Annotated in this window: 57 protein-coding genes (1 of these 57 running past the window's edge); 25 read left to right on the plus strand and 32 right to left on the minus strand. The window is 43.2% G+C overall.

Going from position 1 to position 57,671, the window contains the following annotated elements; translation table 11 throughout:
- Positions 1-373 precede the first annotated feature (373 nt).
- Positions 374-1,771 carry a methyltransferase RsmF C-terminal domain-like protein gene (locus GSY63_RS02155; RefSeq protein WP_166584181.1) on the plus strand — a complete coding sequence of 466 codons (1,398 nt, stop codon included), beginning with the start codon at positions 374-376 and terminating at the stop codon, positions 1,769-1,771.
- Positions 1,772-1,872: 101 nt separating this feature from the next.
- On the opposite strand, the gene GSY63_RS02160 is transcribed toward GSY63_RS02155, so the two are convergent.
- Positions 1,873-2,238, minus strand: a complete 366-nt coding sequence (locus GSY63_RS02160) for a CoA-binding protein (protein ID WP_166584182.1) — start codon at positions 2,236-2,238, stop codon at positions 1,873-1,875.
- A 160-nt stretch (positions 2,239-2,398) separates the two neighbouring features.
- On the opposite strand from GSY63_RS02160, the gene GSY63_RS02165 reads away from it, so the two are divergent.
- The 3 genes from GSY63_RS02165 to GSY63_RS02175 are packed head-to-tail and all read left to right on the plus strand — an operon-like array spanning position 2,399 to position 3,680.
- On the plus strand, positions 2,399-2,980 hold the full coding sequence (locus tag GSY63_RS02165; protein ID WP_243749133.1) for an RNA polymerase sigma factor: 582 nt from the start codon (positions 2,399-2,401) through the stop codon (positions 2,978-2,980).
- 17 nt (positions 2,981-2,997) lie between these two features.
- A complete protein-coding gene (locus tag GSY63_RS24660; protein WP_208094440.1) occupies positions 2,998-3,438 on the plus strand; it encodes a hypothetical protein in 441 nt (146 codons plus the stop codon).
- A 26-nt stretch (positions 3,439-3,464) separates the two neighbouring features.
- Positions 3,465-3,680: a hypothetical protein gene (locus GSY63_RS02175; RefSeq protein WP_166584183.1), complete on the plus strand. Its 216-nt coding sequence runs from the start codon at positions 3,465-3,467 to the stop codon at positions 3,678-3,680.
- On the opposite strand, the gene GSY63_RS02180 is transcribed toward GSY63_RS02175, so the two are convergent.
- On the minus strand, positions 3,677-4,159 hold the full coding sequence (locus GSY63_RS02180) for a DinB family protein (protein ID WP_166584184.1): 483 nt from the start codon (positions 4,157-4,159) through the stop codon (positions 3,677-3,679). The two genes, GSY63_RS02175 and GSY63_RS02180, sit on opposite strands and share 4 nt — an antisense overlap.
- Positions 4,159-5,709, minus strand: coding sequence for an NAD(P)/FAD-dependent oxidoreductase (locus tag GSY63_RS02185; protein WP_166584185.1), 1,551 nt, complete (start codon positions 5,707-5,709; stop codon positions 4,159-4,161). Before GSY63_RS02185 ends, GSY63_RS02180 begins: the two co-directional genes overlap by 1 nt.
- A gap of 216 nt (positions 5,710-5,925) precedes the next feature.
- Here GSY63_RS02185 and GSY63_RS02190 point away from each other — a divergent pair, with 216 nt between their 5' ends.
- Positions 5,926-6,465, plus strand: a complete 540-nt coding sequence (locus tag GSY63_RS02190) for an RNA polymerase sigma factor (protein WP_243749134.1) — start codon at positions 5,926-5,928, stop codon at positions 6,463-6,465.
- A 517-nt stretch (positions 6,466-6,982) separates the two neighbouring features.
- Here GSY63_RS02190 and GSY63_RS02195 read toward each other — a convergent pair.
- The 3 genes from GSY63_RS02195 to GSY63_RS02205 all read right to left on the minus strand — a co-directional run bounded on the left by GSY63_RS02195 (position 6,983) and on the right by GSY63_RS02205 (position 10,638).
- Positions 6,983-7,648 (minus strand): hypothetical protein, encoded by a 666-nt coding sequence (locus GSY63_RS02195; protein ID WP_166584187.1) that lies wholly within the window; start codon positions 7,646-7,648, stop codon positions 6,983-6,985.
- 209 nt (positions 7,649-7,857) lie between these two features.
- Entirely contained in the window at positions 7,858-8,310 is a 453-nt protein-coding gene (locus GSY63_RS02200) for a hypothetical protein (RefSeq protein ID WP_166584188.1), read from the minus strand.
- Between the two features lie 30 nt (positions 8,311-8,340).
- Positions 8,341-10,638: a GH92 family glycosyl hydrolase gene (locus GSY63_RS02205; protein ID WP_166584189.1), complete on the minus strand. Its 2,298-nt coding sequence runs from the start codon at positions 10,636-10,638 to the stop codon at positions 8,341-8,343.
- 146 nt (positions 10,639-10,784) lie between these two features.
- On the opposite strand from GSY63_RS02205, the gene GSY63_RS02210 reads away from it, so the two are divergent.
- From GSY63_RS02210 to GSY63_RS02230, 5 genes are all read left to right on the plus strand, one after another.
- On the plus strand, positions 10,785-11,363 hold the full coding sequence (locus GSY63_RS02210; RefSeq protein ID WP_166584190.1) for a LemA family protein: 579 nt from the start codon (positions 10,785-10,787) through the stop codon (positions 11,361-11,363).
- Positions 11,364-11,467: 104 nt separating this feature from the next.
- On the plus strand, positions 11,468-11,902 hold the full coding sequence (locus GSY63_RS02215) for a TPM domain-containing protein (RefSeq protein ID WP_166584191.1): 435 nt from the start codon (positions 11,468-11,470) through the stop codon (positions 11,900-11,902).
- A gap of 11 nt (positions 11,903-11,913) precedes the next feature.
- The gene (locus GSY63_RS02220; RefSeq protein WP_166584192.1) at positions 11,914-12,720 is read left to right on the plus strand and encodes a TPM domain-containing protein; all 807 of its coding nucleotides are present in this window, start codon (positions 11,914-11,916) and stop codon (positions 12,718-12,720) included.
- A gap of 145 nt (positions 12,721-12,865) precedes the next feature.
- The gene (locus tag GSY63_RS02225) at positions 12,866-13,429 is read left to right on the plus strand and encodes an NUDIX hydrolase (protein WP_243749135.1); all 564 of its coding nucleotides are present in this window, start codon (positions 12,866-12,868) and stop codon (positions 13,427-13,429) included.
- 54 nt (positions 13,430-13,483) lie between these two features.
- Positions 13,484-14,014: a Uma2 family endonuclease gene (locus GSY63_RS02230; RefSeq protein WP_166584193.1), complete on the plus strand. Its 531-nt coding sequence runs from the start codon at positions 13,484-13,486 to the stop codon at positions 14,012-14,014.
- On the opposite strand, the gene GSY63_RS02235 is transcribed toward GSY63_RS02230, so the two are convergent.
- The 4 genes from GSY63_RS02235 to GSY63_RS02250 all read right to left on the minus strand — a co-directional run bounded on the left by GSY63_RS02235 (position 14,015) and on the right by GSY63_RS02250 (position 18,485).
- Positions 14,015-14,479, minus strand: coding sequence for a nuclear transport factor 2 family protein (locus GSY63_RS02235; RefSeq protein WP_166584194.1), 465 nt, complete (start codon positions 14,477-14,479; stop codon positions 14,015-14,017).
- 65 nt (positions 14,480-14,544) lie between these two features.
- A complete protein-coding gene (gene dnaA, locus GSY63_RS02240) occupies positions 14,545-15,972 on the minus strand; it encodes a chromosomal replication initiator protein DnaA (protein WP_166584195.1) in 1,428 nt (475 codons plus the stop codon).
- Positions 15,973-16,411: 439 nt separating this feature from the next.
- The gene (locus GSY63_RS02245; protein WP_166584196.1) at positions 16,412-17,950 is read right to left on the minus strand and encodes an acyl-CoA mutase large subunit family protein; all 1,539 of its coding nucleotides are present in this window, start codon (positions 17,948-17,950) and stop codon (positions 16,412-16,414) included.
- Between the two features lie 4 nt (positions 17,951-17,954).
- Positions 17,955-18,485 (minus strand): DUF7935 family protein, encoded by a 531-nt coding sequence (locus GSY63_RS02250; protein WP_166584197.1) that lies wholly within the window; start codon positions 18,483-18,485, stop codon positions 17,955-17,957.
- A 98-nt stretch (positions 18,486-18,583) separates the two neighbouring features.
- On the opposite strand from GSY63_RS02250, the gene GSY63_RS02255 reads away from it, so the two are divergent.
- Positions 18,584-18,937, plus strand: coding sequence for a HesB/IscA family protein (locus GSY63_RS02255; RefSeq protein ID WP_166584198.1), 354 nt, complete (start codon positions 18,584-18,586; stop codon positions 18,935-18,937).
- Positions 18,938-18,977: 40 nt separating this feature from the next.
- Here the strand turns inward: GSY63_RS02255 and GSY63_RS02260 are convergent, their stop codons facing one another.
- Positions 18,978-19,976, minus strand: a complete 999-nt coding sequence (locus tag GSY63_RS02260; protein WP_166584199.1) for a TlpA family protein disulfide reductase — start codon at positions 19,974-19,976, stop codon at positions 18,978-18,980.
- A gap of 81 nt (positions 19,977-20,057) precedes the next feature.
- On the opposite strand from GSY63_RS02260, the gene GSY63_RS02265 reads away from it, so the two are divergent.
- The gene (locus GSY63_RS02265) at positions 20,058-21,149 is read left to right on the plus strand and encodes a lipase family protein (RefSeq protein ID WP_166584200.1); all 1,092 of its coding nucleotides are present in this window, start codon (positions 20,058-20,060) and stop codon (positions 21,147-21,149) included.
- 67 nt (positions 21,150-21,216) lie between these two features.
- Complete coding sequence (locus GSY63_RS02270) at positions 21,217-22,458, plus strand: ABC transporter permease (RefSeq protein WP_166584201.1); 1,242 nt, start codon at positions 21,217-21,219, stop codon at positions 22,456-22,458.
- A gap of 84 nt (positions 22,459-22,542) precedes the next feature.
- On the opposite strand, the gene GSY63_RS02275 is transcribed toward GSY63_RS02270, so the two are convergent.
- The 3 genes from GSY63_RS02275 to galE are packed head-to-tail and all read right to left on the minus strand — an operon-like array spanning position 22,543 to position 25,401.
- A complete protein-coding gene (locus GSY63_RS02275; protein WP_166584202.1) occupies positions 22,543-23,295 on the minus strand; it encodes a tyrosine-protein phosphatase in 753 nt (250 codons plus the stop codon).
- 2 nt (positions 23,296-23,297) lie between these two features.
- On the minus strand, positions 23,298-24,350 hold the full coding sequence (gene rfbB, locus GSY63_RS02280) for a dTDP-glucose 4,6-dehydratase (protein ID WP_166584203.1): 1,053 nt from the start codon (positions 24,348-24,350) through the stop codon (positions 23,298-23,300).
- 25 nt (positions 24,351-24,375) lie between these two features.
- Positions 24,376-25,401 carry a UDP-glucose 4-epimerase GalE gene (gene galE / locus GSY63_RS02285; protein ID WP_166584204.1) on the minus strand — a complete coding sequence of 342 codons (1,026 nt, stop codon included), beginning with the start codon at positions 25,399-25,401 and terminating at the stop codon, positions 24,376-24,378.
- Positions 25,402-25,596: 195 nt separating this feature from the next.
- Here galE and GSY63_RS02290 point away from each other — a divergent pair, with 195 nt between their 5' ends.
- Positions 25,597-26,820, plus strand: coding sequence for a 3-deoxy-D-manno-octulosonic acid transferase (locus tag GSY63_RS02290; RefSeq protein ID WP_166584205.1), 1,224 nt, complete (start codon positions 25,597-25,599; stop codon positions 26,818-26,820).
- Between the two features lie 97 nt (positions 26,821-26,917).
- Here the strand turns inward: GSY63_RS02290 and hemH are convergent, their stop codons facing one another.
- The 11 genes from hemH to trhO form a co-directional block, all read right to left on the minus strand.
- Entirely contained in the window at positions 26,918-27,931 is a 1,014-nt protein-coding gene (hemH, locus tag GSY63_RS02295) for a ferrochelatase (RefSeq protein ID WP_166584206.1), read from the minus strand.
- Positions 27,932-28,067: 136 nt separating this feature from the next.
- Positions 28,068-28,802: a fatty acid desaturase gene (locus GSY63_RS02300; protein ID WP_208094441.1), complete on the minus strand. Its 735-nt coding sequence runs from the start codon at positions 28,800-28,802 to the stop codon at positions 28,068-28,070.
- A 62-nt stretch (positions 28,803-28,864) separates the two neighbouring features.
- Positions 28,865-29,716: a 4-hydroxy-3-methylbut-2-enyl diphosphate reductase gene (locus tag GSY63_RS02305; RefSeq protein ID WP_166584207.1), complete on the minus strand. Its 852-nt coding sequence runs from the start codon at positions 29,714-29,716 to the stop codon at positions 28,865-28,867.
- 240 nt (positions 29,717-29,956) lie between these two features.
- Positions 29,957-30,598 (minus strand): carotenoid biosynthesis protein, encoded by a 642-nt coding sequence (locus GSY63_RS02310; RefSeq protein WP_166584208.1) that lies wholly within the window; start codon positions 30,596-30,598, stop codon positions 29,957-29,959.
- Positions 30,577-31,665, minus strand: coding sequence for a glycosyltransferase (locus GSY63_RS02315; protein WP_166584209.1), 1,089 nt, complete (start codon positions 31,663-31,665; stop codon positions 30,577-30,579). The genes GSY63_RS02310 and GSY63_RS02315 overlap by 22 nt, the downstream gene beginning before the upstream one ends.
- A gap of 3 nt (positions 31,666-31,668) precedes the next feature.
- Positions 31,669-32,289, minus strand: a complete 621-nt coding sequence (locus GSY63_RS02320; protein WP_166584210.1) for a 1-acyl-sn-glycerol-3-phosphate acyltransferase — start codon at positions 32,287-32,289, stop codon at positions 31,669-31,671.
- Between the two features lie 98 nt (positions 32,290-32,387).
- Positions 32,388-34,670 carry a beta-glucosidase BglX gene (gene bglX / locus GSY63_RS02325; protein ID WP_166584211.1) on the minus strand — a complete coding sequence of 761 codons (2,283 nt, stop codon included), beginning with the start codon at positions 34,668-34,670 and terminating at the stop codon, positions 32,388-32,390.
- Positions 34,671-34,688: 18 nt separating this feature from the next.
- A complete protein-coding gene (locus GSY63_RS02330) occupies positions 34,689-36,047 on the minus strand; it encodes a glucoamylase family protein (RefSeq protein WP_166584212.1) in 1,359 nt (452 codons plus the stop codon).
- 73 nt (positions 36,048-36,120) lie between these two features.
- Positions 36,121-37,665: a RagB/SusD family nutrient uptake outer membrane protein gene (locus tag GSY63_RS02335; RefSeq protein ID WP_166584213.1), complete on the minus strand. Its 1,545-nt coding sequence runs from the start codon at positions 37,663-37,665 to the stop codon at positions 36,121-36,123.
- 11 nt (positions 37,666-37,676) lie between these two features.
- Positions 37,677-40,712 (minus strand): SusC/RagA family TonB-linked outer membrane protein, encoded by a 3,036-nt coding sequence (locus GSY63_RS02340; protein ID WP_166584214.1) that lies wholly within the window; start codon positions 40,710-40,712, stop codon positions 37,677-37,679.
- A 227-nt stretch (positions 40,713-40,939) separates the two neighbouring features.
- Positions 40,940-41,896 carry an oxygen-dependent tRNA uridine(34) hydroxylase TrhO gene (gene trhO / locus GSY63_RS02345; protein WP_166584215.1) on the minus strand — a complete coding sequence of 319 codons (957 nt, stop codon included), beginning with the start codon at positions 41,894-41,896 and terminating at the stop codon, positions 40,940-40,942.
- Positions 41,897-42,109: 213 nt separating this feature from the next.
- Here trhO and GSY63_RS02350 point away from each other — a divergent pair, with 213 nt between their 5' ends.
- The 10 genes from GSY63_RS02350 to GSY63_RS02395 all read left to right on the plus strand — a co-directional run bounded on the left by GSY63_RS02350 (position 42,110) and on the right by GSY63_RS02395 (position 50,990).
- A complete protein-coding gene (locus GSY63_RS02350; RefSeq protein ID WP_166584216.1) occupies positions 42,110-43,630 on the plus strand; it encodes an alpha/beta hydrolase-fold protein in 1,521 nt (506 codons plus the stop codon).
- A gap of 124 nt (positions 43,631-43,754) precedes the next feature.
- The gene (gene kbl, locus GSY63_RS02355; protein WP_166584217.1) at positions 43,755-44,945 is read left to right on the plus strand and encodes a glycine C-acetyltransferase; all 1,191 of its coding nucleotides are present in this window, start codon (positions 43,755-43,757) and stop codon (positions 44,943-44,945) included.
- 61 nt (positions 44,946-45,006) lie between these two features.
- The gene (pheS, locus tag GSY63_RS02360; protein WP_208094442.1) at positions 45,007-46,044 is read left to right on the plus strand and encodes a phenylalanine--tRNA ligase subunit alpha; all 1,038 of its coding nucleotides are present in this window, start codon (positions 45,007-45,009) and stop codon (positions 46,042-46,044) included.
- Complete coding sequence (locus tag GSY63_RS02365) at positions 46,041-46,460, plus strand: Rieske (2Fe-2S) protein (RefSeq protein WP_166584218.1); 420 nt, start codon at positions 46,041-46,043, stop codon at positions 46,458-46,460. Before pheS ends, GSY63_RS02365 begins: the two co-directional genes overlap by 4 nt.
- 3 nt (positions 46,461-46,463) lie before the next feature.
- Positions 46,464-47,045, plus strand: coding sequence for a TetR/AcrR family transcriptional regulator (locus GSY63_RS02370; RefSeq protein WP_166584219.1), 582 nt, complete (start codon positions 46,464-46,466; stop codon positions 47,043-47,045).
- Positions 47,046-47,230: 185 nt separating this feature from the next.
- The gene (locus GSY63_RS02375; RefSeq protein WP_166584220.1) at positions 47,231-47,491 is read left to right on the plus strand and encodes a hypothetical protein; all 261 of its coding nucleotides are present in this window, start codon (positions 47,231-47,233) and stop codon (positions 47,489-47,491) included.
- A gap of 295 nt (positions 47,492-47,786) precedes the next feature.
- On the plus strand, positions 47,787-49,193 hold the full coding sequence (gene rlmD, locus GSY63_RS02380) for a 23S rRNA (uracil(1939)-C(5))-methyltransferase RlmD (protein WP_166584221.1): 1,407 nt from the start codon (positions 47,787-47,789) through the stop codon (positions 49,191-49,193).
- A gap of 141 nt (positions 49,194-49,334) precedes the next feature.
- Positions 49,335-49,724: a hypothetical protein gene (locus GSY63_RS02385; RefSeq protein WP_166584222.1), complete on the plus strand. Its 390-nt coding sequence runs from the start codon at positions 49,335-49,337 to the stop codon at positions 49,722-49,724.
- A 26-nt stretch (positions 49,725-49,750) separates the two neighbouring features.
- Positions 49,751-50,260, plus strand: a complete 510-nt coding sequence (locus tag GSY63_RS02390; protein ID WP_166584223.1) for a phosphoribosyltransferase family protein — start codon at positions 49,751-49,753, stop codon at positions 50,258-50,260.
- Positions 50,261-50,372: 112 nt separating this feature from the next.
- A complete protein-coding gene (locus GSY63_RS02395; protein WP_166584224.1) occupies positions 50,373-50,990 on the plus strand; it encodes a hypothetical protein in 618 nt (205 codons plus the stop codon).
- Here GSY63_RS02395 and GSY63_RS02400 read toward each other — a convergent pair.
- From GSY63_RS02400 to GSY63_RS02410, 3 genes are read right to left on the minus strand one after another with little or no spacing between them, the layout of a single operon-like run.
- Positions 50,987-51,490 carry a shikimate kinase gene (locus tag GSY63_RS02400; RefSeq protein WP_166584225.1) on the minus strand — a complete coding sequence of 168 codons (504 nt, stop codon included), beginning with the start codon at positions 51,488-51,490 and terminating at the stop codon, positions 50,987-50,989. The two genes, GSY63_RS02395 and GSY63_RS02400, sit on opposite strands and share 4 nt — an antisense overlap.
- Positions 51,487-52,635 carry a BT_3928 family protein gene (locus GSY63_RS02405; protein ID WP_166584226.1) on the minus strand — a complete coding sequence of 383 codons (1,149 nt, stop codon included), beginning with the start codon at positions 52,633-52,635 and terminating at the stop codon, positions 51,487-51,489. Before GSY63_RS02405 ends, GSY63_RS02400 begins: the two co-directional genes overlap by 4 nt.
- Entirely contained in the window at positions 52,632-53,174 is a 543-nt protein-coding gene (locus GSY63_RS02410) for a DUF1599 domain-containing protein (protein ID WP_166584274.1), read from the minus strand. The genes GSY63_RS02405 and GSY63_RS02410 overlap by 4 nt, the downstream gene beginning before the upstream one ends.
- Positions 53,175-53,331: 157 nt before the next feature.
- Here GSY63_RS02410 and folP point away from each other — a divergent pair, with 157 nt between their 5' ends.
- On the plus strand, positions 53,332-54,183 hold the full coding sequence (gene folP / locus GSY63_RS02415) for a dihydropteroate synthase (RefSeq protein ID WP_317168529.1): 852 nt from the start codon (positions 53,332-53,334) through the stop codon (positions 54,181-54,183).
- A gap of 11 nt (positions 54,184-54,194) precedes the next feature.
- On the opposite strand, the gene GSY63_RS02420 is transcribed toward folP, so the two are convergent.
- The 4 genes in view from GSY63_RS02420 to recJ are tightly spaced (at most 53 nt apart) and all read right to left on the minus strand, a layout consistent with a single transcriptional unit that may run on beyond the window.
- Complete coding sequence (locus tag GSY63_RS02420) at positions 54,195-54,788, minus strand: hypothetical protein (protein WP_208094443.1); 594 nt, start codon at positions 54,786-54,788, stop codon at positions 54,195-54,197.
- Between the two features lie 53 nt (positions 54,789-54,841).
- Positions 54,842-56,353: a GH3 auxin-responsive promoter family protein gene (locus tag GSY63_RS02425; protein ID WP_166584228.1), complete on the minus strand. Its 1,512-nt coding sequence runs from the start codon at positions 56,351-56,353 to the stop codon at positions 54,842-54,844.
- A gap of 24 nt (positions 56,354-56,377) precedes the next feature.
- Positions 56,378-57,115 carry an LPS export ABC transporter ATP-binding protein gene (gene lptB / locus GSY63_RS02430; protein ID WP_166584229.1) on the minus strand — a complete coding sequence of 246 codons (738 nt, stop codon included), beginning with the start codon at positions 57,113-57,115 and terminating at the stop codon, positions 56,378-56,380.
- 41 nt (positions 57,116-57,156) lie between these two features.
- Positions 57,157-57,671 carry the 3' end of a single-stranded-DNA-specific exonuclease RecJ gene (gene recJ, locus GSY63_RS02435; RefSeq protein WP_166584230.1) on the minus strand. The gene runs 1,195 nt beyond the window's last position, so only the last 515 of its 1,710 coding nucleotides appear in the window; its start codon lies off the right edge, out of view; the stop codon is at positions 57,157-57,159.

Raw genomic sequence — 57,671 nt, forward strand, 5'->3', positions numbered from 1 at the left:
TCTCGCTCCTTTTAAACCCGTTTCGCTTCCGGTTTTTCAACCCTCAACTCAACCCCTTCCTTCCCGACTTTCTAAGAACTTTCGCTCCCTTTAGAAGCGGCTGCAAAGATGAACATCTTTTTTCTTTCTTGCAAGCTTTATTTAGCTTTTTTGAAATTATTTTTTGTCTCTTTTAATTCTTAATGAACAACCCTCGCTACTCGTTTGCGGGGTTACAAATGTACATTCTTTTGCAGCATTTGCCAAAACAAATTTTGCATTTTTATGTACGTTCATATAACTCTCTGAAAATTAACACATACAACAGCTAAACCTTTTCCATCGTAATACATTTAATACGCCCTGAAGAGTAATTTGTATCTTTGATGTATATATGGATAACCTCATTTTTCCTGAAAATTTCCTGGATGACTTGGCAGAAGCGCCGGGTTTCGACCGTGAAAACTTTGTAAAAGCGCATCAATTAGTTGCTGCTCCTACCTCGGTACGCATCAATCCCAATAAAAAAACATCGTTTGCCAATGCGCAACCAGTGCCTTGGTGTAAAGATGCCTACTATTTAGCCGAGCGTCCATCGTTCACTTTCGATCCATTATTTCACGCGGGTAGCTATTATGTACAGGAGGCATCCTCTATGTTTATAGATACTATTATGCGCCAGATTAAAACGCTTACCGATGAAGAAACTTTAAAAGTGCTAGATCTATGCGCCGCGCCCGGCGGTAAAAGCACCCTGCTAGCTTCGACATTGACTAACGAAGATCTGCTTGTTGCCAACGAAATCATCAAAACCCGTGTACCTGTGCTCACCGATAATTTAACCCGTTGGGGAAATCCTAACGTTATCGTTACTAATAATGACGCAAAAGATTTTGGTAGACTGCCGGGCTTTTTTGATGTGGTATTAGTTGATGCGCCCTGTTCGGGATCGGGCATGTTCCGTAAAGATACGGCAGCTATGGACGAATGGTCGGAAGGGAACGTTAAACTTTGCCACCAGAGGCAGGAACGCATACTGGCGGATGTTTATCCGGCACTGAAAGAAAACGGTTACCTTATATATAGTACTTGCTCTTATTCGGTTGAAGAAAACGAAAATATATTGGATTGGCTTTGCGAAACCTTCGACCTGGAATCCTTACGTATTAATATAGATAGTGAGTGGGGTATTGTGGAAACGCAATCTGTAGCACACAAGGCTTGGGGTTATCGTTTTTATCCTGATAAAGTTAAAGGTGAAGGCCTGTTTGCCGCATGCTTAATTAAGAAGGAAGATACTGGTGGCATGTCGACCCATAAAGCCAAGTTTCAGAAATTAAATCCAAAGGAGATTGATCCCCTAAGATCATATATAAAGGATAGCAGTAATTATCACTTTTTCAAAGTAGCCGACGACTGGTTGGTAATACCCGACATTCATCGCGATAGCATGCTGACTTTACAAGACAGGCTATATATTAAAAAATCGGGCATCCGAATCGGTAAACTGGCTGGCAAAGATCTGATTCCCGATCATGAGCTGGCTTTAAGTCTCATTATTAATAAAGACGTTTTTCAGGAAACGGAACTAACTGAAGACCAAGCCATCGCTTACCTCCGACGTGACAATATAGATATGGAGATTACACAAAAAGGATGGAGTTTGATGACTTATAAAGGTGAGCCACTGGGATGGGCAAAGTTACTGCCGAGCAGGATTAATAATTATTACCCGAAGGAGTTGAGAATATTATCCCAAGCCCCCCTGCCCCCTAAAGGGGGAGTTGAATAGCATTATTCTAGCCTCACCCCAGCCCTCGCCGTTGGAGAGGGAATTTTTTAGGGGTTTGGGCTTAGCCTTGATTCTTGTCTCTCGAATCTTGCTTCTCTTCTTTAATATTCTCCTGTCGATAACATCACCAGTGTGCAAGCAGATAAAGTTTCTATCCCTTTCTCTCTCGCCATTCTTCGAAGTTCTCCGTTCTCAGTTCCGGGATTAAAGATAATCCGTTTGGGATGGGTGGCTAAAATATAGTCGTATAGCGGCGGTTGGTTTTGCGGGCCAACATACAGGGTAATAGTATCTATATCGCTATGGATAGCTTCGGGTTTCTCAATTTCTACGCCGGCAACCTCACCGGTTTTTATTCCTACGTTAACAATGCTGTGCCCGCTGCGTACCAATCGGTTAGCAGCAAGGTAAGCGTAACGGCTGGTATCGGGCGTTGCACCCAGTACTAATGTTTTTTTATCGGCCATAATATGTAATACATCAAATATCAGGCCTATCACCCATTTCTGTGTCGCCCTAGTGTAAAACGCTGTAACAGAAAATGGTTAGTTTAGTCTATCAAAAATAATTTCAATTATTTAAAATGTTATTAAACCTCAATCGTCTTCTCTACTAAACGAGAATACATTGGTTACTACAGCCCTGATGCCCGAAGATAAAAACAGTCATACACTTAATACCATCAAAGCGTATGGTAAAAGTCTGTTGGCTTTTATCCGCAAAAGGGTGAAGAATGACGCCGATGCCGAAGACATTCTGCAGGATGTATGGTATCAGTTTAGCGCCGTGGTAAATGCAGAGCCAATAGCCGAAACGGGTGCATGGTTATATAAGGTTGCACGCAATAAGATAACAGACAAGCATAAAAAGAAATCGGAATCATTATTAAGCGATTTGTTTGGCAGCGATGATGAAGACGACGAGAGTGTAACCCAGGATCTGGAATCAATTTTATTACCAGATACCAACACGCCTGAAAATGCTTACATGAACCAGTTGGTTTGGGACGAAGTTTTCGCCGCGCTCGACGAATTACCTGAAGAACAAAAGCAAGTGTTTATATGGCACGAATTGGACGATATGTCTTTTGCGGAAATGACTGACCTCACAGGTGTGCCCATCCAAACATTGGTATCGCGCAAGCGATACGCGGTTTTGCACCTACGCAAACGGCTTAAAGTATTGTATGACGAGATTATAAAAAGTTAATAGAAAAAATTAAAGACATGAAAAGAGTATTTTTTGAAGGACCTGCGAGGTTCATATTTTTCCCCATAGCTGCGGTGGCGTTTTTATCGCTCATCAGTTTTGTGGTGATGCAGTTATGGAACCATTTACTGCCCGACATTTTGCACGTTACCGCCATTAACTTCTGGCAAGCAATGGGGATATTTATTTTGAGCAAAATTTTATTTGGATTTAGCAAAGGCGGTAGAAAATTCGGTCCGGACGGTGCACCATGGATGATGAGAAAACGCATGGGAGAACGTTTCAAAAACATGACACCCGAGCAAAAGGAAGCTTTTAAAAGAAAAATGAAAGAACGGATGTGCGGATACAAAGGCCAATTTGGCCGTCGCGGATTTGATAATTTTTGGGTTGACCTGGACGAGGAGGAAAATGTTAAGCCAGAGGGCGACAAAACACAAGAACAGAAAGAGTTTTAACAGCCATAGATATTAAACAGCTTTTTATGCAAGTATTGGTATTTAAAACAAGCGTAACCAAAAAGCAACAGGTAAGTAAGGTACAAACCTTGCTTACCTCCATTCCGGCCATTGTAAAATGGAATTTTGATCTGGACGATTGCGACAGGATTTTGCGTGTGGTTAGCAATCAACTATCGCCGCGATATGTTGAATCAGTTTTGCAAACGGCAGGCTTTAACTGCCAGGAGCTGGAAGATTAACCGTTTATAATACGGGTGAGCAAAGCTATTTGCCCGGCATGATAAACCTGGTGCTCAATAAAACCATCTACCAATTCGGCGTAGGTGGTTACCGGTTCGTTACCGCGGGTATCATTAATAGGTTGGTCCCATTCATCTGCCGGGAAATTTCGGATCACATTTACCAGGTTTACATTAACCAGTTTAAAATCTGACACCCAAAGCTTCCATTTTTCTTCATCGGGAGCGCCGGGAGGGGGCCAATCGCCGCTTACGGGGACGCCAGCCGGCACGCCATTCAGACGGTCCATTACCTCTTCTGTCCAGCTGAACATGTGGAGCACGATTTCCGCAATATTATGCGCCGAGTGACTTGGCTTCTCAAAAGCGGTTTCGAAAGTTACCCTTTCCATAATCGTATATATAGGCGTACCATACCAGGGCTCGCCATATAATACATTGGTTAACTTTTGCTCCAGTTTTTCGGCTGTTGTGCTCATTAGTTTAAAGATTTAAATGCCGCGTCGGCACAGTTGATACCATCAATCGCAGCAGAAATAATGCCACCTGCATAACCAGCACCTTCGCCGCACGGAAATAAGCCTGCAATTTGCGGATGCTGCAGCGTCTGCTTATCGCGTGGCACTTTTACCGGCGACGATGTGCGCGACTCTACCCCTACTAATATGGCTTCATTAGTATAATAACCCTTCATTTTTCTCCCGAAAACCGGCAATGCCTTTTGCAGCCGCTGATGGATCCAATCAGGTAGTACATTAATTAGGTCGACACTTTTGCAACCGGGTAAGTACGAATTAGAGGGCAGATCTTTAGAAACCCGACCTTCCACAAAATCTATCATCCGTTGAGCGGGTGCTACCAAATTGCCGCCACCGGCAGTAAATGCCAACTGCTCTATCTGATGCTGAAAATTGAGCAAACGGAACGGATCATTTTCTCGCCCCGGTACATCCTCCAAATTTATCTGCACTACCGTGCCCGAATTGGCAAAAGGATTATTTCGCTTTGATGGGCTCCAGCCGTTAACCACAATTTCGTTATGGTCTGTTGCGCATGGGGCAATGATACCTCCCGGGCACATACAGAATGAGAAGACACCTCGGTTATCTACCTGCTCTACCAAACTGTAATAAGACGGTGGCAGATATTCTCCCCTATCAGCACAGTGATATTGCGCCTGATCTATAATTTGTTGTGGATGCTCTATACGCACACCCAACGCAAATGGCTTGGCTTCTATTAATATATTTTGGCGATGCAACATCTCGAACACATCACGTGCCGAATGGCCGGTTGCCAGGATCACTGCCTTAGAATGCAGTTTCTCTCCCGATGAAAGCTCAACGCCTTCTATCTTGTTAAAATTAACCAACAGGTTTACCACCCTGGCATCAAACCTAACTTCACCCCCAGCATTTTCAATGCTTTCGCGCATGGCTGTAATAATTTGCGGCAGTTTATTGGTTCCGATATGCGGGCGGGCATCTACCAAAATATCTTCGGTGGCGCCGTGGTCGGTAAAAACTTTCAGTACTTCATTTACATCGCCCCTCTTAGTCGAGCGGGTGTAAAGTTTACCATCAGAATAAGTCCCTGCGCCGCCCTCGCCGAAGCAATAGTTAGAGTCGGGGTTAACCAAGCCCTGTTTGTTGATATTGGCCAAATCGCGACGACGTTGTTTTACATCTTTACCACGCTCCAATACAATAGGTTTTAACCCTTGCTTAATACATTGCAAAGCAGCAAACAATCCAGCCGGACCGGCACCTATAATAATAACGGGGCGGGCATCTTTAACATCAGGATAAGCGATTACCTGATGCTCCTGTGGCATCGGCTCATTTATATATGCACGAACCTGCATCCTGTAAACCACCTTGCGACCGCGTGCATCTATAGATCGCTTGAATATTTTAATATCGGTAAGTTGCTGTACAGGTGTTTTCAGCGCAGCGGCTGTTATAGATTTTAATGCTTCGGCATCTTCATGCTGTTCGGGTAAACAGACGATCTCTACTTCTTTGATCATGATACATTGCCGGGTTTTTATCCCGGATGGTGCAAAGTTAAACAAAATCATATTTGTGCCGGTACAAAAGTGTACGGGCGTGTACGCTTACTGTACGGTAGCGTACGGTTTCAATTGTCATTTCAATATTACACCACTGAATATCAGTTAATTACATAATTGGTGTCGTAATTGGCATAGGGTATACATCAAACCAAAAATGCCATGATCGCTGAAATGAGTTTAAATAGAATTTGGGAAGGTTGCAAAATCAACGACCGTAAACAACAAGAGTTGCTATATAAAGTATTAGCCCCAAAAATGCTTGCCGTATGCATGCGCTACACCACCGACCGGGACGAAGCGCAAGATGTAATGCAGGAAGGCTTTATCAAGATATTTAAAAATTTGCACAACTACCGCGGCGAAGGTAGCCTCGAAGGATGGATCCGCCGTATTATGGCGCACACTGCTATATCTCGCTACCGCAAATTAAAGCCAATAATGCTAACTGAAGATATGTCTGAAAACAGTGTGCCCTGCTATACATCAGAGCAGAATAATAATGTAGACGCCAAGGAGTTGATGAACATCATCCAACAATTGCCAGGCAATTATCGCTCTGTATTTAACCTGTATGCTATAGAAGGCTATTCGCACCAGGAAATAGGCACTATGCTGGGTATTTCAGAATTATTATCCCGCACTACCCTGCACCGTGCCCGTGGTATCCTGAGAAAAAAAGTAACTCAATTAGAAGCTTATCAGGCTAACTAACCTATAGTGTTATATTAAGTTATTTGCTGGTTCAGCATAAGTATTTGTTGGACACGAGCGTCACGCTCACGGCAGCACTGGGAATAGAAAAGCCCAGCACGGCGACTGGGCCTGTTGGAGATTACAAATTCTTAATATATTGTTATTTACAGAAACTTACTTAATAACCCCATACCTAATATTATGAGACCAACTCCCCCAAACATTAATTTGATGTCGAATCCTAACCTATCCTGAGTTCCTCTTCCAAATGTTTTAATTTGTAGAAATAGAATACCCGCGCCTAATAAGACACTGGCAATTCCGCCAAGAATGTATATTATAATCATGTCCTATAAGTTAATTGTGCTTGTTACTGAATTTCAGTTTTCGCAAGGTCTCTCGTAGAAGCACTTGCACTTAGGAAAGTTAAGCACAACGCTGGGTCCTCCACGAGAGACCCTGCGACGACGAATTTAGAATAATTGCCTGAATGGACACGAGCGATACGTTAGCGCAAGCACGGGACTTTGCTTTTTTATAAATGCTCTACAACTTTGTACTCACCCTTTTTTGAGATAGTCAGATATACTTCTTTGCCTATATCTGTTGTAGGAATAGCAATTGAATATGCTAATACTATTCGATTGCTATCTTTGTTTTCTTTTGACAAAATAGGCATTAAAAGTATACTTCCATATTTTTTTAGGTTGCCATCAAAGTTGTCAGTAAAATAAGGATTGAAATCCGTTGCCTTAAACTGTTTATTTAGAACGGTATCTTTTCCATTTACAAATACAATATTGGTTGCAAAAGGGTGTGTTACAAAATCATTAGAGCTTTCCTCATATGATTTTGGCACTGTTAAAGTGCTATTTGTCAAACAATAGTATTTTAAAATAAGATGAAGGCTATCTGTTCCACTAATCAATGTGGTATCAATCCGTTCTACTTTGACATAGTTATTCGCTATACACTGTCGTTCTTCGCTTTGTGATGGATCCTCCTGCTCACTGTCTGGTCGATCCCCAAGAGCCATTTGCGCATCAATTGCTTTTTGCTTTTTTATTGAATCATCAAAGGATTTAGATGTATTTGAAGCTTTGTTAGTTAATGAATCTCTTCCAGCATTATTCGATTTGCTATTACAACTTGTTAAAACGGTTAATAGTACACCTGTTAATCCTATAAAAAGTTTATTCATATATTCATTTAACTGGCCTTAAAGGCAATCCATAACTCCCACGGTGCTTACGCGAGCGTACTTGAGTCCATTTAAGCAAGTAACGCCTAATTAACTATGACCATAAGGGGTTAAAGATTCTTTATTTTCTAAATTACTTATGGCTACTGCCCCTTATGCTGGCGCGAGCGTGCCACTCGTATTCATTTCGGTTTAACGATATTTAACACCTATTTTAAGTCTTTTACGATTTTTAATGGTTTTAAATAATAAATTGAATCATTCGCCAGCAACAGGAAACTGCTTCGCTTAGCTTTATTATCACCATTGCTTATTATTACTTTATATAAACTGCTGTCGACAGTAACCAAGGTCATAAAATTTCGAAGATTAGTTTGCTCTTCAACTTCATGAATAACAGAATTGATTTTTTCTTTAGTATAAGGTTGAGCTATAGCCTTGAGTTTATGCTTAAGCTCCTGGGCTAAAATGGTTTGAAAACTGGGCTCATAAGTTCCTCCCGTCGGTTCCGGTTCATAATGTACCTCATTAAGGCTATTGATATTACAGGAACGCTCGCCATTAATTTTTCCCAAATAAAAAAAAGCTACAGCATTAAATAAAAGTAATCCCACCACTAACGTCAATCTGACATTCCAGCGGCTTAATTTTTTAATTGCCATAGCTACTTTTTTTCTTCAAGTACTTACATTTTATTTATGGCTGCTACCCATATAAAACACCAGCTCGCCACCATTAGTAATATCACTATGCTTTATTGTAAGACCATTAAGTGGCTTACCATTGAGAGTCATCTTCTGGATGTAAACATTCTTGTCGCTTTGGTTTTTCACAACGATGGTAAAGGTTTTCCCATTATCCAGGTTAATAACGGCATTATTAATTGCCGGGCTACCGATTGAGTATTCGTCAGACCCTGGGGCCACCGGATAAAAACCGATGGTACTGAAGATATACCAGGCACTCATTTGACCAGTATCATCATTACCACCTAAACCATCAGGCGCTGGTCCATACATTTTTTTCAGGATCATACGGATGCGCTCCTGTGTTTTCCAGGGCTTGTCTGTCCAGTTATATAAATAGGCTACGTGGTGGCTTGGCTCGTTACCATGTACGTAGTTGCCGATAATACCATCGCGGGTAATATCTTCGGTCTCAGCAAAAAACTTATCCGGCAACTGCATGGTGAATAGTGAATCCAGATATCTAACTACTCTTTTATTACCGCCCATTAATTCAATCAATCCTTTTGGATCTTGCGGAGCAAACAGGGTGTAGTTCCATGAGTTACCTTCAATAAAGCCCTGGTTAATGGTTGTCAACGCATCAAAGTTTTTGCGGAAGGTACCATCAGCGAGTTTAGGGCGCATAAAGCCAACCTTAGGATCGTATACGTTTTTATAGTTCTGCGAACGTTTGATAAACTCTTCGTAAATATCATTACGGTTTAATTTCTTAGCCAGTTGAGCGATAGCCCAATCATCATAAGCATACTCTAAGGTTGACGATACCGAAACCCCGCTCCTCTCGTCGGGGATGTAGCCTTTGTCCATGTACTCGCCTATTCCTTCATAATCTCGGTGACGGGCGGTGGCAACGCAGGCATCAAGTGCTTTGTTAGCGTCAAAATCAACATTCCCTTTAATTACGGCATCAGCAATTACAGCAACACTGTGATAGCCACTCATACACCAGTTTTCGTTGCCTGAGTTTGACCATACAGGTAGCATGTGCTCGGGGCTTTGGTCGTAATGTTTCAACATCGAATTCACCATGTCGGTATTACGTTTTGGGTCGATGATGTTAAACAGCGGATGCAATGCGCGGTAGGTGTCCCATAAAGAAAAAGTAGTGTAATTGGTAAAACCATCGGCCTTGTGTACGTTTTGATCCAGTCCTTTATAGTTCCCGTCCAAATCCATATAAATGGTCGGGTTGATCATGGCGTGGTACATTGCCGTATAAAAATTCTGTTTCTCGGCAACACTTGGCGACTGGATTACAATTTTATGCAGTTCGTTTTCCCATTGCTTCTGTCCGGCTTCTTTAATCTGGTTAAAATCCCAACCCGGCGCTTCGGCTTTCATATTGGCTAACGCGCCATCCATACTTACCGGCGACAGCGCTACTTTGATCTTTACTTTCTCTCCTTCGCCTGTTTTGAAATCAAACCAGGCTTTGATTTGCTTTCCGGCTATCTCGGGGAAATTTTTGTTAGCATTGAATTTTCCCCAGAAACCGCGGTACACACTTTTAGTATCGTAATTTTTAAATCCATGTGCTATGAAAGCTTTAGAGAACGACATGGCAAAATAGAGTACGCGTGTACGCGCCCAGCCATTGGTTTGCCTGAAACCGATAACCGTGCTATCATTAACTACCCGTAAATATGTCCACACATTTTTCTCCGGATAGTTATATATCCCGGCCATCATATCCAGTATGATATGCGCATCGTCCGCTTTAGGAAAGGTGTATTGATGTACGCCTACACGGGTTGTTGAAGTCAATTCGGCAGTAATGTTATGATCGTCGAGCTTTACCTTATAATAGTTGGCTTCGCTTACCTCGTTCTGATGCGAGAATGCCGAGCGATAACCGCTCAGTGGTTTATCTGCTGTACCGGGGTTTAATTGCAAAGCACCAGTGGTTGGCATAATTAATATATCGCCCAGGTCCGAGTGCCCGGTTCCACTAAAGTGGGTATGGCTGAACCCTACGATTGTTTTATCGTCATACTGATAGCCGGCGCAGTATTTATACACGTCGGGGTTATATTTTCCGTTCAGTACATAACTTGGGGTATCAGTTTCAGGGCTTAGTTGCACCATACCAAAAGGCACGGTAGCACCCGGATAGGTATGGCCCATACGCTGCGTACCTATAATAGGCTTTACATATTGAACCAGGTTTTCATTTTTTACAGTCTGTGCGTTTACAGCCATGTGGCCCAGCACCATTGTTATCAGCAGCAGCTTTTTCTTCATGAGGGTAACTTGTGCGCCAAATATAAAACTTAGTGCCAAGTATTAATGTATGTATATTGCCAATATGTCATTACATTTAGGTAATGTAACAACGGTATACAATTTGCATCTAATCACTAAATTCAAAAAAATAAAATCAATCTAAGATGAAACGATTATTAACAGCAATATTTGTGGTAGTGGCTGCTATGTCATTAAGTTCATGCAGTTACAATAGTATTGTTAAAATGGACGAAGAAAGCAAAGCAAAGTGGGGTACTGTACAAAGCCAGTATCAGCGCCGCGCAGACTTAATTCCCAACCTGGTATCTACCGTTAAAGGTGTTGCCAATTTCGAAAAAAGCACCTTAACAGCAGTTACCGAAGCCCGCGCCAAAGCAACTTCTATACAAGTTGATCCAACCAAGTTAACTCCCGAAACTGTACAGAAATACCAGGAAGCGCAAGGCCAGTTAAGTACTGCCTTAGGTCGTTTATTGGTAGCATCAGAAAACTACCCTAACTTAAAGGCTAACGAAAACTTTACTGCCTTACAGGCACAGTTAGAAGGTACAGAAAACCGCATCAGCGTTGCCCGTATAGATTTTAATAATTCTGTACAGCAATACAACAGCAAGATTCGCGAATTCCCGGCTAACTTAACTGCTAAAATGTTCGGTTTTGTGCCTAAAGGATACTTCCAGGCAGATGCAGCTTCGCAAGCAGCGCCGAAAGTAAGTTTCTAATTTAATGATAGAATGCTAGAGTGATAGAATGAGTATTGCGCATTCTAACATCTACTCATTCTTTCATTCAAAATTGAATAATTCACTCATTCTATCATTAAGTTATGGACGTATTTAACGACGAAGAGCAGCAACAAATCCGCAAGGCGATTGAGTCTGCCGAGAAAAATACATCGGGAGAGATAAGGGTGTGTATCGAAAAAAACTGCAGTGAAGAAGTGCTCGACCGTGCTGCCAAATACTTTTACCAGCTGGATATGGAAAAAACACGGCTGCGTAATGGCGTACTGGTTTACCTGGCTACTGTAGACCGTAAGTTTGCCATTATTGGCGACGCCGGTATTAATGCAGCCGTACCGCCCGATTTTTGGGATGAAACCAAGAACGAAATGCTGGAGCAGTTTAAACAAGGCAATTTGGTAGAAGGTATAGTTGTTGGTCTTAACCGCGCTGGTTTGCAGCTGCAAAAATACTTCCCGTATCAGTTAGACGACAAAAATGAGCTACCTGATGACATCGCCTTCATGGATGGCAATTAACCCCTATTATCATGTTTAAGAAATTATTACTGGTTTTTGGCCTTCTATTATCCTGCTTCCTTACCCGGGCACAGGAATTTCCGCCGAAACCAAATACATTGGTTGCCGACTTTACCAACACCCTTTCTGAAAGCGACAAGCAAACTTTAGAAAACAAACTGGTTGCGTTTGACGATTCTACATCTACCCAGGTAGCGGTTGTACTTATAAAATCAGTCGGCGACTACGATATCAACGAGTATGGCACCATGCTTGGCCGCAAATGGGGCATTGGTCAGAAAGATAAAAATAACGGCATATTGGTACTCGTTGCCATAAATGACCGCAAGGTTAGTATACAAACCGGGTATGGCGCCGAAGGCGCCTTACCAGATGCTATTACAAATCAGATCATTCAGCAGGATATTAAGCCATACTTTAAAAATGGCGACTATTTCGGCGGCTTAAATGTAGCTACAGATCATATTATCCAATACACCAAAGGCGAATACAAAGCCGATCCGAACAGGAAAAAACACAACGGCAAAGATACCGGCGGCGGCAGTGCCGGCTTTATCATCATCATTGTAGTGTTTATACTTATTATAGTATTCAAAAACCGCGGAGGCGGTGGTGGTGGCGGCCGGATCATAGGCAGTCGCGGCGGCGCCAGTCCGCTATGGTGGTTCCTGGCCGGCAATATGCTAGGCAACAGCGGCCGTGGCGGTAGCGACTGGGGAGGCTTCTCCGGCGGGGGCGGAGGCTCTGGCGGCGGAGGTGGCTTCGGCGGTTTCGGTGGTGGCAGCTTCGGCGGTGGTGGTAGCAGCGGAAGCTGGTAGCTTTTTAGAGTCAAGAGACAAGAATCAAGACAAGCTCATCGTTGCACCTTAATAAGACTTAGAAATTCATAACCTTGTAATTATTGAAAGGTGTCTGTAATTTAACAGGCACCTTTCTTTTTTTATTCACACATTTGCGCATACAATGATATCATACTTAATGAAAGATCTTACCTGGAAAAAACTGTCATCTACGTACGTACATAAAGGCCCTTGGGCTACCCTCCGTCAGGACAAATGCGAAATGCCCGATGGCCGCATTGTTGAAGACTACTTTGTGCTCGAATACCCTAACTGGGTAAACGCAGTAGCCATAACCGAAGAAAATAAAGTTTTGATGGTTCGTCAGTACCGCCATGCAGCAGGCATCGTTTCATTAGAAATCCCCGGTGGTGTAATTGATGGCGACGAAGCTCCCGAACATGCCGTTAGACGCGAATTATTAGAAGAAACCGGCTACGAATTTGATAAGGTAGAATTTATCGGTTCTGTATATCCTAACCCATCTACTGCCAATAATATTACTTACGGTTACCTGGCTACTGGTGGCAAAAAAGTAACCGGCCAATCTTTAGATGAGCATGAAGAACTGATTGTAGAAGAGTATACCATTGAAGAAGTAAAGCAGTTATTGCTAGACCATAAAATACCACAGGCGTTGCATTGTACAGCTCTGTTTTATGCTTTGATCAAGTTGGGGGTGCTGTAGAGCAATACCAAACCTTTTTGAAGCGTTTTTATTATTTAGTATATTAGTGTTGTTATGAAAGATATACTTGACATACCACGTACTGCCATGGAAGTATTTGAACTACTTCCGGAAGGAACTGCTTGTGAAGTAATCGATAATACACTTTACATGTCGCCTTCACCTACAACCAATCACCAGGAAATTTTAGGAAATATCTTTGCCGAAATTCATTACCATATTAAACATCGAAACTTGGGAAAAGCATTTATGGCCCCTTGCGATGTTTATCTTAATAATGGACAAAACGTAGTGCAGCCAGATATCCTGTTTATCAAAAAAGACCGGGGAAATATTATTCAGACTAAAGGCGTATACGGTTCGCCCGACCTGATCATTGAAATTTTATCTACCAATAAAATTCATGATCAGGAAAGAAAATTGGAATTGTACCGTCAAAACCTGGTTCCCGAATATGTTATTATCGACCCTGAAACCAAACAGGTTTGGCATTATATTTTGATTGGCGGTAAGTATTCTGAGAAAATCGGTTCAGATCATAAAAGCTTGAATCTGGAACAACTCGATTTGGTGCTATCCTTTTAATTATTCCGGGCAATTATCTTTAAGCCGGGTATCAACCACGTAAATAATCTTCCAGCCTGCGGTGGTTTTCATCAATTGAAATGAATCAATACCGCAATGGCTGAACTTGTCGCCGCGATAAAACTTATAGGGTGCCCATACACTGGCGAGGTTACCGTTTATTTTTATTTCTTCGATACTTACCCGTTCGTCCCATACATCCGGGTGCGGTGTCCCGATGGCTTTGGCAAAATCCTGAAGCGTCTCTCCGCTAACCAACTTGGTTTCGCCCGCAGCAGAAGCAGAGATCGAATGAAATACTGCTTTTTTATCAAATGCAGTCTTAAGCAAAGTACTATCACCTTTGCGCATTCCATCAAAAAGAATACTAATAGTTTTTTTGATAGCCTCTTTTTCGGCGGACTGATCTTGAGCGGCTACAGCCAAACTCATACCGAGCAGCACCAGGCTTAATAATACTTTCATAAAACCAAGTTAAACAAAAAAGCCCCGCAAAATGCGAGGCCTCTGTTATTTGGGTTCGTAATTGGTTACGACATTTTCAGTTTCTTTTGAATATCGGCTACGTAACCTTTAAATTTCTTGTCAGTATCAATCAGGTCTTCTACAGTTTGGCAAGCATAGATCACAGTAGAGTGGTCGCGGCCGCCGAAGAAATGACCGATTGTTTTAAGTGAACTTTTAGTGTGTGCTTTAGCCAGGTACATCGAAATCTGACGGGCCTGTACAATTTCACGTTTACGGGTTTGTGATTTAAGCATCTCGATAGGCACTTCAAAATACTCGCAAACCAGGCTTTGAATATACTCCATCGAAATTTCTTTGGTCGAATTTTTAACAAAATTCTTCAGCATCTGCTTAGCCAAAGCCAAATCTATCTCCTTACGGTTAAGGGTTGATTGCGCCAACAGCGAAACCATTGCACCTTCCAGCTCACGTACGTTATTATCGATATTGTGTGCTACGTACTCAATTACATCGTTAGATAGTTCGATACCATCCTGATAGATCTTGTTTTTCAGGATTGCCATACGGGTTTCCAGATCAGGGATCTGCAGATCTGCTGAAAGGCCCCATTTAAAACGCGATAACAGGCGTTCTTCTAAACCAGCTAGATCTTTAGGCGCTTTATCTGAAGTGATGATCAGCTGCTTACCGGATTGATGCAAGTGGTTAAAAATGTGGAAGAAGAAATCCTGTGTTTTTTCTTTACCGGCAAAGTTATGCACATCGTCCATGATCAGCACATCAATAGCCTGGTAAAAATTAACGAAATCGTTAATGTTGTTATGCTTTAAGGCGTCAACAAACTGTTGGGTAAATTTTTCACACGATACATATAGTACCAGCTTATCCGGCAACGTGCGTTTGATCTCGTTACCTATTGCTTGTGCCAGGTGGGTTTTACCCAAACCAACACCGCCGTATATCATTAATGGGTTAAAAGAGGTGCCACCCGGTTTAGCTGCCACCGCATAACCTGCAGAACGCGCCAAGCGGTTGCAATCTCCTTCAACAAAGTTTTCGAAAGTGTAGTTCTGATTAAGCTGGGGATCTACATGCAGCTTTTTAAGCCCCGGTATTACAAACGGATTTTTGATGTCCTTATTTATAGAAATGGGGATCGGCATTGACTGATTTTTCGCCTCGGCACCGTTGCCGTTAGATGGCATGTTTGTAGTATATGGTTTACTTGATGAAGATTGCTCTACAACTATATTGTACTCTAAACGTCCTTCGTCGCCCAATTGTTTTTTTATGGTTTTACGAAGTAAGCCCACGTAGTGTTCTTCCAACCATTCGTAAAAGAATAAACTTGGTACTTGTATCGTTAAAACGCTACCATCAACCCTTAAAGCTTTTATCGGCTCGAACCAGGTTTTAAAGCTCTGGGCCGGGATGTTATCTTTAATGATCTGAAGACAGCTATTCCAAACGTTAGTACAAGTTTTTTCCATAAATATTTTAATAAAACACTGATTAGTAACCTACAACAAAACTTAGTTAGTGCCCGCTACGGAACATCGAATATTCAAAAAATTAGCGGATTAAAAAATTAAATTTTTTAATTTTTTTTAACACCAATTTAATGTTATACTTATGTCAAAAACGCCATTTCCAAAGCGTATGGGCACTTTTTCAAGAATCTTAACTTTTATGATTAATTCCAAGTTGGCTCTATTTTCCTATTAGGAAATTCAGGTACAAAAAAGAATAATTCACAAATGTTAATAACTCAAGATAGCAACTTTTGCACCGATTTTCGTTGTTTTTAACAACAAATTTACAAGTGCCTGAATTGGCAGTATTTAGGTTTTTTGGAATCGAAACGAACCTCAAAACTAGATAAAAAAACGGCCGATTTGTTTCTCAAAAGTGGTCACAAAACTACCTGATTTAATACTCACCAAACACAGTGCGCAATACATCGGCAATCTCTCCCAAGGTGGCGTAAGCTTCCACCGCCCTCAAAATGTGAGGCATTAAATTTTCACTTCCGGTAGCTGCAACACGAAGATCTGCCAACAACAGATCAACATCCCTTTGAACGCGTTGCTCCTTTAATTGTTTCAGCTTTTCTATCTGATGAATACGAATTGAATCATCAACCCTGAACACATCAGTTAGATGCGCTTCTTCATCAACAAATTTATTTACACCAACCAGTATACGTTCGCCGCGCTCTATCTCATTTTGGTATTGGTAGGCTGATGCAGCTATTTCCTGTTGCATATAGTCCTGCTCAATGGCTTTTACAGAACCGCCCATAGCATCTATTTTATCTATATAGATCTGGGCCGCTGTTTCTATATTGTTGGTAAGTTCTTCTATAAAGTACGATCCGGCAAGCGGATCTACCGTATCGGCGGCACCGCTTTCAAATGCTATGATCTGCTGGGTACGCAATGCTATCTTGGCAGCCTCTTCTGTAGGCAAAGAAAGCGCTTCATCGTACCCATTGGTATGCAGTGACTGTGTGCCGCCCAATACCGCAGCCATGGCCTGCGTGCTTACCCGTACTATATTGTTTAATGGTTGCTGCGCAGTTAGGGTTGAGCCACCCGTTTGCGTATGGAACCGGAGCTTTTGCGCCGACGGATCGGTTGCGCCTAGTTGTTTAGTAATATGTGCCCACATCCTTCGTGCAGCCCTAAACTTGGCTATCTCTTCGAAAAAGTTATTATGGCAATTAAAGAAGAATGACAAGCGCTTGGCAAATACATTAATATCAAGCCCTTTGCTTTGAGCAGCTTGCAGATAGGCTTTTCCGTTAGCTAGGGTAAACGCCAGCTCCTGCACAGCCGTTGAGCCAGCCTCGCGAATATGGTATCCCGATATCGATATCGTATTCCACTTAGGCAACTCGGAGCTGCACCATTCAAACACATCGGTAATCAACCGCATGGATGGCGAAGGGGGATATATATAGGTACCGCGCGCAGCGTACTCCTTTAATATATCATTTTGTATAGTGCCCGAAATTTGCTTTAGATCGGCACCCTGCTTTTTAGCCAATGCCACGTACATAGCTAACAGAATACTCGCTGTGGCGTTAATAGTCATGGAGGTAGTGATGTTCTGCAGGGTAATACCATCGAACAAAATCTCAATATCTTTTAACGAGTCGATCGCTACGCCCACCTTGCCAACTTCACCTTCAGCTAACTCATGGTCTGAGTCATAGCCGATCTGCGTGGGTAGGTCAAAAGCTACCGAAAGCCCGGTTGTACCCTGCTTTAGTAAATAGTGGTAACGCTGGTTTGATTCTTCGGCTGTAGAAAAGCCTGCGTACTGCCGCATGGTCCACAATTTACCCCGGTACATATCGGCCTGTATCCCCCGGGTGTATGGAAACTCGCCTGGCTGCTCGCTCCCCTCTCCTTTATATACAGGCTTAATTTCAATACCAGATGACGTGAACCTTTTTTCGGTCATAGATTTAGAAAATTAGATCAAGATCCTTTTTTACTATAGTGGCTGCAATATCATACGGATCTTGCTCCATTTGGCTTAGGTGCGCCAGTATAATTTTGCTGGCATCTGTACCGGTAGCTCCCTGAGGCAGTGTACGGATAATATTACCTATCAGGTTTATGGTATCGTCTTTTACTTTTTTTATAGTAGCCCATGCTTCGCTGCTGATATAGATCTGCTGGCTGATGTTATGCTGATACTCGTTACGGATATCGGCTAAAACCATGCTGTATAGCTCTTGTGGGGTATAGTCGGGTGCGTTAACACGAACCAACAGATTGGCCGGATTAATACGCTCTATGAAGAGCACCATGCGCTCGTAAGCCTGTAGGCGCAATGGCAGCACCTGGTTGCTGATAGCGCGTTTCATTTCGAGTATCTGGATACGCTCACTCCTTATAATATAGGGCTTAATAAAGTAAAAAGAAATGCCAACAACGCCCAGGCCGGCGATCAGATATTTTAAAATGTCGAACAGGTAACTGATAGAAATCATGGAAAAACTTAAAATGTTAGGTAACGGTCAAATAAAAGGTTACATCAACAAACATCTGCAATTTACCTTATATTTGTGTAGCTAAATTAAAATATAAGATGAGTACTGTTGTTGAAAATCTAGTGGCGCCAGTTACATTTACCGATGGTGCTGTAAAAGAGATAAAAAAACTAAAAGACCAGCAAGAAATTGGCGACGATTTTGGCCTGCGTGTTGGCGTTGAAGGTGGCGGTTGTGCCGGCATGAACTATATATTGGGTTTCGACCAGACTAAAGAAGGCGATAACACTTATTATATTGATGGTGTTAAGGTATTTATGCACAAAGCGCATGGCATGTACCTAGCCGGTATGCAGATCGATTTTCAAGATGGATTAAACGCCCGCGGGTTTACCTTTAACAACCCAAATGCATCAAGCACTTGCGGTTGCGGAACATCATTTTCGGTATAAAAGACTTGCTTTTTTAAGCATTGGCAACGGCAGCGAAATATTATTTCGCTGCCGTTGTTGTTATAGGGGCAGCTAAAGCTGCATCTACCGTCTTCTTAATCCAGTAAGGGTTAGTAAACTGATTACTTACGCTGGAAAAAACTACTTTCCGATCTTTATCAACTACCACATTTGTTGGGTAAAGGCGAACCCCATATTTTTCGGCAATGAATCTGCCACCGTCTACAATATGATAGTTAAACGGATGTAGCTTGGTGTATTCCTTAATATCAAAAGCTTCATCCAGGCAAACGGCTATAAAAACTACGTCTTTGTTATCCTTATAATGGTCTGCAATTTCGTTCAGGTCAGGAATCTCGGCACGGCATGGCGGGCAGCCAATAAACCAGAAGTTTACCACAAGCACTTTCCCTGTCATAGCTTTCAGATCCAACTTTTCGCCGTTAATATCTTTTGCTTTGAAGGAACCAAAATCGTCCCCTATTTTAAAACGATCGCTGGGTTCGGGCTTAGCCATTCTTGCAGCCATAGCATCTTTTTCTTGCGGCGATCTTTTGATAATGGTATAGATACCTGAGTCGGGGCCAGCAAATGCTACCCTCATGGTATAATTACCTGTCGACATCATATTTTGCCAGGCGGCATACGGGTATATAATGTTGCTTGAATCTTTTACGATGGAGTTTTCCCCCGGTGGGATAAACTTTGCGGGTTCCTTTGTTCTGGCCTGACTTTGTATTGCGCCAGCACCCTTTGCCGACATTTGCTTGATCATTGCAACCTGATGTTGTTCTGCCTGCGACCTTTTCATTATAATGAATATAGGCACGGCGGCCTCGAAATTTTCGGGTTGTATGGTGTACTGCCGGGTAGCCATTAATTTACTCCAGGCGGTAAAGGAATATATTTTACCGGTGCTGTCTTTCACAACTGAATGTTCATCTAAACGAAAACTACGCGTTACGGGTGGTTGTTGGGCTAACACCGTGGTCAAAACAAACAACAGAAACATGGTAATTATGGAGGCTAATTTCTTCATAACGGCAAATGCAATAAGGTTTGCGTAAATATATTTATTTTGGTGCAAAACAATAGACAATAAGGATAGCCATAATTTCTTATGAGAATACTGATAAGCTTTATACTTTTTATTACAGCCTATACGACTGCAACCGCCCAGCTGAAACCGGGTTTTGATACAGAGGAGTACCTTGAAATGTTGCGCGCCTCCAAGCAGCAGGCAGACACGGCTTTGAAAAAAGACAAAACACCATTGCCCTTACACTTTAAACAGATTTATCATTCGCCAGATGGCCCCATGGATAACCGGTGGGATATGTTCACCTACAACCAAACTGCCGCTATTGTAATCAGAGGTACAACCGGTAAGCAAAACAGCTGGATGGAAAACTTCTATACAGCTATGGTACCGGCAACCGGACAACTTCATATTGATGATTCTACCACTTTTAAATACCACTTAGCAAAAGACACCAATGCAGCCGTGCATGTCGGCTGGCTGCTGGGCATGGCTTATCTTTCTAAAACCATAGTGCCACAAATCAATAAACTTTACAGCGAGCAGCATATTAAAGATTTTATCATCTTTGGGCACAGCCAGGGCGGGGCAATTGCTTATTTGTTGCGTTCTTATTTAGCCGATCTGCAAGCTCAGAAAATTATCCCCACCGATGTTGTATTCAAAACCTATTGCAGCGCACCGCCTAAACCGGGCAACACCTATTATGCTTATGATTATGAAGCCTTAACGCGCGATGGCTGGGGTTTTGCCGTAGTAAACACCCTGGATTGGGTTCCAGAAACCCCATTCTCTGTACAAACACTCGATGATTTTAACTCGTTAAACCCGTTTAAAGATATAAGCGGCGTGCTGGGCAAACAGAAGTTTTTTGTCCGTCTTTATTTAAAGCATGTTTACAACGGGTTGAAAAATCCATCATTCAAAGCACAAAGAAACTACGAGAAATATTTAGGGCATAAAGTTTATGGCTTCGTAAAAAAATCGCTGCCGCAATTTGTAGAACCAACTTATGCACCTACTAATAACTATGTGCGCTGCGGTACACCAGTGGTGCTAACACCTACCGAAAATTACAGCAAAGAGTTTCCGGTAACCGGCAAAAATGTATTTGTAAACCATATGTTTTACGCATACTATTACCTTACCCAACAAATTTATTTACATAACTGATAAACCGCTGTAACAAAGCATGCAGGGTGGTGGTCTAACCCCGGTATAAATTCATTATTTTTATAGCATGCCCGTACAAACCAGTTTCAGAGAAAATGTGGCTATAGCCCTGCAGTCCATAAGTGGAAACAGGTTGCGCACCTCTCTTACCGCCTTAATTATAGCTATTGGTATAATGGCGCTGGTGGGTATTTTAACTGCTATAGAAGGTATAAGCCAGTGGACCAACGACGCTTTCTCGAGCATGGGGGCCAACTCGTTCACCATCCGTAACCGAGGTTCGGGTATTAGCTTTGGCGATGGCGGACACCGTAAATTTTATAAAGCCGTGCGTTACGATGAGGCCGTTAGGTTTAAAAAAACATTTAAACTGCCGGTACAGATTTCTATAAACACTTACGCATCAACAGCGGCTACCGCCAAGTACGGCGACCTGAAAACTAATCCGAACATTGTGATTCTGGGGGCTGACGAAAATTATCTGGCTACAGGTGGCTACAAACTGGCCAGCGGACGTAATTTTTCATCCTCAGAATTAGAGCACGGAACAAACGTGGTTATCATCGGTGAAGATATCCGCAAACGCTTATTTAAAACCGGCGACCCGGTAAATAAGCTGATGCTGATAGGCGCAAATAAGTTCAGGGTTATTGGCCTATTGCAGCCTAAGGGTTCGAGCGCGGGTTTAGGTGGTGACAAGGTTTGTATCATCCCGGTATTTAAAGCTAAGCAGATCACCACCAACACTAACCCGTCATTTACTATTGGCATTATGGTAACCAATCCGGGTGCTTTAGAAGCTACTATAGGCGAGGCTACTTCGCTCTTTCGTAACATCCGCGGTTTAACTATTGGAAAAGACGATAATTTCGAGATCACCAGAAGTGACTCCATCCAGCAACAATTAGCAGGACAGCTGGCAGGTATTCAGTTAGCAGGTTTTGCAGTAGGTATTATTACCCTGCTTGGCGCGGCAATTGGCCTCATGAACATTATGCTGGTATCGGTAACAGAACGTACCCGCGAAATAGGTGTGCGAAAAGCTATTGGCGCAACACCAGCCATAATTCGCAAACAGTTTTTAATAGAGGCTATTGTAATATGCCTTATCGGTTGTATAGGAGGTATAATATTAGGGATGGGTGTAGGTAACTTAATTGCTATACAGATTAGCGGGCATTTTGTAGTGCCATGGATATGGCTGTTTACTGCATTGGCTATCTGTACATTTATTGGATTGGGCTCTGGGTATTACCCTGCAAAAAAAGCTTCAAAGCTCGACCCGGTAGAGGCATTGAGGTACGAGTAGAAAATATTTCTAAAAAATAGCGAAGAATGTTTCTGCAGATCTTTGCAGGACAGTCTTCGCTATCACCTTGTATGATAAGTTTTTCTACAGCAGCAACTTATTCTTCAATGTTTGCTGCTCAAAGATAAGTTTAGCCAGATATGGCTTTGTCAATGCTTTTTCAAATGCCTCGGCATGGCGTGGATGGTGCATATCGCTCGATATAAAATCAACCATTTCCGCATCTATCAATTGTTCTGCAGCGGCTTTAGCTGCCACTCCGTAATATCCGGTGACAGAATTAGTATTAACTTGCAGTAATGCGCCCCATTCGCGTATCTGGCTATAATCCTCCATGGTTAAATACGAGTAACGTTCAGGGTGTGCCAAAATTGGCTGATACCCTTTAGAGCGCATTTTCTGTATAATTTCGATAATATGAGGTGGTTTGCTCACGAAAGACAGTTCGAACAAAACGTAATTATCGCCCATGGTCATTACCGTTCCTTCATCAATCCGTTGCTCAAAGCCTTCGTCAAATAAGTTCTCGGCAGCTGCGCTAATGTCTATCTCTATTTGCTCTTCTGCTAACTTATCCTTTAATATCTTCAAAGCCGCAGCAATGGTTTCGGGAGTATTACGGTACATATCGACCATAACATGAGGGGTGGCAATAATTTTTTTAATGCCCAGTTCCATCATTTTACGTATAAGTACAATGGATTCCTCAACTGTTTGCGCGCCATCATCTATACCCGGTAACACATGCGAATGCATGTCAACCATTACCTGGTCGTAATTGAACTCAAAATTGACGGTGTCTGTCTTTTCTTTTTTCCTCTTAAATATCCCGAACATGTTTACCTGTTTGCGTACTGGCTTTGATAGTACTGCTGGTAGTTGCCAGAAGTTACATCATTAAGCCATTCTTCATTCTGCAAAAACCAATCAACGGTTTTCTCCAATCCTTCCTCAAAAGTTACGCTCGGGGTCCAGCCCAATTCGTTTTTCAACTTGGTAGCATCTATAGCATAACGTAGATCGTGACCAGCGCGATCTGTTACAAAGGTAATCAATTTAGCAGATTCACCTTCCGTACGGCCGAGTTTACGGTCCAAAATGCTACACAATAAGGTAATCAAATCGATGTTTTTCCACTCATTGTGACCACCGATGTTGTAGGTGGTACCTGTTTTTGCTTCGTGGAATATTAGTTCGATGGCGCGGGCATGATCTTCAACCCATAACCAATCGCGTATGTTTTCACCTTTACCATACACCGGCACGGCTTTATTTTGCTTGATGTTATGAATAGCCAGCGGTATCAATTTCTCCGGAAAATGGAACGAACCATAGTTATTAGAGCAGTTGGAAATAACCACATCCATACCATAGGTATCGTGGTAAGCACGTACAAAATGATCTGAACTTGCTTTAGATGCCGAATATGGTGAATGCGGATCATAAGCGGTAGTTTCCGTGAACATACCGTCTTCGCCCAGTGTGCCATAAACCTCATCGGTTGAAACGTGATAAAAACGATGCTCGTTATATTTATCTTTCCAGATATGGCGGGCAGCGTTCAGCAGGTTAACAGTACCGATTACGTTGGTCATCACAAACTCGAGCGGATTAACTATAGAACGGTCTACATGCGATTCTGCAGCCAGGTGGATCACCGCATAAGGTTGCTCTTGCTCAAACAAATTTTGTATAAAAGCGGCATCAACAATATCGCCTTTTACAAACTGATAATTCGGCTCATTTTCGATATCCTTTAAGTTGGCAAGGTTACCGGCATAAGTCAATTTATCAAGGTTGATGATATGATATTCGGGGTGGTTTTTAACAAAACGCCTTACTACATGCGAACCAATAAAGCCCGCACCTCCGGTTATGATTATCTTTTTCATATATAGATATTATGCTAATACGTGGTTATAAAGGGTTTTGATTCAAATATTTTTCCCATTCCCAGGCAGATGCCATCATGGTGTCAAGGCTCAGTTCAGCACGCCAGCCTAACACGTTGGCCGATTTGGTTACATCTCCCCAAACCTGTTCTACATCGCCTTCGCGGGCCGGGCCAATCTGGTATGGCAATTTAACTCCGGTAGCACTTTCAAATGCGTGAATTACTTCTAACACTGAGCTACCGTTGCCTGTACCCAGGTTAAACACATCGTATCCGCTGAAGCTATCTTTTTCCATCAACTTCAATGCAATAACATGTGCTTTGGCCAAATCAACCACGTGGATATAGTCCCTAACGGCGCTACCATCGGGCGTATTATATTTATCACCAAATACCGTCAACTTTTCGCGCTTGCCACTGGCTGTTTGTGTAATAAACGGAACAAGGTTCTGAGGTACGCCAATTGGCAACTCGCCAATCAGGGCAGATTCATGTGCACCTACCGGGTTAAAATAACGTAATGAAATAACCTTGTAGTTTGTACCCGAAGCTACCATATCTGTCAATATCTCTTCTGCAATTTGCTTGGTGTTGCCGTATGGAGACTGTGCTGGTTTTACAGGTGCGTCTTCAGTAACCGGCAGTTGATCTGGCTGACCATATACGGTACAGCTTGATGAAAACACAAAGTTTAAAGGTTTACTGTAATAAGCGTTAAGCAGATTAATTAACGAATAAAAGTTGTTGCGATAATATTTCAATGGCAACTTAACCGACTCACCCACTGCCTTAAAAGCCGCAAAATGAATAATGCCCGATAAATCTGGTATAGCAGTTGCCATGTTGATAACCGCCGCCTCATCGCAAAGATCAATCTGGTGAAAAACCGGTTTGAAACCTAAAATAGTTGTCAGCTGATCTAAAATTTTGATGTTTGAGTTTGAAAGGTCGTCTACTATAATTGGCTCATAACCCGCATTAACCAATTCTACAACCGTGTGCGAACCGATAAAGCCCAGGCCGCCGGTAACTAATATTTTATTGCTCATTATTTATGGTAATAGGTGATATTTTTAATTTGTCGATTTGTTAAAAGGAGTTTATAGATAATAGTTTATGGTTCATCATAGCTCATTTTCCCTTTTTTGGGGCTATGATTCATTGACTATGAACTATAGGTTCCCGACTATGAACTAAAACAGCTATTTTTACCTCCGGACGAATATAAGGAATTTCATTTTTTAATGTTGCTGTTATATAATATTGGCATTCGCCTATACTTTTTAGCCGTGTATGCGGCTTCGTTTTTTAATGCCAAAGCAAAACTGTGGATCATTGGCCGCAAGCGTCAGCAAATTAAGACAACTGATGGCTGCATTTGGTTTCATTTTGCCTCGTTGGGCGAATTTGAGCAAGGTCGCCCCGTGCTGGAGGCTCTTAAAGACAAAAAGCCTGAAACCTCTATTGTAATCACCTTTTTTTCGCCATCGGGTTACGAGATCAGAAAGAACACACCATTGGCAGATGCCGTTTATTATCTGCCACTTGATACTGCTGCAAATGCCAGGCACTTTATAAATACGATTAAACCTGCAGCCGCGATTTTCACCAAGTACGAATACTGGTACCACTTTTTTAATGAGCTACATACGCAACAAGTTCCGCTTTACATTGTGTCGGGAATATTCAGACCTGGGCAGATATTTTTTAAATGGTATGGCACATTGCATCGCAGCATGCTAAAAATGGTTACCCACTTTTTTGTACAGGATGAGGCCTCAGTCGACCTACTCAAAACCGTGGGCGTTAACACTGCAACTGTAAGCGGAGATACCCGGTTCGACCGGGTGTGGACTAATGCTAATAATCCGAAATCACTACCTCTGATTGCAGAATTTAAAAACAATCAAAAAGTATTTATTGCAGGCAGCACATGGCCGCAGGACGAGGAACTGCTAACCGGCCTCATCAGCCGCTATCCGGATTGGAAGTGGATTTTTGCCCCACATGAGATTGGCGAGGAAAGAATTGTAAAACTGATGGATCTACTGCCATCAGAAAGCACAGCACGGTTTTCCCAAATCTCAGATCTCAAATCTCAGATCTCAAATCTAAATATCCTCGTCATCGACAACATCGGCATGCTCTCTTCTCTGTATCAATATGCCGAGGTGGCTTATATAGGTGGTGGTTTTGGTCGCGGGATACATAATACTTTAGAGGCCGCGGCTTTTGGCTTGCCGGTGATATTCGGGCCTAATTATTCTGTCTTTAAAGAAGCACGGGATATCGTTCATTTGAAAGCGGGCATCAGTATCGATAATGCGGAGCAATTGGCTAATGCCGCTGATTTATTAATTACAGATACCGAGTACAGGGATTTTGCCTCTTCTAAAATTAAAGCTTATGTGCAGCAGAATGTGGGCGCTACGGCTAAGATTGTGGAAGCGATAGAAACTCCTAATTAATGCTGGCTGTCATGCTGAGGCACTCGAAGCATGGTGTGCGTGGCCTATCCATTATCCTTCGAGTACCTCAGGATGACAGCGCTTGTTGATAAAAGTCCTATTTCCCCTGCGCCATATTAGCCAGTGATTCGATGAACAATGGGTTATCGTTCAGGCTTTCTACCAATTGGATATGCTCGCCGCCGAGATGTTTAAATTCGGTGTTATACTCTTCAGATACTTCGTAAACCGTTTCAAGGCAATCTGCCACAAAAGCAGGGCAAAATACCAGCATACGCTTTTTGCCTTGTGCAGCAAGTTCTTTAATTACCTCGCTGGTGTAAGGCTGCACCCAAGGATCGTTACCCAGGCGCGACTGAAAACATACGGTATACTTTTCTTTAGGTAAACCTAATTCTTGTGCTATTAAGCGGGCAGTGTCGTATGATTGTGCTGAATAACAGAATTTATTTACATCTGTCAAGGTCTGGCAACAATCGTCTTTCTTTAAGCAATGGTTGCCTGTATGGTCACATTTAATTAGCTGACGTTGCGGCAAGCCGTGGAAACTGAATAATACGTGATCGTAGTTTTCAACACCATGCTTCTTGCTGTTCTCGGCAAAAGCTTTAATCATCAATGGATCGTTGTGAAACGAGTTGACGAACGAGATATTAGGGATAGTTTGCCATGTGCGTACCAACTCCATTACCTTATCTATTACAGAACCGGTACTTGCCGAAGCATACTGCGGAAACATTGGGATTACGCGAATGCTTTCTACAAGGTTAGCTTTCAATCTATCCAATGCATCTTCTATGGATGGACTTTGGTAACGCATAGCCAGTTCTACCTGATACTCGCTACCGAGACGCTCCTGTAGTAATTTTTGTTGAATGACGCTATAGTATAATAGTGGAGAGCCAGTTTCTTTCGACCAGATTTCTTGATATAACTTAGCTGACTTAGGGCTACGGAATGGTGTGATCAATCCTCTAACTAAGAAGGTACGCAATACAGGGTTAACGTCGATAACCCTTCCGTCCATTAAAAATTCGTTTAAATATTTGCGAACATCTGGTGTTTGCGGACTATCCGGCGTACCTAAATTAACTAATAAGATTCCTTTCATGAGCCCCCTAACCCCCTAAAGGGGAATTGTATAAATAGTTTTTTATTGAGAAAATCAGTGCCGCAAATATCTAATTTTTTTTGTCAATCATTTGTAATACTCCCCGTTCGTGATGAAGATCATATTTCTGAAGATTCTACTCCCCTTTAGGGGGCCGGGGAGCTTTGTATAGTTGCCACCACGGCGTACCTGGCGATGCATGATGCTCATAATGATACCCGAAGAAATAGCAGGAGAAAAAAGCCGCCACATGATTACGCTTTTGCGTGCCGGACTGATAGACGTTATCGTGATCACCTTTATGCGGACGATAAGTGCCGAAGTAAAATAACTGCAAGGTGCTTAGCAGCGATGGAACCACCCAAAACATAATCAGATTAGGTTGAGGGATCCAGATCTTCAAGATATTGAACAGAACCGCCATAAATATTACCTGCCAGATGGATAAGTAATTACGTATGAACTGAACATACCAACTGATGAAATTACCCTGATGATAATCAGGGTCATCGGCAGTATGTACGTGTTTATGGTGTTGATGATGCTTGGTATATAATTTAGGATACCAAAAGGCAGCGTAAACAAACGTAGCGATAAAGCCTGCGGCATTGTTAGTGGTTTTGTTTGATGATACCGTGCCGTGCATAGCATCGTGCGCAGTAATAAACAAGCCGGTGTATAAATGCATTTGCACTAACACAAAGAGATATACCAGGGGATTACTAAAGCTGAAATGCCATTGCATTAATAAAATAGTAGATGTTACCCAGCCACCGATGATTACAACCGCAAAGATTGCCCCCCAGCCCCCGCCTACTGGCGGAGAAGTTGAAATTGGATGTGTATTATGCTTATATTCTTGCAAAGGCATACTTATCCAACGTAAATTTTTAGTGATTGTGTTGTTTATTCCCCCTTTAGGGAGTTAGGGAGCTAAAACTTCTCCAGCGCTGCTTTCACATCCTGCATCAGCCACATAGGGGTTGACGTAGCGCCTGCTATACCGATGGTATCGCCGGGCGAAAACATTTCGGGGTGCAGCTCGTCTACCGAAGAAACGAAGTAGGTGTTCGGATTATACTTTTTACAAACCTCAAACAACACCTTCCCGTTAGATGATTTTTTGCCCGATACAAAGACGATCTTATTAAAGTTAAGCACAAAACTGTGCAGCTCTTTATCACGGTTTGAAACCTGGCGACAAATGGTATCGTTAGCTTTTACTTCGTAACCGCGGTTAATCAGTTCGTCTTTTATGGCGTAAAATTTCTCGGTACTTTTGGTGGTCTGGCTGTAGAGGGTAAAGCTTTGCGGAAGCTCGGCATTGTCCAGTTCTGCAATGTCCTGAAATACGAGGGCGTCGCCATTAGTCTGGCCTTGTAGGCCGATTACTTCGGCGTGGCCGTGTTTGCCGAAAATCAAGATCTTCTCGTCCTGATCGTGCGAGGTTTTGATGCGGTGCTGCAACTTTAACACTACGGGGCACGAGGCATCAATCAGCATAATATTATTTTCCAATGCAATACGGTAAGTATCCGGTGCTTCACCATGGGCGCGGATCAATACCTTTTCATTATGCAGTTGCTTTAAGTCTTCGTGATCGATAATGCGCAGACCTTTGGCTTTCAGACGTTCTACTTCTTCGTCGTTGTGTACAATATCGCCCAGGCAATACAAATAGCCTTGCTCTTCGAGTATTTCTTCGGCCATATCAATGGCGTAAACCACCCCGAAACAAAACCCCGAATCCTGATCGATACTTACTTGAAGATTGTACTCGCCCATGCCTGCAAATTTACGCTAAAAATTATTATGTGTGTTATAGGAATATCAGTATTTGGTCTGCTTGTAATCTCTAATGATCTCCAGTGCCTACTATCTATATAAATGTTGTTGTTTCGACGATAGGAGAAATCTTCTGCACTTTGCTTCAGTAATAAATAGGTTATTACATACTTAATATGACGCATAAGATTTCTCAGTCGTACCTCCTTCGAAATGACAAATTGGATTATTTATTATAATCTAAAGCAAATTTAACACCCCAAAAAATAAAAATTGTACGCCCAATAAAACCGGCCCCACCCAACTCTGTTTTTTAAATTCCAAGCGTTCGAAAAGCCAAAGCATAGCGCTACTCACCAAAAACCAGCAGATGTAATTGGTAACAGGGATAGCGTCATTATGCCAGTGCCAGTAATCAAACCGTATGGCGATAGGCTCTATCTGTTCATCGAGCAATACCATTATTAACGCGCCTAACAGCACACGCGCCCACTTTTTCTTAACATGCATCCGTTTGGTGGTAACGCCTGTTGCGTAAATCAACAAAAACCAGTTAACACCAATGGTTAGGGGTATATCAAACAACTTTGTACCCAGGGTATCACCGTAGGCATAGTTGCCAAAAAGCCAACCGGTGTGCACGCCAATCCATTCGGCAACAAAACCCGATAGATAGATGATAAGGACGAATCCGGTGTATTTTGAGTCGATGCTTTTATGGCTGAAAAATACTACCAGCAACATCAGCAGCAGATGAAAAGGCACTATTTTTAAAAACAACGTGTGTGTTTCGGGCAGCATTAAGCCAACCAACCCAACGGCATGGAAAAGTATAATTATAAATATGGCAAGCTTGCTGTTTAAACGCGGCGGCCTTTCCATACGGTGGTTTGGGTTAAGTGTTTCTGAATAGCGTAATAGCCAATTACAGCCATATTAAACATTTGTACAGGGTGCAAAAAAGTATTCAGGCCGTTACTTTGGTTTGATAGCAGGGAGATCATGCTGCGGGTTAGCATTATAATGCCGCACATAAAAACGATAAGTTGCAGATTGAGCGTAGCAATTACCAACAATGGCCCGCCGATAGTTACCGTAAGATAAAGCAGGAAACCTATGATACTATAATTAAATGCCGCCAAGAAGTTTTTACTGAAACCATCTATCGCATCTTTATAGCCGGTATACATACGGCAGCTGATCATACCGTTAGCTAAAAGCGCTTCGCCTTTCAGGCCTTCTGTTTTAACAAGGCGCATAATCTCTACGTCTTCCACAATTTTATGCTGCACCTGTTTGTGCCATCGGTGCTGGCGGTATTGGGCAGCATCAAACAACATAAACTGACCGCTTGCTGCCGCGAAAGCCGGATTCTTAGCCAGATAAACCAGCCTTATGGGCAGCAGATTAATCAATATATAATGCATCAATGGCACTACGGATTTTTCTCCGAAGGTTAGCATCTCCTGATCAGTAAAAAGGCTTAGCAAAGCGAGGTTATTCAACTCCATGCGATGTACGGCACTATTGATCAACCCGCGGGCAATTTGCTCATCAGCATCCAAAAAGAGCAAATATTTCCCTTTGGCCTCCAAAGCTAATTGGTGACACGCGTAGTTTTTACCCAGCCAGTCATCGGGCAATGGCTTACCTTTTATAATTCGAAATTGAGGATGTGCCGCTATAAAATCCGAGCAGAGCTCAAAAGTACGGTCGGTAGAGTCATCGTCGAGAATAATTACTTCATAATCTGTATACTCCTGTTCGGAAATGGATTCCAGTAGAAAAATAATATTCTCTTCTTCGTTGCGCACGGGTATCAGTATCGATACCTTATCGTGATACCTTTTGGCCGTTCGCCTCAATTTGGGGTTAGATATAAAATTGAACAGCGTAACCACAAAACGCAGTATCAGAAAGAAGAATATAACCGAGAGAATAATGATCACTATCTATACAACGTTTTTACTTTGCTCCAGTTTGGCCGATTGGTAGTAAGCTTTAAAAGAATCTGTTAACTCATTAATATCTGTAAAATCACCATCGTACGCATGCAGCCGTATGTCAACCGTAGGCTTTTTATATTGCATATACTCTATAAAACTAACTGCAAATATGGTTTGAAATTGTCCGGCTGCTTTTTTAATCACTTTAGATAAGCCGTTTTGAAATACAATATCGTCTGTAAAATTAGAGTAAAGCTTCCCCTGCGGAAACATAAGCACCAGGTTACCGGGATCGGCCAGAAGTTCGGCGGTGTAATCCAGCGACGTAATAATATCCTTTGATCCTTTAAGCACCGTATAGCCCCCCAGGTATTTAAGGAAGAAGATTTTTTTGCTCGTCGCCTCCAGTATCATTACGTAAAACTTCTTTTTAAAAAGCAGTTTATTGAGGTAAAACATTAAAAAACCATCCCACCAGCTGTAATGGTTAGGCAGCAACAATATTGATTTACTGGGATCGAAATCGACCTTATTGAAATTGACTGCACGAAAATTACGCCCAATAATAAAGGGGATGTAACGACTAAAAAAGCCGCTGATCAACAAGTTTTTTTTCGGGCGGATCATGCAAGGGGAAAGATAGGGAATGGATAGTGGTTTGGCAAATTGATCAAAAAACAAATGCCGGGTTTAGGCCCGGCATTTGTTTTTTTAATGTGCTCTGACTATAGCGTTAGTTTAAAATCTGCTTCTTGCGTATCGCGCGAGTTCGATCCTACAAACACCTTGAAATCGCCAGGTTCGCTGGTAAATTTCATGTTGGCATCGTAAAATTTAAGGTCGTCGTTTGTTAAAGTAAACTTAATCTCTTTCGATTCGCCTTTTCGCAAAAATACTTTCTGGAAGTTTCTCAGCTGCTTCATTGGGCGGGTTACAGAACCTACCACATCGCGAATGTACAGTTGCACCACTTCTTCGCCATCGTAACTACCGGTATTAGTAACGGTTACGCTTACGTTCAACTTATCGGTAGCTTTAATGGTCTTTTTATCCAACACCGGTTGGGTATAGGTAAATGTAGTATAGCTTAAGCCATAACCGAACGGATAGAGTGGGTCGTTTGAAATATCCAGGTATTTTGAAGAGTATTTATTGTTTGGATCTGCCGGGCGACCGGTTTTTTTCATATCATAATAAAGCGGGATCTGCCCTACGCTGCGCGGGAAAGTAATGGTTAACTTACCTGCAGGATTGTAGTTACCAAACAGTACATCGGCAATAGCATTACCTGCTTCGGTACCTGCAAACCAGGTTTCGAGTATAGCCGGGAAATGCGCGTCCTCCCAGGTTAGCGTTAAGGGCCGGCCGTTCATCAATACTAAAACTACTGGTTTACCCAATGTATATATTTCCCGCATCAGGCGTTGCTGACTTTCCGGGATGCTGATGTCAGAGCGGCTGGCAGCTTCACCCGTCATGCCTTGTGACTCGCCTACTGCCAATACAATTACATCGGATTTACGGGCTGCATCCATGGCCTGTTTTAACAAAGCCTCCGGATCATCGTTAACCAACTCACCGCCCTGGCTGTTCATTTGGGCTACAATAGATTTGTCATCGCTGAAGTTTGCGCCTTTAGCATAGTTAACTTCTACGCCCGAACCCGCTACCGCCTTAATACCGTCTAATAAGGTAACTGATTTATGCCAGTCGCCCGCACCAGACCAATTACCGATCATATCTCTCTGATCATTAGCCAACGGCCCGATCAGCGCAATTGAACCCGATTTTTTCAATGGCAATACTTGCTGATAATTTTTTAACAACACCATTGATTTGCGTGCAATATCGCGGGCTGCGTCTAAATTGGCAGCGCTCATGATCTCGGTTTTAGCACGGTCTTCATTGCAATATTTGTAAGGGTCTGCAAACAAGCCCAGTTTGTACTTGGCTTCTAATACACGGCGCACAGCTTCATCAATAGTTTGCACTTTCACCTTGCCCTCGCCTACTGATTGCTTTAAGTATTTGGCAAACACCGAACCCTGCATATCCATATCGATGCCTGCGTTAATGGCGGCTTCGCCGGCTTCTTTTTCGTTGGCTACGTTACCGTGGTTCACCATTTCGTTAATGGCGGTATAGTCGGTAACTACAAAACCGTCGTATTTCCATTGTTTTTTAAGCACATCGGTAACCAGCCATTTGTTGGCGGTTGAAGGCACACCTGCAATTTCATTAAACGAGGTCATAAAACTGCCTACACCCGCATCTACCGTTGCTTTAAACGGCGGCAAAATAGTTTCCCATAAGGTACGCTGACTAACATCAACCACGTTGTAATCGCGGCCGCCTTGTATAAAACCATAACCGGCAAAGTGCTTGGTACAGGCCATAACGGTAGTGCCATCAAAGCTCGCTCCCTGAAAACCTTTTACGCGGGCTTTGGCAATCTGGCTGCCCAGCCAAACATCTTCGCCAGCGCCTTCGGCAATACGTCCCCAGCGTGGATCACGGGCTATGTCAACCATTGGGGCAAATGTCCAGTGCAAGCCATCTGCCGATGCCTCTGCCGCGGCAATATGCGCGCTCTTTTCCATGGCAGCCAAATCCCAGCTCGAGCTTTCGCCAAGTGGAATAGGAAATATCGTTTTGTGACCATGGATTACATCGTACCCAAAAATAAGCGGGATATGCAAACGGGTATTCTTAACGGCCATCTCTTGCAACTGGCGGGTATAGGCCGGCGTGTAGGCATTAAATATGGAGCCTACCATCCCTTTTTGGATATCTTCTTTGTAACCCGCGCGGATACTTGGGCCGGTTAGGGCCATATCGCTGGTGTACTGGGTAAGCTGACCTATCTTTTCATCCAGCGTCATTTTTTGCATCAGGCTGCTCACAAACTGATCCATTTTGCTTTGCGGGGCGGCCTTTTTGGGTTGAGCAAAGCCGCTAAGGGTAATCGCCGTTGCAACAAGTGCACAGCTGATTTTTCTGTAGTACATGGTTTTAATTTAAGGCGTTTATTGGTTGATATGGTATGTGCTGCTCTGAAAATCGAGTTTCTTTAAACCCTGCTGAACTTCGGGACAGCTCATAAATAAGTTCCAGATCAGGCCACTGCGATAATTTTCGATCATCACAACGATTGGCCCCTGATCGATTGCAAGATACGATTTTGCATACCAATTTTTACTCTCATTAAATGCGTCAGTAAAACCGTATTCGCCCCATATTTTATCACCCAAATCATAGTAAAAATGGCGCAATGCTTTCATCGAATATTCGGGGGTATAAGGCATGGCCGAAAGTGCTGCCGTCGGTGTAATTACCCCCAGATCATTAGTAGGCGAATGCGCGTTATAGCCTTCATGATTATCGCTTGCCGTAAGTCCCCAGCAATCTTGCCCGTAGCCTTTAAACTTCTTGGGATTATCCACACAATAATCATGATTGATAAGTGTATGGTTTAGGTTCTGTTCCCAATAATCTGCATAGCGATCTTTCAACCCTTTAGGGTTTAAGCCCAAAAATGAGTAATGGGTATAAAACAATGGGCCGCCATAGTCAAAGCCCAATGGCAGCACATGACCATAAAAAGTTTTCCCATTTTTAAAGAAATCGCTCTGGGCCCAGCCCCGATGATAAACTTCGGGGTTAACCGGGTAACGCTCGCCAGATGCAGCCAACACGTAAGTAATTAAACACTCATTAAATCCGCGTAGCGGGAAATTCATAGCCCAGCCATTGTTTGGCGACCAATGCCAGTACAGCACATCCCTACCATCGCGGGTAAACCAGTTCCATTCTATCTCGCCCCACATCCAGTTAATCACATCGCGTATATGGCGTTCTTTATCGTTATCTGCATTATAATATTGGCGTGCGCACAACAAGCCCTGAAATAGAAAAGACGATTCTACCAAATCGGCACCATCATCTTTACGACTAAAGCGAATTACCTTACCGGTTGCCCCATCCATCCAATGAGGGAACACACCGTGGAAGGAATCAGCCTTATACAGGAAATCAACGATCTTCAGCATACGGTCAACTGCCTGGTCGTGGCTTATCCATTTGCGTTTGTCGGCCACAATCATTGCCATTATCCCAAAACCCGAGCCCCCGGTGGTTACCACTTCGTTGCCATAATTATAGGCTACGTTGCTGCGCTCGCGGGCGAGGCCGCTTATGGGGTGACCAAAATCCCAAAAGTAGCGGAACGTCTGGCGTTGAACTACATCGAGCAGCGCGCTGTCCGACAATCCTTTAATAATCCCTACCGGCTTAATAACTTCTGCATTTGCAGTAGCTTGTTTCTTTTGTGCTACGGCCCCTAAAACAACCGCGAGCAGGGCGAGGGTTGTAAATATCTTCTTCATCGCTTTTAAAATAGTAATCGCTTACATGCTCATTAATTTCTGCATGTAAGCGATTTTAGTGTATGTGTGCTAATTAATAGCCCGGATTTTGTGTAAGGCGGTTACCGCTCAAATCTATCTGTTGTTGCGGTATAGGAAACAGCGCATAGGTAGAACTCCAGGTCTTGCCGTGAGCAGTGAATGCTGCGGCCGCACGACCGGGTTGCACGGCATCCTGACGAACCAAATCAAAGAAGCGATCATGCTCTTCGGCCATTTCCATACGGTGTTCATGCCAGATAGATGCTAGATTGATACCCGCGGCAGGCATAGCAGGCAACCCAGCGCGTGTGCGCAACATGCCAATATCGGTAGTGGCATCGCCCACCTTACCCAGCTGGAACGCAGCTTCGGCATGGATTAACAGTACCTCGCCATAACGTAAAATACGAAGTTGTTTAGGCAGGTGATCGGTATTACCGCTACAGTTTCTTTCTTGCGTACGGCTGTGGTAGGCTTTGTAGCTATAGGTTGAGTTTTGTACCGAGTCCTGACTTGGGATACGGAAACCATCAAATAACCTTGTGCCAGTAGGTGTGATAAAAATAATGGTACCGGTTTTGCGTACGTCGTTGGCTTCGTATTCGTTAATTAAACTTGTAGACGGATTATTAAACCCAAACCCCAAATCCGACCACCCGAATTTACCTCCGGCACGCGGTCCTTGCGACACGGTATAAAGGTTTGGCCCCGAAGTACAATCCTGGTTAATACCTGCCTGAATCTCAAATATCGATTCGGCATTATTAATACCGCCGTCACCGTTTACAGCATTTTCTCTCCAGATTAATGAGTAATCTTTCACCAGACTGTATTTGCCACTTGCTATAACAGCTTGCGACAGGTCATAAGCTTTTTGATAGTCTTTGCGATACAAGTAAACCTTGGCCTCTAAAGCCTGTGCAGCACCCTGGGTGGCGCGGCCAACATCAGTAGCGCCTTTAAGTGGCAGGTTGGCTACGGCAAAATCCAAATCGCTGATGATTAGTTTATAGATATCATCTACCGAGGCACGGGTTTGGTATTTACTGTCATTGGCCTCGGCGGCAGTAGGTACGTGGTCTAACAAAGGTACACCACCAAAAAAGCGCACCATGTTAAAGTAAAACCAGGCACGTAAAAACTGTGCTTCACCTAACAACCTGTTTTTAGTTGCGGCATCAAACTGCGCATTTTGCAATACCCCAATAGCCTGATTAGCCCGGGCTATGCCCTGGTAGTAACCACGCCAAACGTTGTTGATGGTACCGTTAGATGGCGTTGTTTGCAGATTATCAATCTGCAACGCGTCGCCGTAATCGGTAGGTGTACTGCCTTTGTCGGCATCGTCCGATGCAATGTCGGTCATGATTACGTATTGAAAACTTTCCACATCCGGGTCGAAACCACCGGCATAGAATATATTGTAGATACCCGTTACCAGGTTTGCTGCCTGGGCCGGATCTGATGCTATCTGGTCGGCCGTAATTTGTCCTTGCGGCGCAACATCGAGGTAATTTTTACAGGCATTAATAGATACCGCTACCAGCGTGATCACAATACCTAACGTCACAAATTTTATATTAAATATCTTTTTCATCGCTTTAGCTATTAGAATTGAACATTTACACCAAATGAGAAAGTACGCACCACCGGGTAAACCGATTGGTCGATACCAGAGCCCAAAATACCTGCTGATGATACCACGTTAACCAACCCATTGGTGGTAGGCGTAGTAGGTGGAATCAACTCGGGCGATATGCCTTTGTAACCGGTAATAGTGAACAGGTTTTGTGAGGTTAAGAATACCCGCACTTTGGCTATGCCTACTTTTTTAACCATATCGGTAGGGAAAGTATATCCCAACGTAAGGTTGTTAAGCCTTAAAAAAGCACCTGATTCTATAAAGTAAGTTGACGGTGGTGTATTTGATGTAATTACGTTCGGATCTGAGGTCGATGGTCTTGATGTAGTAAATCGCGCATCTGCAAATTCCGACTCGATATTATCTCTCAGGTCGGCGCGGGCATTTCTGTTACCGTTATAGATCTTGTTGCCCCAGTTATAATAAAAATCGGCACCAAGATCAAAACTGGTGTATGTAAAACCGAAATTGAAACCTCCGTAATATTTAGGCTGGTACGAACCTGCGTAAATACGGTCGTTGGCATCAATTTTACCGTCGCCGTTGGTATCGGCATATCTTAAACCGCCTACGTGGTTGGCCTCACCAAGGTTGTTAGGCGGTGCAGCGCTAACTTCTGCCTGGTTCTGGAAAACGCCAATGGCATTCAATACATAGTAACTGGCTATAGGCTGGCCGTTATCAGTACGTGTTACATATTGGCCATTAATACCCCCACCGGTTAAATATTGTCCGCCGTTAAGCCCCGTAAGTTTATTATTATTTATACTGAAGTTAGCACCTGCGTAGTAGGAGAAATCTTTACCTATTTTGTCACTCCATTTCAAGCCAAATTCCCAGCCGCTGTTTTGGAAAGATGCTGCGTTGGTAGTATAAACCGCATCGCTGGAACCAAGGATTGCCGGCAGCGGCACCTGAATTAGTGCGTCTTTCACCTTTTTCTTGTAATAATCTACCTCACCGGTTAATCGGTTGTTCAACACGGCATATTCAAAACCCAAATCCAGCTGATCGGTAATTTCCCAATGCAGGTTAGGATCTTTGATCTGTTGAATGGCTGTACCTTCTGTTAATTGCCCACTGTAATAATATGGCAGGTTTGAGGTAGCCGTTACGATGTATAAACTCGAAGGGATGTTATCATTACCTAACTGGCCATAGCTACCACGAAGTTTTAAGTAATTAAAGATCTTCTGATCCTTCATAAAATCCTCTTCGGATATTACCCAGCCCGCGCCTACGGTATAAAAGTTGCCCCACTTTTCTGAGAACTTGGAGCTACCGTCGCGTCTGAACGATCCGGAGATAAGGTACTTGCCACCATAGTCGTAATTAGCCCGGGCTATGAGCGATTGGCGGGTGTACTTATCGCCATTATTTGCGATTGCGGTAGATAAACTTGGATCGCCAAGATCGAGATACCATTGGTCTGATATCGGCGGCACATTTAGCCTCGTGCCATTAATATAACTGTACCTGAATTTTTCACTGGTGTAACCACCCAGTACAGTAACGTGGTGTTTGTCAAACCGTTTATCATACGTTAAAGTATTATCCCAGTTGTAATTGTAGGCATTATCTTGTTGGATAAATAGTGAACTATTATCCTGGCGCTGGTTACCGCCTCCTGTAGTGAAAGTCCCGGCATCGGCACCAAATTTATACAAGTAATTACGCTGATTGTCCCAAACACCATCAACGTTAAAGGCGGTGTGGAATTTTAACGATTTAAGGATGTCATAATCCAAAGCTACATTGCCCTGTACCCTGTTAGCCCCTGTGTAATTATTAGCTTTATCCAGTTGCACCAGTGGGTTACCTACGTTGCCCCAGGCAGAGGTATTACCATATAAGCCGTTAGCGTCCTGCCCTATTACAATAGGTGCTGCCCGGTAAACGTTACCAAAAATACTAGAAGCGCTGATGGGATTCTCTACTGAACGGGTTAACGATAATTGCTCGGTAAACTTCAATTTCGAGGTGATATTGACGTCGTTATTGGCCCGCAAGGTAAATCTGGAGAAATCATTGGTTTTGGTGATACCCTGATCGTCCAGATAACTGGCACTTACAAAGTAGGTATTGTTATCGCCACCGCCCGACAGGGAAATATTATGGTTCATGGTGAAGCCTTTTCTCAAAACCTCGTCATACCAATTTGTGGTACCCGGAAAGGTTAGCGGAGGGGCGTTGGCTGCCAGAGCCGATGGGTTAACATCTGTTTCGTAACCCAGATACTGGTCGCGGTTGACCATTTTAATAGTATTGGCCGCTTCGCGAAAACCGAAATTGGCATCATACGCAATAACCGGCGGCCCTTTCTTACCTTTTTTGGTAGTGATAATAATAACACCATTGGCACCACGCACACCATAAATTGCGGCGGAGGCATCTTTTAAAACGTCGATGCTTAGAATATCATTGTTGTTTATATTACGGATATCATTTGTTAAAACCCCATCTACAACATAAAGCGGGTTAGCACCGCCCAGTATAGACCCTGTACCACGGATCCGCACCTGGGGCGAAGAGTTAGGCTGACCAGATGACAGTACCTGCACACCCGAAACCTTACCCTGCAAAGCCTGTGTAGGTGTTTGCACCGGTTGCTTGGCCAGTTGTGCTCCACTTACATTACCGATAGAACCGGTAACATCGCGCTTGCGCTGCGTGCCATAACCAATTACAACCACCTGCTGCAATTCGCGCGCCTGGGCAACCATTTTTACATCGAGGGGTTGTGCGGCAGGCTTCTCTTGTGATGCGTAACCAACGTAGGTGAACACCAATGTGGCGTTAGCCGGCGCATTAATAGAAAATGCGCCATTAACATCGGTCTGCGTTCCATTGGTTGTGCCCTTAATAGTAACCGATACACCTATCAAGGTTTCGCCTGTGGCGGCGTCGGTTACCTTGCCTTTTATGGGAGTATTTTGGGCATAGCTGTTGAGCCCCAAAAACATAAAAAGCGCCATGAATAAAAAAGTAAAAGAATGTTTCATAGTAATACACGTTTAAGTAAAAAAACCTGACGGCATTAAAAAAGAAATAGACGTAGCGAGGCGGGGTATTAAATAGCTAACAAGAGCCATCAGTAATTAGGGAAACAGCAATTTGAGGGGAATGTTTAGGTTATTTTTTGTGAAAATTTCAAAATTACCGTTATACGACAAAAGCCTGTCGTGAATTGACAGGCTTTTATTTATCGGTATAAATTATTGCGTATTTCTTATTCAGCAAGCTGAACTTTTGCTTTTTTGGGAGCTACCGGTTGCGGCACTTTTACGTAGTAGCCGGTGCCATCGTATTCTCGCTTGCGAGGATGCGTTTGGCAGGCCTCACTGCAGCAACCATCAAGCGTGGTTCCGCACTCATCACATTGGGTAAAATGCTCGTTGCACTCGGGATTAGCGCAATTGATCATTTTTTCGGTATGCTTACCGCAGTTGTAGCAAACAGAAACGGTAACCGGGTTAACCGAATTTACATCAACAGATAAACGGTTATCAAACACATAGCATTTGCCTTCGAAATCTTCGCCGCCTGCTTCTTTACCGTATTTAATAATACCGCCGTGTAACTGGTAAACATCTTTAAAACCTTCATGCAGTAACAAGGCTGAAGCTTTTTCGCACTTAATCCCACCGGTGCAATAAGTCAGGATCTTTTTATCCTTGTATTGTGCGAGTGCATTTATTTGCGCCGGGAAATCGCGGAAATTATCGATATCTAAAGTAACCGCGTTTTTGAAACGGCCTAGAGAGTGTTCATAATTAGAGCGCACGTCTAAGATCACTACATCCTCGTCATCCTTCATTGCCAAAAAATCTTTCGGCTCCAAATGCTTACCTGTTTGTACCTGCGGGTTAATCATGTTAGGATCACGTAAGCCAGAGTGCACAATTTCGCTTTTGTAGCGCACATGCATTTTCACAAACGAAGGCTGGTCTACATCATCAATTTTAAACTCGGTTTTGGCAAAGCGCTCGTCAGCATGCACAGCAGTCATATAGGCTTCGCAAGCTTCTTTAACGCCCGATACGGTACCGTTAAGGCCTTCGTCGGCAACAATAATACGGCCGGTTAAGCCCAGGCTTTTACAAAATTTAAGATGGTCTGCGGCAAATTGCTCCGCCTCTGCTATTGTTGAATAACAATAGTATAGTAGTGTTTGGTATTGTGTCATTACTTACATTGATGCTGCTGCAAACAGCGTTAAATGAGGCGCAAATTTAAGAAAAAAGTCTGAAAATCGGAAAGATCGGATGTGTGACAGTTTTGAATGGCTGTTCCGAGTAACCATACTTAACTTAATCTGTAATTGCATGCAACGTAAATCCGTTTCAATCTGTCATACAAATAATTACTATCTTTCATTACTATCAGTTTCATAAAAACTATGAAAAACAAATCGATCTTATTTACATGCCTGTTGTTGTTAGCGACATCGGCAACTTTCGCACAGCTAAAAAACGCAGTTATTATTCGCGATACCATTTACTCCAATTCGCTGCAAGAAAAACGGCCTTTAGAAATTGTGCTACCTGCCGATTATGGCACCGCGCCAACTAAAAAGTACGATGCCACCTACGTTACCGATGGCGAGTGGAACACACAGATTGTAACCAATATAGATCGCTTTCTGGAAATACAATTTATACCATCTAACATTATTGTAAGCATACCCAACCTATACAAAGATGGGCGGAACATGCGCGAACGCGATTTTACGCCAACGCATATAAATGATGCGCAGGTATCGGGCGGGGCGGAAAAATATCTGGCATTTTTGAAAAATGAGTTAATGCCATACATCAATCAAAAATATCGCACCAGCGGCATGAATACCCTTTATGGTAGTTCGCTGGCAGGGATATTTACCATGTACGCCATCATAAAAGAACCGCGCTTGTTTCAATCGTACCTGCTGGCCGATCCGGCACTTTGGTGGGACAACGGCTATGCTTTTAAATTGGCCGATGAAAATCTGAGCAAACTAAACCTTACGGACATTACCATGTTGATGACCGGCCGTGAAGGGCCGGCGGCCGTAAGTATGGGTATTGTTAAAATGGATTCTATATTAAAGCAAAAAGCGCCAGCCGGTTTGCATTGGAAAACAATGTACTATCAGGATGAAACCCATAATTCGATGATATTCAGAACTCTGTATGATGGATTGAAATATACTTACTATGGTTATAGCAAAGAACCTTTTGAGTTTCACCCGGAGAATGGCATCATGTTGAACAACAAACCCATCAAGATCAATTTTAACGGCGACCTGGTTAAGGACCTCCGTTACACTACGGATGGCAGCCAGCCTACCGCTGCGTCTGCGTTAATAATTAATAAAACCCTCACATTGCAGCAGCCCGCCAAGTTGATTATTAAAGCCATGAGCAACCGCCCGGGATATGATCAACAAGATACCGCCAATTTTATAGCCGGTACGACTTTAGCTGCAAAGCCGCAAACAAAAGGACTTACGCCCGGTGGCTGGAGCTATGCCTACTACGAAGGCAACTGGGACCGCCTACCCGATTTTAAAAAACTTAAACCGTTGCAAACGGGCAAGGCTGATAAAGATTTCGATCTGATGAAACTGCCCAAACACGAAAATTTTGCCTGCGTTTTATCCGGGCAAATTGAGGCCAGGTCCGAAGGTTATTACATCTTCGGCATCGATAGCGACGATGGTTCTAAACTTTATATTGACGATAAGTTGCTTATAGACTATGACGGCTTACACCGCAGCGGCAATTTTAAATCGTATGTATTGCCGCTTGCTAAAGGCTTTCACAATTTCAGGTTAGACTACTTTAAGAAAACAGGCACACCTACATTGCGAATTTTATGGGCTACGCCCGATAATGAAGATGGAGAGCCTTTGCCGCTATCGGCCCAATACGGTAAATAATACCGGGGAGGCGTATTACAGCTGTAAAAAGCTGTTTGATGCAATTTTGTGATCATATAAACATTACCACTACCTTATTAATAGTTAGTAATGCTTAATTTTGCCTGCTCAAAATTATAACGCTATGTACGATACCCTGAAGCCTGTACTGCAGCAGGAACTTGCCCAGATAGAAGAAGCCGGATTATATAAAAGAGAACGCATTATTACCTCGCCGCAAGGTGCCGATATTACGGTACAGGGTGGCCAGGAAGTAATTAACTTTTGCGCCAACAATTACCTTGGCTTATCCGGTCACCCCAAAGTGATCGAAGCTGCAAAAAAGGTGATGGATACACATGGTTATGGCCTGTCGTCGGTAAGGTTTATCTGTGGTACACAGGATATCCATAAAGAACTGGAAGCTAAAATCGCTGACTTTTTAGGCACAGAAGATACCATACTTTATGCCGCGGCATTTGATGCCAATGGCGGTGTGTTTGAACCTCTGTTCAATGAGCAGGATGCCATTATATCCGACGAGCTGAACCACGCTTCTATTATAGATGGTGTACGTTTATGCAAAGCCCAGCGCCATCGTTACAAACATGATGACATGGCCGATCTGGAAGAAAAGCTGAAGGCCACGCAAAATCTCCGTCACCGTATTATCGTTACCGATGGGGCTTTCTCTATGGACGGCACTATAGCCCAGTTAGACAAAATTTGCGACCTGGCCGATAAATACAAGGCATTGGTAATGATAGACGAGAGCCATTGCTCGGGCTTTATGGGCAAAACCGGTCGCGGTACGCATGAGCACCACAATGTAATGGGCCGTATAGACATTATCACAGGCACCTTGGGTAAAGCCCTTGGCGGCGCATCTGGTGGTTTTACATCTGGTCGTAAGGAGATTATCGATATGTTACGTCAGCGTTCTCGTCCGTATCTATTCTCTAATACCCTCGCGCCAGCTATTACAGGTGCATCAATAGGTGTGTTGAACATGCTAAGCGAAACCACCGATTTGCGCGACAAATTAGAAAGCAACACTAAATACTTCCGCGAAAAAATGACCGAGGCGGGCTTCGACATCAAACCAGGTGTACACCCTATTGTACCGGTAATGCTATACGATGCTAAACTGGCCCAGGAGTTTGCCGCCAAAATGCTGGAAGAAAGCATTTATGTAATTGGCTTCTACTATCCGGTTGTTCCGCAAGGCAAAGCACGCATCCGCGTTCAGATATCTGCAGCACACGATGTTGAACATTTAGATAAAGCTATTGCTGCGTTTACCAAGGTAGGTAAGGCCTTAGAGGTGATTAAATAATTATGAGTAAATTAGCGGTTTGTAGCCGAAGCACAAATGCGCTTCAGAATAAAAAGATATAATGCAAGATCAGATCAACCAATATACTGCCGATATTGAGGCTTTTAACCCTGCTAACGCAGATGAGCTGGAAGCCTTTCGGATAAAATATTTAGGTACCAAGGGACTTATTAAGGACCTTTTTGAACAATTTAAAAGCGTTGGCCCCGAAGAAAAACGTGTGTTTGGTAAAGTGCTTAACCAGTTTAAGCAAATGGCCGAAGCTAAGTATGCAGAGCTAAAAGAAACTTTAGACGGACAACAGACAACCAATAACGGACAGCAACAAGACCTTACTTTACCAGGTAATGGTTTCGAGGTGGGTTCGCGCCACCCGCTATCGTTGGTGCAAAGCGAGATCGTTGATATATTTAAACGTTTAGGTTTCGTTGTGGCCGAAGGCCCCGAAATTGAGGACGACTGGCACAACTTCTCAGCCCTTAACTTCCCGGATGAGCACCCGGCGCGTGATATGCAGGATACTTTCTTCATTAAAAAGAATAGTGGTAAGGATGATATCGCCTTGCGTACCCACACCTCTTCGGTACAGGTGCGTATGATGGAGAACGGTAAACCACCGTTCCGCGCACTTATGCCTGGCCGCGTTTACCGTAACGAGGCTATTTCGGCACGTGCCCATTGCTTTTTCCACCAGATAGAGGGTTTGTACATCGACGAAAACGTTTCTTTTGCCGACCTGAAGCAAACGCTTTACCACTTCGTACAGGAACTATACGGCGAAGGTACCAAGGTACGTTTCCGCCCGTCATATTTCCCATTCACCGAGCCATCTGCAGAGATGGATATCTCTTGTACCATTTGTAAAGGTGCCGGTTGTAACATGTGTAAACACTCGGGTTGGGTTGAGATTTTAGGCTGCGGCATGGTTGATCCTAACGTTTTGGAAAACTGCGGTATCGACAGTAAAAAATATACCGGCTTTGCCTTCGGTATGGGTGTAGAGCGTATCACCAACCTAAAATATGTGATTAAAGATCTGCGTTTATTCTCTGAGAATGATGTACGTTTCTTAAAGCAATTTAAAACAGAAATGATATGAGGTATCGCTTAGGTATGCTGTTGATTGGCATGTTGTGTTTTGTTTCGTGCGGAAAGGATAACCAATCTACCATACCTTACGTTGCCGTAAATTTTCAGGCGCCATTATCAGATCCCCGGTTAAGCAAGCTTAACAGCATTGGCGGTGCGGTAACGGTAAGCGGCTATGGTGTAGCAGGTTTAGTGCTATACCATAGCGCGGATGGCAGCTACCATGCCTATGACCGTTGCAGCAGCTACGAGCCCGAAAAGAAATGCGCTGTTAATATAGACGATACCGGCTTTCAGGCGGTTGATCCATGCAGTGGTTCTAAATTTTCGCTGGCCGATGGCTCGCCTGTAAAAGCTCCTGCATCACGTTCATTACGGGCGTATCTGGTATCTGTGAATAATTTTACCATATTTGTGTCTAATTGATACATGGAAGCCGATAAAATAAAAGAAAGCATTAAGCGGGCTGCGCAGGAGTTGTTCCGCAAATTCGGTTATCACAAAACCAGCGTAAACGAAATTGCCAAGCGGGCTAAAATAGCTAAAGCCACCATTTACAAATACTTCGACAGCAAGGAGCAAATTTTGCATGCCTTGCTGATGGACTATATTAAGGTAAGTGTGGACGAATTGATCAATAGCGACAGCCACCAAATGGATGAGGAAGCGCACCTCACCAACTTAATTCTTAAAACAAGTCGTCTATCGTACACCATTTGCAACGAGTTTATTGGCTGGGACTTTATTCGCGAATCAACCAACTCGCAGGAATTCCTCAAAAACCTCTCTAACGAACTGGAAGAATTGCTATTAAGCTCGTTTACCAAACTGAGCGGTATGCGCAAAATGGAAAGTTATCACCAGCGCCTACGCTTCCTTATTAAATGCAGCAAGAGCATTGTATTTAGCTTTGCATTTACTTCGGTTAGTGATGCCGACGTGCGTAAAAACTTTGTATCCTTCCAAAAAGAGATTCTTCCTTATTTAGTAAAAGCAGCCATTACGGTTTAATTTTTTCCAATCTGTTTGGATTATTAATTTGCATTCAGTTACTTTGTATTGCAAAGTACTTTTAAAGTATCAAATTGAAAATTCTATTACGCCGAATAACAAGTTAGATTTCAGTGTGGCCCTACCCAACGAACCTATTTAAAATTGAATCATTAATTATCAGTCATTTACAATAAAATCACAAAATGGACTTTAATTCAAAAAAGCTTTCGTTAGTGCTTTTGGGCGCTACAGCTATCGTTTGCTCCCGAACATTGTTCTTCTTTTTTAATGATCCCGAAGGCCCGAATCTTGTAGTAGTTGGAGGGATGGCAATCGCCATATATCTGCTATCCTTTGCTGCTTACGCATTTATGCCTTCCAAAATAGAGGGACTCAAAAGGTTTTCAATAGCAGTTTGTTTGCAAATATTGGCCGTTATTGTTCTCTATTTCTTTATGAAGTAGTTTTCTATTCAGCAATGCAAAGCAGGCCCTGCGGGCCTGCTTTTTTTAACAAAAAATTAACACTATACCAATTTGGTTTTCGGTATAAAAATTACTATGTTAGCATAATAAATTTTTACATCATGAGCCGGGAATTAAATGATTTTTCAGCACAGATTGATGAACAGTTCGACCTGTCTGACGTAGCCACCAATAGCTTCTGGGTTTTCTTTATAGCAATCTTCGCCTAGTTTACACTGCGGGCAACGGTTTTTACATTTAACGTTTTAAATAATTGGGTTAACTTTGCAGCCTGATGAATAAGACTGCGAATTATAAACTGGTAGAAAGCGTTAGTGTAATTGATATTGCCGAAGAGGGTAAAGGCGTTGGCAAAGCCGATGACCTGGTGCTTTTTATTGAGAAAGCCGTACCCGGCGATGTTGTTGATGTAGAAATTTACCGTAAAAAGAAAAACTTCGGTGAGGCCCGCATCAAGACAATCGTAACCCCTTCCGAATACCGCACCACTCCTTTCTGCGAGCACTTTGGTACATGTGGCGGCTGCAAATGGCAACACATGACCTACCCTGCTCAACTGCAGTTTAAACAAAAAACAGTCGCCGATGCGCTTGGCCGTTTAGCCAAGCTGGATGTTAGCGACATTATGCCCATTGTAGGCTCGCCAGAAGACAAATACTATCGTAACAAGTTAGAATATACCTTCTCAGACAAACGCTGGCTTAACGAGGGCGAGAACCGTGATAACGAAACCTTGGATATGAATGCCCTTGGTTTCCACATTCCCGGCAGGTTTGATAAGATATTGGATATTAACCATTGCTATTTACAGGCCGATCCATCGAACGAGTTGCGCCTTAGCCTGCGCGATTTTGCCAAGCAAAACAACATCAGTTTTTATAACCTCAAGAACCACGAAGGCGCATTGCGTAACCTGGTGATCCGCACCTCGTCAACCGGTGAGTTGATGGTTATTGTGATATTTGCCTATCCAAGCGAGGAGCAGGTTAAATTGGTAATGGATTTCGTGGAGCAGGGTTTCCCGGAGATTACTTCGTTATTATATATCATCAACCAAAAGAAGAATGATACGTTCTTCGATCAGGAAGTGATCAGTTGGAAAGGTCCGCAGTATATTCACGAGGGAATGGACGAGATCAGGTTCCGTATAGGGCCTAAATCTTTTTACCAGACCAATGCCATCCAGGCCAAAAAACTATATGAGATAACCCGCGATTTTGCAGGTTTTACCGGCAGCGAACTGGTTTACGATTTATACACCGGCGCAGGCACCATTGCCAACTTTGTGGCCAAACATGTAAACAAAGTAGTTGGGGTTGAATATGTGCCTTCGGCTATTGAAGATGCCAAGATCAATTCGCAGATCAACAACATCACCAATACCGACTTTTATGCGGGTGATATGAAGGATGTGCTGAATGCTGAATTTGTGCAAACCCACGGCAAACCAGATGTTATCATTACCGACCCACCACGCGCAGGTATGCACGCCGATGTAGTTGCCCGCCTGATGGAGATCGAAGCCGAGAAAATTGTATACGTAAGCTGTAACCCTGCCACACAGGCACGGGATATGCTGATATTGAAAGAAAAATATGACACCATTAAAATTCAACCGGTGGATATGTTTCCGCATACCCAGCACGTGGAGAATGTGATGTTGTTGCAGTTAAGGAAATAGAAGAATAGGACCGTTTTGTCATCCAGAGCGACAGCGAAGGACCTTCTTCGCCCTGTGCAGCTGCTGTTCATAATGAAGAAGATTCTTCACTAACGCTCAGAACGACAAATATTGGTTTTAGAAATAAAAACATTTGATCAAATGGATCCGGAAGAATTATTAAACGAGGGCGCTCAGCCGAAAAAGGAAAGCCCACTTAAAAGCCTTGAGGTTGACCTGAAACTATTCAGCGAATCGATGCGCGAGGTTGCGGTAGAGATTATGGTAGAAGGACTTTCGCTATATCCCATATTTGTAGCGCACCAGCACGAAGTTAAACTTGGTGAGGAAATTCTGAACAAAGTAGACCTGAATACCGAATGGAGCATAAACGCATCAACACTCGAAGAATTTGTTGAACGCGGTGTAATAAAAAAAGAACTAAAGCAACGTTTTATCGATAACTACAAAAACCCCGACGACTTTATGTGCATTTTCGTAATTGTACCTGAGGGGGCTAATTTTGTATTTTTTCCATATTCAAAAGAATAATAGTAGTTTCGGTTATCCATAAAGATATGTCAGAAAAAAGACTGCAAATACTTGATCCAAAGCAAATACAACAGAAAATAGATCGTATTGCTTATCAGATACTCGAAGACAATTTTGAGGAACAAGAGATCGTTATTGCGGGTATTTTACCGCAGGGCTCTAACATTGCTATCAGGCTTAAAGCCATACTGGATACCATTGCCCCGTTTAAAAGCAAGCTCATTAACATTGAGCTGCAAAAACATATCAGCAACCTTAACTTCAAACTGGATACCCCAATTGAAGAATGTACCAACAAAGTAGTGATACTGGTTGACGACGTAATGAACAGCGGCAAAACGCTGGCTTACGGTTTCGGTGTGTTTTTAGATGTGCCGCTTAAAAAACTGCGCACCGTGGTATTGGTAGATCGCAACCACAAAAGCTTCCCGGTTACTACAGATTATTCAGGCATTGCGTTATCGACGCTATTGAACGAGCACGTTGATGTACAGCTAACCGAAAGCGGCGAGAACGATGCGGTTTGGTTGGGATAGTCCTGTTAAAATATTCTTACTCTTACTGGTAAGTGGCGGCATATCATCTTGTAATACGCCTGATACCAATCAAATTAACAAGGTTTTTCAGCCGGTGTACAATGGCAAAGCCGTGAAGGGGAAATTCCATTATGGACCGTACAATCATTTTTGCCCTTGGGGTTATTTCTTACACGACGATTCGACATTTACATTCGAAGGAAATTGCGAAGGGCGAGCTGAATCGAGTTTAGGAAACTGGCATCTTACAAAGGACAGCATTGAGGTAAGTTCTTTTGAAAAGAGCCCGACCAATATAGCTTTTCACGTTTATTGTAGTAAGTACAACAACAAAGCCGAGACAACCTTCATTATCCTGGATAAAGGGCATAAACCAATTGAAAACTTTTTAATAGAACCATTCAATAATCAACCTGGATACACCTATAAAAACGAATACGGGTTTTTATTAAACTCAGACGCTGATTTTACCCGTGATGAATTTGAAAAATTTCATACAGATAGTTCAGGCATTTTAAAAATCAAAAAGGGAATTTCAGATAGCTTAGATTTCGCTAAGTTAAATTTATTAGCAGGTAAAAATTTCAGAATAAGAAATCATAATCTACCCGACACTATTAAACTAACAATCAATATGGATGGCCGTCCGTTTTACTATGATGCATTAAAATATGAGGATGGCAAAAGCACATTTAAGTTTAGATATGCTAATGGCAAAATGGTCTTTTAACTACTAGCCAAAATCTCTTCCAACTTTTCAGCGGTAAGGCTTAGGCCGTCTGCAATAATACCAGCTTTAAGATAGTGTGTTTCGCGTTCGGCGAGTTTGTCGGCTATAAAGGCAACTAAGTCATCACCGTGCTTGCCGTGCAGTAGCGGGCGCTCTTCCTTACCATGTTCTAAACGGTTAGCGAGGGCTTTGGGTGGCATCTGGATATAGATCACCTTACCATTGGCATTCATCCAATCCATGTGGTCGAAATAGCAAGGCAGGCCACCGCCTGTAGAGATAATAGTCTGCTCTGAAAAATCTGTGTATTTTAAAATGTTCGACTCTTCTTTGCGGAAGGCTTCTTCGCCATGGCTAACAAAATAATTAGCGATTGTTGTGCCTTCTTTTTGCTCGAAAAGCTCATCGAGATCCACAAACTTATAGCCCAGTCTGGCCGCTAACCTTCGGCCAAGGGTTGATTTACCGCAACCCATAAAACCAACTAAAAAGATCTTCATTGCTGGCGTAAATAAGTTTTAACAACGTCGTCGTACTTGGGCAGACTGTGGTAGTGCCATTTGGCAACTACGGTTCCGCCCTTCATCAATAACACACCGGGATTAGATCTTACTATGGTTTTCAACGGAACGCCATCGGCATAATAGATCTCTGATATCAAGTGATGTTTCTTAGCGAAAGCTGTTGCATCAGCAGGTGAGTTTGAAGTTACCAATACCGTGCGAATATTATAATTATCGGTAAGGTTAGCGGCTAATGCATTGATACGGCCAATGGCCTGCTCGTCGGTATGGCCTAAATCATAAGCTACAATGATGAGATTATAGAACGGGTTAGACAGTAACTCCTGCGTATAATTAGTACCCGAAGCATCCTGTATAGCCAGGTCGCGTATTTTGGGTTCGAAACCTTTTTTAACTAGGCGAGATTGGGGTTCACCCACCACTTCCCAGTTGCTATCTTTCCAGATACCCGATTTCATATATTCCTTATCGGTCATTACCTTGGTGGCGTTGTTTGTTTTATTTTTAAGCTGATAAGTGATCTCAAATTCATCGGGCATTGCACCCGGAGGCGTTTTCATTTCATCGGGCAGGTTAGCTCCTACCTTATAAGGCAGAAAATCTATCACCGGTAAAAAGTTATAAGTATATAAACCGAAGCCAAATGAAAACACAACTGCACCCAAAAACAGGCTGTTACCCACTGATGGACTAAATAATGGCATAATAGTGCGGCGTTTCATAAATATCACCAGCACCAAGGCCAGTAATACCATGTCTTTACTAAACGACTGCCAGGGCGTAAGCGGAATGGCATCGCCAAAGCAACCACATGTTTGTACCACTTTAAAAAAGGCCGAGTAAAAGGTTAAAAAGCCGAAAAAGATAATCAGCAATAATAATCCCCAGGCAACCTTAACGGCATGTGTGCCGATTAACAGCGCAAAACCCAGCAGCATTTCTATAGCACATAACGTGATAGCAATAGTTAAAGCCAACGGGTTTAAAAACATCATGTGAAATACCTCGAAGTATTCCTGCAATTTATAGCTGAACCCAAGCGGGTCGTTAGCTTTAATCAGTCCCGAAAATATAAAGAGTAAACCAACGGCTATGCGGCAAAACCATACTAATGCCTTCATTTTACATCCAGTTTAATGAGTGCAAAAACAGCATAATTCAGCATATCCTGGTAGTTAGCTGCCACCCCTTCAGAGGCTACGGTCTGGCCTTTGTTATCTTCTATTTGCTTTACACGCAATATCTTCATCAATATCAAATCTGTTAACGAGCTGATGCGCATATCACGCCATGCTTCGCCGTAATCATGGTTTTTGGCAAACATGAGGTTCTTAGTGTCCAGTACCTTAGCATCAAACATTCGTTCTACGTGCTCGGGTACAAGCTCTGTGGGTGTTTCGTTACCGCACTCTAATTGCATCAGGGCTATAACGCAGTAATTAACAATACCAATATATTCGCCCAAAATATCATCGCCCACTTTAGATACCTTTTTTTCTTCGAGCGTACGGATACGCTGCGCTTTAATAAATATCTGGTCGGTTATTGATGATGGTCTTAAAATACGCCATGCAGTGCCATAATCGCGGGTTTTTTTCATAAAAAGGCCCTTACATACATTAATAACTGCGTCGTACTCTGCTGCTGTATTACTCAAAATGGTAGTGTTAAAAAATTAAGTTTTAATGATTGATGCGATTGCAGGATGATTAGCTCCATATTGCCTTTTAGGAAAAAGTGTCGCATGCATGATCTTAATGCTATCTCAAATATTGGTTTAACTTTGCAATATCTAGTAACAAGCATCCAAAATCATCGTGGCTAAAGATACATATTTTCAGAAAAAGACAACCCTGAATGCTAAGGGAACACTGATTGATCTGAGTACCCCAAAGGTAATGGGCATCATCAACCTCACGCCCGATTCTTTCTACAGCCAAAGCCGTAAGCCCCAAGTCACTGACGCTCTGCAACAAGCCGAAAAGATGTTGGCCGATGGTGCTGCTTTTTTAGATCTTGGTGCCTACTCGTCGCGCCCCGGCGCTGTGGATATTTCTGCTCAAGAGGAGATAGACCGCCTTTTACCTGCGGTTGAAGCCATTGCACAAGCATTCCCAGAAGCCATAATGTCGATAGATACCTTTCGGGCATCGGTTGCCGATGCTGCCGTTAAAGGTGGGGCGCATATTATAAACGATATTTCTGGCGGACAACTCGATGAACAAATGTTTGAAACCGCGGCCCGCTTGCAGGTACCCTACATTCTGATGCACATGCGCGGTACCCCCACAACTATGACGCAGCTGACGGATTACAACGATATTTTCACAGATGTTTTTGACTACCTGCAACAAAAATACGCCGAACTGAAACGATTAGGCGTACACGATGTAGTCCTGGACCCCGGTTTCGGCTTCGCCAAAAAAACAGAACAAAGTTACGAGCTGCTTAACCGCATGCAGGATTTTGATATGCTGGGTTTACCGGTATTGGTCGGCGTATCGCGCAAGCGGATGATTTACCACTTAACGGGCGGTGAAGCTGCCAACGCGCTTAACGGCACTACTGTTATAAACACCATTGCTTTAACAAAGGGCGCAAATATTTTGCGGGTACATGATGTAAAGGAAGCCGTTGAGGCCGTTAATATTTATCAAATGTTGAAATAGAACGCATCTACCTACCAGTTCTTGGTCATTAAGTTAATTATATCGATAGCGTTACGCCTGTCCCAATAAGGCGAGCAATATTTATTATAGTATTCGGGCGCGTAGTAATATAATAAGCGCGATTTATCTTTCCTGATGATCCAGATAGAATAGCCCGCGGCATTATCAATACCTATTGGAAATTTATGATGCTTTCCGTTAACTACGGTGTCTACCTCCGTGCAGGTGGGATATACCTCGTCGTCATCAATGGCGAATAAATTATTAGTAACCAGTCTGGAAATCAGCGTATCACTCTCCGCTTTATATTTATCAGGAACTGGTACAGGTGGATCATATTTGGCAAGGCTCCCCTCCTTGTTGTGAAAGTTCATTTTTTGCCACTTCCCATTCTTGCAGACTAATAAATGGTAGTCAGAATCGTATTTCCAGTTGTAATGGGTACGCAGCGCAATAATCATATCAAAATCTTTGACATGGTTGCGCAACACCGTATCCATGTGGCTGGTGTACCTTAAATTACTAACGAAATCAGGGATAACTATTTGTGAAAAAACAGTACAGCTGCATAATGAAAATATCAAAAGCAGTAATATTCTTTTCATGGCCCTGAAAATACGCATTAAGGCCCAAATTACCAAGATAAGGCAGTCCGGTGTTAGTTAAGGTATTGAAGGATGCTCTCCACGTACTCGCGGTTGTTGGCTAAACGAGGCACTTTGTGCTGCCCGCCAAGCTTGCCTTTCTGCTTCATCCATTTAAAAAAGGTACCGCAGGGAGCCACATGCACTACCGGGCGATGCAATGCCATATCCTTAAAACGCTTGGCGTCATAGTCGGAATTGAGTTTGCGCAGGGTCTCGTCGAGCAGGTCTACAAACCTGTCGAACTCGGCCGGCTTTTTTTCAAACTCAATGATCCATTCGTGCCCGCCGGCTTTTTTATCAGAAAAATAAACCGGACCAGCGGTATAATCCTGTATTACGGCACCGGTTTGGCGACAGGCCTCTTCAATGGCGCGGTCGGCATTATCTACAATTACTTCTTCGCCAAAGGCATTAATATAGTGTTTGGTACGCCCGGTTATCTGTATCCGGAATGGTGCTAATGACGTGAACCTAATGGTATCGCCTATCATATAACGCCATAAACCAGCATTGGTGCTGATGATAAGGGCGTAGTTTTTCCCTATTTCCACCTCATCAAGCGTAAGTGTTTCGGGGTGTTCATCACCAAGATGTTCTATCGGCAAAAATTCGTACACAATCCCGTAATCCAGCATCAGCAGCATTTCGCCCGGCTCTTCCAGATCCTGAATCCCGAAGAAACCTTCCGTTGCATTGTAGGTTTCGAGGTAATACATATCATCGCTCGGAATCAGCTTTTTAAACTGCTCGCGGTAAGGCGTAAAGTTTACCGCACCATGGAAATATAGCTCCAGATTAGGCCAAACTTCCAATAGGTTATCCTTGCCGGTAATTTCGAGGATACGTTTAAAGAGCAGGATGTTCCAGGTAGGCACACCGCTAATGCCGGTCATGTTGGCATCTTTAGTGGCGTAGGCCATCTTCTCTATCTTCTCCTCAAAGTTCTCCAGCAGGGCAATATCCAGGTGTGGAGTACGATAGAACTGCGCCCACAGAGGTAAATTCTTCATAATTACCGCCGATAGGTCGCCGAAAAAGGTATCTGCATTGAGCTGGCTCACCTGGTGGCTGCCGCCCAGCGTTAAAATTTTGCCGGTAAAAAGTTTCGAATCGGGGCGATTGTTAAAGTACATGGTCAACATGTCTTTACCGCCCTTAAAGTGGCACTCTTCCAAGGCTTCCTCGCTTACCGGGATAAACTTGCTCCTGTCATTGGTTGTGCCCGATGATTTTGCGAACCACTTGATTTCTGACGGCCATAACACGTTCTGCTCGCCTTTCAGCATGCGGTCTATGTAGGGTTTCAGGCTGTCGTAGTTTTGCAGGGGCACCCGCTGTTTAAACTCGTTGAGGTTGCTGATGCTTTTGTAGTGATGCTTTTTACCCCACTCGGTGTTCTCTGCACCCGATATTAATTTCTCAAACCACTCCTCTTGTACTTCGTTGGGGTACTTCATAAAAAGCTCTATCTGGTGCATGCGTTTCTTCATGAGCCAGGTAGCAACGGAGTTAATGAGGGTCATAGATAATGGTTAGTTAGTATGGTATTATAAAAAGGTTTTGCGTTTTAAAACAAAGTTTGCTCCGAGATATACTTTACGTACCATCTCATTAGCAGCCAATACCTCAGGCACGCCCGACTCGAGAATTTTACCCTCGAACAACAGGTAAGCCCTATCGGTAATAGATAGCGTTTCCTGTACGTTGTGGTCGGTAATCAGGATGCCAATGTTACGGTGCCTTAGTTTAGCCACCATCGACTGGATCTCTTCTACTGCGATGGGGTCAACCCCTGCAAAAGGCTCATCCAGCAGGATAAAGTTTGGCTCGGCAGCCAGCGCACGGGCAATTTCCGTACGGCGGCGTTCACCTCCCGAAAGCAGGTCGCCACGGTTACGGCGCACTTTGTGAAGGCTAAACTCGTCTATCAGTTCTTCCAGTTTTTCCTGCTGACGAACTTTGTCCAGGTCGCCCATTTCCAACACGGCCTTAATGTTATCCTCTACCGAAAGCTTACGAAAAACCGAAGCCTCTTGCGCCAGGTAACCGATGCCCTTTTGGGCGCGGCGGTACATTGGGTCGCCGGTAATGTCTTTTTCTTCTAAATAGATCTTGCCTTCGTTGGGTTTTATCAACCCCACGATCATATAAAACGAAGTGGTTTTACCGGCACCGTTAGGGCCAAGCAAACCAACAATTTCGCCTTGCGCAACATCAAACGATACGTCGTTTACAACGGTACGCTGTTTATATTTCTTTACCAGGTGCTCGGCACGTAATATCATATCTTAATTTTATCCTAACCGAAAAAAGCCCGGCAGGTTTTTTATAATTGGTCGCTTAATCTAATTCCTTTGATGTTCAACTGGATAGACCGCCTATCGCGCCAAACATTTTCTTCTATCGTATAACAAATATCAAACGGAAGCCCGCGCTTTAACTCGGGCAGCCAAAGTGCCTGCCCAAAGGCAATGCAATCAAATATAGCCGAACCTTGCTGCATTACGCACATTTTTAAATGGTCCATACCAACAAGCGAAGGCTGGTTGTGCAGATTTACCCCACGCGATAAAAACACAGGCGTCATATTCTCCGGGCCAAATGGGCCGTACTGGCTTAGCACCCGGAAGAATTTGCTGTCGATCTGATCCAAGGTTATCTCGGCATCTATCCTGATTTCCTGTATTAACATTTCGGGGGTAATGGTGGCGTTAACCACCTCCTCAAAGCGATCCATAAAGGCGGGCACGTTCTCCGGCGGCATGGTTAAACCTGCCGCGTATTTGTGGCCGCCGTATTGGGTTAACAAGTCACTACAGCCACTCAGTGCCTCGTACAGGT

Source organism: Mucilaginibacter agri (genome assembly GCF_009928685.1).
GTDB classification, from domain to species: Bacteria; Bacteroidota; Bacteroidia; order Sphingobacteriales; family Sphingobacteriaceae; genus Mucilaginibacter; species Mucilaginibacter agri.

Bases quoted from the DNA above. Each gene is read 5' to 3' on its own strand.
- GSY63_RS02155 (WP_166584181.1), top strand. From the start codon at position 374: ATGGATAACCTCATTTTTCCTGAAAATTTCCTGGATGACTTGGCAGAA.
- GSY63_RS02160 (WP_166584182.1), bottom strand. From the start codon at position 2,238: ATGGCCGATAAAAAAACATTAGTACTGGGTGCAACGCCCGATACCAGC.
- GSY63_RS24660 (WP_208094440.1), top strand. From the start codon at position 2,998: ATGAAAAGAGTATTTTTTGAAGGACCTGCGAGGTTCATATTTTTCCCC.
- GSY63_RS02175 (WP_166584183.1), top strand. From the start codon at position 3,465: ATGCAAGTATTGGTATTTAAAACAAGCGTAACCAAAAAGCAACAGGTA.
- GSY63_RS02180 (WP_166584184.1), bottom strand. From the start codon at position 4,159: ATGAGCACAACAGCCGAAAAACTGGAGCAAAAGTTAACCAATGTATTA.
- GSY63_RS02185 (WP_166584185.1), bottom strand. From the start codon at position 5,709: ATGATCAAAGAAGTAGAGATCGTCTGTTTACCCGAACAGCATGAAGAT.
- GSY63_RS02190 (WP_243749134.1), top strand. From the start codon at position 5,926: ATGAGTTTAAATAGAATTTGGGAAGGTTGCAAAATCAACGACCGTAAA.
- GSY63_RS02195 (WP_166584187.1), bottom strand. From the start codon at position 7,648: ATGAATAAACTTTTTATAGGATTAACAGGTGTACTATTAACCGTTTTA.
- GSY63_RS02200 (WP_166584188.1), bottom strand. From the start codon at position 8,310: ATGGCAATTAAAAAATTAAGCCGCTGGAATGTCAGATTGACGTTAGTG.
- GSY63_RS02205 (WP_166584189.1), bottom strand. From the start codon at position 10,638: ATGAAGAAAAAGCTGCTGCTGATAACAATGGTGCTGGGCCACATGGCT.
- GSY63_RS02210 (WP_166584190.1), top strand. From the start codon at position 10,785: ATGAAACGATTATTAACAGCAATATTTGTGGTAGTGGCTGCTATGTCA.
- GSY63_RS02215 (WP_166584191.1), top strand. From the start codon at position 11,468: ATGGACGTATTTAACGACGAAGAGCAGCAACAAATCCGCAAGGCGATT.
- GSY63_RS02220 (WP_166584192.1), top strand. From the start codon at position 11,914: ATGTTTAAGAAATTATTACTGGTTTTTGGCCTTCTATTATCCTGCTTC.
- GSY63_RS02225 (WP_243749135.1), top strand. From the start codon at position 12,866: ATGATATCATACTTAATGAAAGATCTTACCTGGAAAAAACTGTCATCT.
- GSY63_RS02230 (WP_166584193.1), top strand. From the start codon at position 13,484: ATGAAAGATATACTTGACATACCACGTACTGCCATGGAAGTATTTGAA.
- GSY63_RS02235 (WP_166584194.1), bottom strand. From the start codon at position 14,479: ATGAAAGTATTATTAAGCCTGGTGCTGCTCGGTATGAGTTTGGCTGTA.
- dnaA (WP_166584195.1), bottom strand. From the start codon at position 15,972: ATGGAAAAAACTTGTACTAACGTTTGGAATAGCTGTCTTCAGATCATT.
- GSY63_RS02245 (WP_166584196.1), bottom strand. From the start codon at position 17,950: ATGACCGAAAAAAGGTTCACGTCATCTGGTATTGAAATTAAGCCTGTA.
- GSY63_RS02250 (WP_166584197.1), bottom strand. From the start codon at position 18,485: ATGATTTCTATCAGTTACCTGTTCGACATTTTAAAATATCTGATCGCC.
- GSY63_RS02255 (WP_166584198.1), top strand. From the start codon at position 18,584: ATGAGTACTGTTGTTGAAAATCTAGTGGCGCCAGTTACATTTACCGAT.
- GSY63_RS02260 (WP_166584199.1), bottom strand. From the start codon at position 19,976: ATGAAGAAATTAGCCTCCATAATTACCATGTTTCTGTTGTTTGTTTTG.
- GSY63_RS02265 (WP_166584200.1), top strand. From the start codon at position 20,058: ATGAGAATACTGATAAGCTTTATACTTTTTATTACAGCCTATACGACT.
- GSY63_RS02270 (WP_166584201.1), top strand. From the start codon at position 21,217: ATGCCCGTACAAACCAGTTTCAGAGAAAATGTGGCTATAGCCCTGCAG.
- GSY63_RS02275 (WP_166584202.1), bottom strand. From the start codon at position 23,295: ATGTTCGGGATATTTAAGAGGAAAAAAGAAAAGACAGACACCGTCAAT.
- rfbB (WP_166584203.1), bottom strand. From the start codon at position 24,350: ATGAAAAAGATAATCATAACCGGAGGTGCGGGCTTTATTGGTTCGCAT.
- galE (WP_166584204.1), bottom strand. From the start codon at position 25,401: ATGAGCAATAAAATATTAGTTACCGGCGGCCTGGGCTTTATCGGTTCG.
- GSY63_RS02290 (WP_166584205.1), top strand. From the start codon at position 25,597: ATGTTGCTGTTATATAATATTGGCATTCGCCTATACTTTTTAGCCGTG.
- hemH (WP_166584206.1), bottom strand. From the start codon at position 27,931: ATGAAAGGAATCTTATTAGTTAATTTAGGTACGCCGGATAGTCCGCAA.
- GSY63_RS02300 (WP_208094441.1), bottom strand. From the start codon at position 28,802: ATGCCTTTGCAAGAATATAAGCATAATACACATCCAATTTCAACTTCT.
- GSY63_RS02305 (WP_166584207.1), bottom strand. From the start codon at position 29,716: ATGGGCGAGTACAATCTTCAAGTAAGTATCGATCAGGATTCGGGGTTT.
- GSY63_RS02310 (WP_166584208.1), bottom strand. From the start codon at position 30,598: ATGGAAAGGCCGCCGCGTTTAAACAGCAAGCTTGCCATATTTATAATT.
- GSY63_RS02320 (WP_166584210.1), bottom strand. From the start codon at position 32,289: ATGATCCGCCCGAAAAAAAACTTGTTGATCAGCGGCTTTTTTAGTCGT.
- bglX (WP_166584211.1), bottom strand. From the start codon at position 34,670: ATGTACTACAGAAAAATCAGCTGTGCACTTGTTGCAACGGCGATTACC.
- GSY63_RS02330 (WP_166584212.1), bottom strand. From the start codon at position 36,047: ATGAAGAAGATATTTACAACCCTCGCCCTGCTCGCGGTTGTTTTAGGG.
- GSY63_RS02335 (WP_166584213.1), bottom strand. From the start codon at position 37,665: ATGAAAAAGATATTTAATATAAAATTTGTGACGTTAGGTATTGTGATC.
- GSY63_RS02340 (WP_166584214.1), bottom strand. From the start codon at position 40,712: ATGAAACATTCTTTTACTTTTTTATTCATGGCGCTTTTTATGTTTTTG.
- trhO (WP_166584215.1), bottom strand. From the start codon at position 41,896: ATGACACAATACCAAACACTACTATACTATTGTTATTCAACAATAGCA.
- GSY63_RS02350 (WP_166584216.1), top strand. From the start codon at position 42,110: ATGAAAAACAAATCGATCTTATTTACATGCCTGTTGTTGTTAGCGACA.
- kbl (WP_166584217.1), top strand. From the start codon at position 43,755: ATGTACGATACCCTGAAGCCTGTACTGCAGCAGGAACTTGCCCAGATA.
- pheS (WP_208094442.1), top strand. From the start codon at position 45,007: ATGCAAGATCAGATCAACCAATATACTGCCGATATTGAGGCTTTTAAC.
- GSY63_RS02365 (WP_166584218.1), top strand. From the start codon at position 46,041: ATGAGGTATCGCTTAGGTATGCTGTTGATTGGCATGTTGTGTTTTGTT.
- GSY63_RS02370 (WP_166584219.1), top strand. From the start codon at position 46,464: ATGGAAGCCGATAAAATAAAAGAAAGCATTAAGCGGGCTGCGCAGGAG.
- GSY63_RS02375 (WP_166584220.1), top strand. From the start codon at position 47,231: ATGGACTTTAATTCAAAAAAGCTTTCGTTAGTGCTTTTGGGCGCTACA.
- rlmD (WP_166584221.1), top strand. From the start codon at position 47,787: ATGAATAAGACTGCGAATTATAAACTGGTAGAAAGCGTTAGTGTAATT.
- GSY63_RS02385 (WP_166584222.1), top strand. From the start codon at position 49,335: ATGGATCCGGAAGAATTATTAAACGAGGGCGCTCAGCCGAAAAAGGAA.
- GSY63_RS02390 (WP_166584223.1), top strand. From the start codon at position 49,751: ATGTCAGAAAAAAGACTGCAAATACTTGATCCAAAGCAAATACAACAG.
- GSY63_RS02400 (WP_166584225.1), bottom strand. From the start codon at position 51,490: ATGAAGATCTTTTTAGTTGGTTTTATGGGTTGCGGTAAATCAACCCTT.
- GSY63_RS02405 (WP_166584226.1), bottom strand. From the start codon at position 52,635: ATGAAGGCATTAGTATGGTTTTGCCGCATAGCCGTTGGTTTACTCTTT.
- GSY63_RS02420 (WP_208094443.1), bottom strand. From the start codon at position 54,788: ATGAAAAGAATATTACTGCTTTTGATATTTTCATTATGCAGCTGTACT.
- GSY63_RS02425 (WP_166584228.1), bottom strand. From the start codon at position 56,353: ATGACCCTCATTAACTCCGTTGCTACCTGGCTCATGAAGAAACGCATG.
- lptB (WP_166584229.1), bottom strand. From the start codon at position 57,115: ATGATATTACGTGCCGAGCACCTGGTAAAGAAATATAAACAGCGTACC.